This window comes from Achromobacter sp. Bel, from assembly GCF_012928505.1.
Classification (GTDB): Bacteria; Pseudomonadota; Gammaproteobacteria; order Burkholderiales; family Burkholderiaceae_B; genus Achromobacter.
This window is the reverse complement of the sequence record NZ_JABBJN010000035.1, coordinates 1-55,226: the sequence shown is the minus strand read 5'-3', so window position 1 is coordinate 55,226 and position 55,226 is coordinate 1. Positions and strand designations below refer to the sequence as shown.

General features: G+C 64.9%; 54 protein-coding genes (1 of these 54 running past the window's edge). 20 read left to right on the top strand and 34 right to left on the bottom strand.

Features of this window, described 5'->3' with window-relative positions:
• From HG262_RS20760 to HG262_RS20745, 4 genes are all read right to left on the bottom strand, one after another.
• Positions 1-362, bottom strand: partial view of a transporter substrate-binding domain-containing protein gene (locus HG262_RS20760; protein ID WP_006227786.1) — the beginning only. It extends 421 nt beyond the left edge of the window; only the first 362 of its 783 coding nucleotides appear in the window; the start codon lies at positions 360-362; the stop codon falls past the left edge of the window.
• Between the two features lie 210 nt (positions 363-572).
• The gene (locus tag HG262_RS20755) at positions 573-1,481 is read right to left on the bottom strand and encodes a LysR family transcriptional regulator (protein WP_169272810.1); all 909 of its coding nucleotides are present in this window, start codon (positions 1,479-1,481) and stop codon (positions 573-575) included.
• 106 nt (positions 1,482-1,587) lie between these two features.
• On the bottom strand, positions 1,588-2,361 hold the full coding sequence (locus HG262_RS20750) for an SDR family oxidoreductase (protein ID WP_169272809.1): 774 nt from the start codon (positions 2,359-2,361) through the stop codon (positions 1,588-1,590).
• A gap of 196 nt (positions 2,362-2,557) precedes the next feature.
• On the bottom strand, positions 2,558-3,523 hold the full coding sequence (locus tag HG262_RS20745) for a tripartite tricarboxylate transporter substrate binding protein (protein ID WP_169272808.1): 966 nt from the start codon (positions 3,521-3,523) through the stop codon (positions 2,558-2,560).
• Positions 3,524-3,740: 217 nt separating this feature from the next.
• On the opposite strand from HG262_RS20745, the gene HG262_RS20740 reads away from it, so the two are divergent.
• Entirely contained in the window at positions 3,741-4,934 is a 1,194-nt protein-coding gene (locus HG262_RS20740) for an acetylornithine transaminase (protein WP_169272807.1), read from the top strand.
• Positions 4,935-5,006: 72 nt separating this feature from the next.
• Here HG262_RS20740 and HG262_RS20735 read toward each other — a convergent pair whose 3' ends face one another.
• Together HG262_RS20735 and HG262_RS20730 are read right to left on the bottom strand one after the other, a co-directional pair.
• Positions 5,007-5,372, bottom strand: a complete 366-nt coding sequence (locus tag HG262_RS20735) for a hypothetical protein (RefSeq protein ID WP_169272806.1) — start codon at positions 5,370-5,372, stop codon at positions 5,007-5,009.
• 161 nt (positions 5,373-5,533) lie between these two features.
• Positions 5,534-6,904: a Fic family protein gene (locus HG262_RS20730; protein WP_169272805.1), complete on the bottom strand. Its 1,371-nt coding sequence runs from the start codon at positions 6,902-6,904 to the stop codon at positions 5,534-5,536.
• 328 nt (positions 6,905-7,232) lie between these two features.
• On the opposite strand from HG262_RS20730, the gene HG262_RS20725 reads away from it, so the two are divergent.
• Positions 7,233-8,222 carry a tripartite tricarboxylate transporter substrate binding protein gene (locus HG262_RS20725; RefSeq protein WP_248293437.1) on the top strand — a complete coding sequence of 330 codons (990 nt, stop codon included), beginning with the start codon at positions 7,233-7,235 and terminating at the stop codon, positions 8,220-8,222.
• 22 nt (positions 8,223-8,244) lie between these two features.
• Entirely contained in the window at positions 8,245-9,435 is a 1,191-nt protein-coding gene (locus HG262_RS20720; protein WP_169272804.1) for a Xaa-Pro peptidase family protein, read from the top strand.
• On the opposite strand, the gene HG262_RS20715 is transcribed toward HG262_RS20720, so the two are convergent.
• A complete protein-coding gene (locus HG262_RS20715; protein ID WP_169272803.1) occupies positions 9,428-10,393 on the bottom strand; it encodes a LysR substrate-binding domain-containing protein in 966 nt (321 codons plus the stop codon). The genes HG262_RS20720 and HG262_RS20715 overlap by 8 nt on opposite strands.
• Positions 10,394-10,506: 113 nt before the next feature.
• Between HG262_RS20715 and HG262_RS20710 the strand changes: the two genes are divergently transcribed.
• Together HG262_RS20710 and HG262_RS20705 are read left to right on the top strand one after the other, a co-directional pair.
• Complete coding sequence (locus tag HG262_RS20710) at positions 10,507-11,007, top strand: GAF domain-containing protein (RefSeq protein ID WP_169272802.1); 501 nt, start codon at positions 10,507-10,509, stop codon at positions 11,005-11,007.
• A gap of 12 nt (positions 11,008-11,019) precedes the next feature.
• Positions 11,020-11,988, top strand: coding sequence for a tripartite tricarboxylate transporter substrate binding protein (locus HG262_RS20705; protein ID WP_169272801.1), 969 nt, complete (start codon positions 11,020-11,022; stop codon positions 11,986-11,988).
• A gap of 61 nt (positions 11,989-12,049) precedes the next feature.
• On the opposite strand, the gene HG262_RS20700 is transcribed toward HG262_RS20705, so the two are convergent.
• The 3 genes from HG262_RS20700 to HG262_RS20690 form a co-directional block, all read right to left on the bottom strand.
• On the bottom strand, positions 12,050-12,733 hold the full coding sequence (locus tag HG262_RS20700; protein WP_169272800.1) for a hypothetical protein: 684 nt from the start codon (positions 12,731-12,733) through the stop codon (positions 12,050-12,052).
• Between the two features lie 264 nt (positions 12,734-12,997).
• On the bottom strand, positions 12,998-14,443 hold the full coding sequence (locus tag HG262_RS20695; protein ID WP_211187608.1) for a multidrug DMT transporter permease: 1,446 nt from the start codon (positions 14,441-14,443) through the stop codon (positions 12,998-13,000).
• Entirely contained in the window at positions 14,440-18,861 is a 4,422-nt protein-coding gene (locus HG262_RS20690; protein ID WP_169272799.1) for an ATP-binding protein, read from the bottom strand. The genes HG262_RS20695 and HG262_RS20690 overlap by 4 nt, the downstream gene beginning before the upstream one ends.
• A 707-nt stretch (positions 18,862-19,568) precedes the next feature.
• Between HG262_RS20690 and HG262_RS20685 the strand changes: the two genes are divergently transcribed.
• From HG262_RS20685 to HG262_RS20670, 4 genes are all read left to right on the top strand, one after another.
• The gene (locus HG262_RS20685; RefSeq protein ID WP_169272798.1) at positions 19,569-19,871 is read left to right on the top strand and encodes a hypothetical protein; all 303 of its coding nucleotides are present in this window, start codon (positions 19,569-19,571) and stop codon (positions 19,869-19,871) included.
• 128 nt (positions 19,872-19,999) lie between these two features.
• Positions 20,000-20,590 (top strand): class I SAM-dependent methyltransferase, encoded by a 591-nt coding sequence (locus HG262_RS20680; RefSeq protein ID WP_348984407.1) that lies wholly within the window; start codon positions 20,000-20,002, stop codon positions 20,588-20,590.
• A 117-nt stretch (positions 20,591-20,707) separates the two neighbouring features.
• Complete coding sequence (locus HG262_RS20675) at positions 20,708-21,778, top strand: hypothetical protein (RefSeq protein WP_169272796.1); 1,071 nt, start codon at positions 20,708-20,710, stop codon at positions 21,776-21,778.
• Between the two features lie 23 nt (positions 21,779-21,801).
• Entirely contained in the window at positions 21,802-22,122 is a 321-nt protein-coding gene (locus tag HG262_RS20670) for a hypothetical protein (protein WP_169272795.1), read from the top strand.
• 81 nt (positions 22,123-22,203) lie between these two features.
• On the opposite strand, the gene HG262_RS20665 is transcribed toward HG262_RS20670, so the two are convergent.
• From HG262_RS20665 to HG262_RS20650, 4 genes are all read right to left on the bottom strand, one after another.
• Positions 22,204-22,968: a hypothetical protein gene (locus tag HG262_RS20665; RefSeq protein ID WP_348984406.1), complete on the bottom strand. Its 765-nt coding sequence runs from the start codon at positions 22,966-22,968 to the stop codon at positions 22,204-22,206.
• A gap of 105 nt (positions 22,969-23,073) precedes the next feature.
• On the bottom strand, positions 23,074-23,523 hold the full coding sequence (locus HG262_RS20660; protein WP_169272794.1) for a DUF6389 family protein: 450 nt from the start codon (positions 23,521-23,523) through the stop codon (positions 23,074-23,076).
• An 11-nt stretch (positions 23,524-23,534) separates the two neighbouring features.
• Positions 23,535-24,185 carry a hypothetical protein gene (locus HG262_RS20655; protein ID WP_169272793.1) on the bottom strand — a complete coding sequence of 217 codons (651 nt, stop codon included), beginning with the start codon at positions 24,183-24,185 and terminating at the stop codon, positions 23,535-23,537.
• Positions 24,185-24,616, bottom strand: a complete 432-nt coding sequence (locus tag HG262_RS20650) for a hypothetical protein (protein WP_169272792.1) — start codon at positions 24,614-24,616, stop codon at positions 24,185-24,187. The genes HG262_RS20655 and HG262_RS20650 overlap by 1 nt, the downstream gene beginning before the upstream one ends.
• An 87-nt stretch (positions 24,617-24,703) precedes the next feature.
• On the opposite strand from HG262_RS20650, the gene HG262_RS20645 reads away from it, so the two are divergent.
• Complete coding sequence (locus HG262_RS20645) at positions 24,704-25,318, top strand: ATP-binding cassette domain-containing protein (protein ID WP_169272791.1); 615 nt, start codon at positions 24,704-24,706, stop codon at positions 25,316-25,318.
• Between the two features lie 45 nt (positions 25,319-25,363).
• Here HG262_RS20645 and HG262_RS20640 read toward each other — a convergent pair whose 3' ends face one another.
• Both HG262_RS20640 and HG262_RS20635 read right to left on the bottom strand, forming a co-directional pair.
• A complete protein-coding gene (locus HG262_RS20640) occupies positions 25,364-25,786 on the bottom strand; it encodes a hypothetical protein (RefSeq protein ID WP_169272790.1) in 423 nt (140 codons plus the stop codon).
• Positions 25,787-25,801: 15 nt separating this feature from the next.
• Positions 25,802-26,176 carry a glutathione S-transferase N-terminal domain-containing protein gene (locus tag HG262_RS20635; protein ID WP_169272789.1) on the bottom strand — a complete coding sequence of 125 codons (375 nt, stop codon included), beginning with the start codon at positions 26,174-26,176 and terminating at the stop codon, positions 25,802-25,804.
• A 470-nt stretch (positions 26,177-26,646) separates the two neighbouring features.
• Here HG262_RS20635 and HG262_RS20630 point away from each other — a divergent pair, with 470 nt between their 5' ends.
• Together HG262_RS20630 and HG262_RS20625 are read left to right on the top strand one after the other, a co-directional pair.
• Positions 26,647-27,072: an AraC family transcriptional regulator gene (locus HG262_RS20630; protein WP_248293438.1), complete on the top strand. Its 426-nt coding sequence runs from the start codon at positions 26,647-26,649 to the stop codon at positions 27,070-27,072.
• The gene (locus HG262_RS20625; protein ID WP_169272788.1) at positions 27,069-27,485 is read left to right on the top strand and encodes a VOC family protein; all 417 of its coding nucleotides are present in this window, start codon (positions 27,069-27,071) and stop codon (positions 27,483-27,485) included. The genes HG262_RS20630 and HG262_RS20625 overlap by 4 nt, the downstream gene beginning before the upstream one ends.
• 52 nt (positions 27,486-27,537) lie before the next feature.
• On the opposite strand, the gene HG262_RS20620 is transcribed toward HG262_RS20625, so the two are convergent.
• Positions 27,538-28,089, bottom strand: coding sequence for a type 1 glutamine amidotransferase domain-containing protein (locus tag HG262_RS20620; RefSeq protein WP_169272787.1), 552 nt, complete (start codon positions 28,087-28,089; stop codon positions 27,538-27,540).
• Between the two features lie 279 nt (positions 28,090-28,368).
• On the opposite strand from HG262_RS20620, the gene HG262_RS20615 reads away from it, so the two are divergent.
• Positions 28,369-29,031, top strand: coding sequence for a hypothetical protein (locus HG262_RS20615; RefSeq protein ID WP_169272786.1), 663 nt, complete (start codon positions 28,369-28,371; stop codon positions 29,029-29,031).
• Between the two features lie 51 nt (positions 29,032-29,082).
• On the top strand, positions 29,083-29,526 hold the full coding sequence (locus HG262_RS20610) for a hypothetical protein (RefSeq protein ID WP_248293436.1): 444 nt from the start codon (positions 29,083-29,085) through the stop codon (positions 29,524-29,526).
• A 46-nt stretch (positions 29,527-29,572) separates the two neighbouring features.
• Here the strand turns inward: HG262_RS20610 and HG262_RS20605 are convergent, their stop codons facing one another.
• Complete coding sequence (locus HG262_RS20605; RefSeq protein WP_169272785.1) at positions 29,573-30,808, bottom strand: MFS transporter; 1,236 nt, start codon at positions 30,806-30,808, stop codon at positions 29,573-29,575.
• A gap of 198 nt (positions 30,809-31,006) precedes the next feature.
• Here HG262_RS20605 and HG262_RS20600 point away from each other — a divergent pair, with 198 nt between their 5' ends.
• Positions 31,007-31,954: a LysR family transcriptional regulator gene (locus tag HG262_RS20600; RefSeq protein WP_169272784.1), complete on the top strand. Its 948-nt coding sequence runs from the start codon at positions 31,007-31,009 to the stop codon at positions 31,952-31,954.
• Between the two features lie 11 nt (positions 31,955-31,965).
• Here HG262_RS20600 and HG262_RS20595 read toward each other — a convergent pair whose 3' ends face one another.
• The 9 genes from HG262_RS20595 to HG262_RS20555 form a co-directional block, all read right to left on the bottom strand.
• Complete coding sequence (locus tag HG262_RS20595; RefSeq protein WP_248293435.1) at positions 31,966-32,982, bottom strand: tripartite tricarboxylate transporter substrate binding protein; 1,017 nt, start codon at positions 32,980-32,982, stop codon at positions 31,966-31,968.
• 38 nt (positions 32,983-33,020) lie between these two features.
• Positions 33,021-34,253, bottom strand: coding sequence for a CaiB/BaiF CoA-transferase family protein (locus HG262_RS20590; RefSeq protein ID WP_169272783.1), 1,233 nt, complete (start codon positions 34,251-34,253; stop codon positions 33,021-33,023).
• Positions 34,254-34,292: 39 nt separating this feature from the next.
• Positions 34,293-34,871: a UGSC family (seleno)protein gene (locus tag HG262_RS20585; protein ID WP_169272782.1), complete on the bottom strand. Its 579-nt coding sequence runs from the start codon at positions 34,869-34,871 to the stop codon at positions 34,293-34,295.
• A 35-nt stretch (positions 34,872-34,906) separates the two neighbouring features.
• Positions 34,907-36,019 carry a hypothetical protein gene (locus HG262_RS20580; protein WP_169272781.1) on the bottom strand — a complete coding sequence of 371 codons (1,113 nt, stop codon included), beginning with the start codon at positions 36,017-36,019 and terminating at the stop codon, positions 34,907-34,909.
• A 160-nt stretch (positions 36,020-36,179) separates the two neighbouring features.
• On the bottom strand, positions 36,180-38,207 hold the full coding sequence (locus HG262_RS20575; RefSeq protein ID WP_169272780.1) for an acetyl/propionyl/methylcrotonyl-CoA carboxylase subunit alpha: 2,028 nt from the start codon (positions 38,205-38,207) through the stop codon (positions 36,180-36,182).
• A gap of 61 nt (positions 38,208-38,268) precedes the next feature.
• A complete protein-coding gene (locus tag HG262_RS20570) occupies positions 38,269-39,876 on the bottom strand; it encodes a carboxyl transferase domain-containing protein (RefSeq protein WP_006226113.1) in 1,608 nt (535 codons plus the stop codon).
• Positions 39,877-40,093: 217 nt separating this feature from the next.
• Positions 40,094-41,275, bottom strand: coding sequence for an acetyl-CoA C-acetyltransferase (locus HG262_RS20565; RefSeq protein ID WP_169272779.1), 1,182 nt, complete (start codon positions 41,273-41,275; stop codon positions 40,094-40,096).
• Between the two features lie 2 nt (positions 41,276-41,277).
• A complete protein-coding gene (gene aceK, locus HG262_RS20560) occupies positions 41,278-43,191 on the bottom strand; it encodes a bifunctional isocitrate dehydrogenase kinase/phosphatase (protein WP_169272778.1) in 1,914 nt (637 codons plus the stop codon).
• A 19-nt stretch (positions 43,192-43,210) separates the two neighbouring features.
• Positions 43,211-44,389 (bottom strand): isovaleryl-CoA dehydrogenase, encoded by a 1,179-nt coding sequence (locus HG262_RS20555; RefSeq protein WP_169272777.1) that lies wholly within the window; start codon positions 44,387-44,389, stop codon positions 43,211-43,213.
• 248 nt (positions 44,390-44,637) lie between these two features.
• Between HG262_RS20555 and HG262_RS20550 the strand changes: the two genes are divergently transcribed.
• Positions 44,638-45,816, top strand: a complete 1,179-nt coding sequence (locus tag HG262_RS20550; RefSeq protein WP_169272776.1) for a M20 aminoacylase family protein — start codon at positions 44,638-44,640, stop codon at positions 45,814-45,816.
• Positions 45,817-45,891: 75 nt separating this feature from the next.
• Entirely contained in the window at positions 45,892-46,863 is a 972-nt protein-coding gene (locus HG262_RS20545; RefSeq protein WP_169272775.1) for a tripartite tricarboxylate transporter substrate binding protein, read from the top strand.
• A 56-nt stretch (positions 46,864-46,919) separates the two neighbouring features.
• On the opposite strand, the gene HG262_RS20540 is transcribed toward HG262_RS20545, so the two are convergent.
• Both HG262_RS20540 and HG262_RS20535 read right to left on the bottom strand, forming a co-directional pair.
• Positions 46,920-47,252: a YnfA family protein gene (locus HG262_RS20540; RefSeq protein ID WP_211187604.1), complete on the bottom strand. Its 333-nt coding sequence runs from the start codon at positions 47,250-47,252 to the stop codon at positions 46,920-46,922.
• A 9-nt stretch (positions 47,253-47,261) separates the two neighbouring features.
• A complete protein-coding gene (locus tag HG262_RS20535) occupies positions 47,262-47,642 on the bottom strand; it encodes a MerR family DNA-binding transcriptional regulator (RefSeq protein ID WP_169272774.1) in 381 nt (126 codons plus the stop codon).
• Positions 47,643-47,715: 73 nt separating this feature from the next.
• Between HG262_RS20535 and HG262_RS20530 the strand changes: the two genes are divergently transcribed.
• Positions 47,716-48,783 (top strand): MBL fold metallo-hydrolase, encoded by a 1,068-nt coding sequence (locus tag HG262_RS20530; RefSeq protein WP_169272773.1) that lies wholly within the window; start codon positions 47,716-47,718, stop codon positions 48,781-48,783.
• A 114-nt stretch (positions 48,784-48,897) separates the two neighbouring features.
• Here HG262_RS20530 and HG262_RS20525 read toward each other — a convergent pair whose 3' ends face one another.
• Positions 48,898-49,524 (bottom strand): LysE family translocator, encoded by a 627-nt coding sequence (locus HG262_RS20525; protein ID WP_169272772.1) that lies wholly within the window; start codon positions 49,522-49,524, stop codon positions 48,898-48,900.
• 105 nt (positions 49,525-49,629) lie between these two features.
• Between HG262_RS20525 and HG262_RS20520 the strand changes: the two genes are divergently transcribed.
• Both HG262_RS20520 and metC read left to right on the top strand, forming a co-directional pair.
• On the top strand, positions 49,630-50,364 hold the full coding sequence (locus HG262_RS20520) for a nitroreductase (protein ID WP_169272771.1): 735 nt from the start codon (positions 49,630-49,632) through the stop codon (positions 50,362-50,364).
• Positions 50,365-50,477: 113 nt separating this feature from the next.
• On the top strand, positions 50,478-51,671 hold the full coding sequence (gene metC / locus HG262_RS20515) for a cystathionine beta-lyase (RefSeq protein WP_169272770.1): 1,194 nt from the start codon (positions 50,478-50,480) through the stop codon (positions 51,669-51,671).
• 55 nt (positions 51,672-51,726) lie between these two features.
• On the opposite strand, the gene HG262_RS20510 is transcribed toward metC, so the two are convergent.
• The 4 genes from HG262_RS20510 to HG262_RS20495 form a co-directional block, all read right to left on the bottom strand.
• Complete coding sequence (locus HG262_RS20510; protein WP_169272769.1) at positions 51,727-52,716, bottom strand: alpha/beta fold hydrolase; 990 nt, start codon at positions 52,714-52,716, stop codon at positions 51,727-51,729.
• Positions 52,695-53,912, bottom strand: a complete 1,218-nt coding sequence (locus tag HG262_RS20505) for an ABC transporter substrate-binding protein (RefSeq protein WP_169272768.1) — start codon at positions 53,910-53,912, stop codon at positions 52,695-52,697. The genes HG262_RS20510 and HG262_RS20505 overlap by 22 nt, the downstream gene beginning before the upstream one ends.
• Positions 53,913-54,070: 158 nt before the next feature.
• Positions 54,071-54,703: a thiol:disulfide interchange protein DsbA/DsbL gene (locus tag HG262_RS20500; protein ID WP_169272767.1), complete on the bottom strand. Its 633-nt coding sequence runs from the start codon at positions 54,701-54,703 to the stop codon at positions 54,071-54,073.
• A gap of 91 nt (positions 54,704-54,794) precedes the next feature.
• Positions 54,795-55,226: SPOR domain-containing protein (locus tag HG262_RS20495; protein WP_211187602.1), on the bottom strand; the 432-nt coding region annotated here is incomplete at its 5' end.

Genomic DNA, 55,226 nt, shown 5'->3' with positions numbered 1-55,226 from the left:
AAGAACGGCGCATACGCGTCCGAGAAATCGATGGCCTTTTCGCGTTCGGCGTTCTTGCCCAGGCTGGAGATCACCAGGTCCACTTTGCGTGTCTGCAGATACGGCACGCGGTTGGCGCTGGTGACCGGCACCAGTTCCAGCTTCACGCCCAGCTGCTTGGCAATCAGCTGCGCGGTGTCGATGTCATAGCCCAAGGGCTTCATGTCGGCGCCCACCGAACCGAAGGGCGGGAAATCCTGCGGCACGGCGATCTTGATCGTGCCCGCGCGGACGATATCGTCCAGCGTGTCGGCGTGCGTCAGCGGCGCGGCCAGCAGGCTGGCGGCGGTGCAAAGGGACAACAACAGGGTTCTACGGTTCATGAGGGACTCTCCAGGGCGCGCACCGCCCGGAGCGGGTCGGGTGCGTTGCACACCAATTCGGTATACAAACCTGGAAAAGCAAGTTCCGTGCCATTTCGGGCCCGCTACACGGGTGACGACGGGGACGCATGACGCGCCCTGCTTTGGTGCGGCGGATGCGCCGGATGCGGGCATGCCCGGCACCGGTTTGGGTCGCCCCCCGGGGCCGGGTCAGCCCTCCAGATGGGGCTGCATCAGGGCCGCGAACCAGTCATGGAAAACCGCCAGGCGGCGCGAGCGCTGGCGACGGTGCGGATACAACAGCGATACCGGCATGGCGGCCGCGCGCAAGGCCGGCATGACCTCGATCAGCTTGCCGGCGTCCAGCAGATGCTGGACGTCAAAGCGCGGAATCTGGATGAGTCCCAGTCCGGCCAGGCAGCAGGCGATATAGCTTTCGGCATTGTTCACGACCACCCGGGCCGGCACCTGAGCCCACTGCTCGGCCCCGTCTTCCGCAAGGTATTCCCAGGGCAATTCCCGGCCCGTCTTGGGTGACGCATAGCCCACGGTCCAGTGTCCGGACGCCAGGTCGCCGGCCCGGCGCGGCTCGCCTTGTTCGCGCAGGTAATCGGGGCTGGCGCAGTTGATCAGGGCGATACGGCCTAGCGGCCGCACGACCAGGCTGCTGTCGTCCAGCGTGCCGATGCGCACCGCGCAATCCACCCCTTCCTGCACCAGGTCGATCGCGCGGTCGGTGGAACTGAGCATGAGTTCCAGCCGGGGATGGCGGCGCAGCAGGCCGGGCAGCGCCGGCGCGATCAGCCGCCGCGCAATGCGGCTGGGCGCATCGATGCTGAGCCGCCCCGACACCTGGCGCTGGCCGGCGTGGAACAACTGGTCGATATCCTCCACTTCCGCCAGCAGCGGCCGCACGCGCTCCAGCAACTGTTCGCCGTCGGCCGTCAGCCGCACCTGCCGCGTCGTCCGATGCAGCAGGCGCACGCCCAACTGCGTCTCCAATTGCTGGATGGCCGCCGACACCGAGGCGCGCGGCACCTCCAGCGCATTGGCGGCCTTGATGAAGCTGCCCATGTCGGCGACCTGGGCGAACACGCGGTACTGGTCGAATCGGTCCATGCGTCTGGCGTCCCCTGCCGTCCACGGGCGGATCGCCCTGTGGATGACGGCAGGAGAGAGATTAGCCTGTCAGCGCAAAAAGGCACCTGGCGCAGGCCGTGGCCGCTTACTTTGTCGTATAGCCGCCGTTGATCAGAATGGTCTGGCCGGTGATCCACCAGCCGTCGCTGACCAGGTGGCGGATGAAGGGCACCACGTCTTCGATGTCCGTCAGCCCCGTCTTGCTGAAGGGCGACAGCGCGGCGGCGGTCTTGTGATAGGCCACCGCATCGGCGCCTTCGGCCGGATAGAAGAACGGCGTGTCCATCGGGCCGGGGCCGACGGCGGTCACCGAGATGCCGCGGGCGCCGAATTCCTTGGACGCGGCGCGCGTGTAGTGCTCGACCGGCGCCTTGGTGCCGGCGTAGGCGGCGTAGAACGGCGTGAACGCGCCCAGCAGGGACGTCACCAGCGTGCAGACCTTGCCGTTGTCGTTCACGTGGCGGCCCGCTTCGCGCAGGAAGAAGAAGGCGGTCTTGGAGTTCACCGCCGTCATCTCGTCGTACTCGGCCTCGCTGATCTCGGTGAAGGGCTTCTTCAATACTTTGCCGACGGTATTGATGGCGATGTCGGGACGGCCCACGGCGGCGACGGCGTCGGTGAACAGCTTCTCGACGGCGGCGGCGGTGGTCAGGTCGCCTTGCAGCGCAACCGCTTTAGCGCCTGCCGCCTCGATCGCGGCCACGGTCGCATCCGCGTCGGCTTTGGACGCGGCGCTGTTGTAGTGGATTGCCACCGCGCGGGCGCCCTGCTGCGCCAGGTCGCGCGCGATCAGGCCGCCCAGGTTCTTGGCGCCGCCGGCGATCAGCACGACTTTGCCCTTGATGGAATGGTCTGCCATGGAAAAACCCCTTCATGAATCGATGGAGCTTCGAGCTTAGGCAAGCGCGTCCCCGCGATAAACCACCCGGGGCTGGATGGATCATCCAGAAAAAACGCCCAATCGCCATGAAAAAAGCCGTCCCTTTTTACGGGGACGGCCTTTGCAAGAAGCGGCTGCCGGTACGGCGGGCGGCGGGCGTCTTGATCCTGATTCTTTAATCCACCTGCGCGCCGGACTGCTTGACGGCTTTCCCCCACTTGCCGACTTCGCTGGCGATGAACGTGCCCGTTGCCTCGGGCGTCAACGGCATGGGTTCCGCGCCGCGGTCACGCAGGAATTTCTGCATTTCCGGCGTGGTCAGCGCCTGGCCGATCTGCTTGCTGAGGTAATCGGTGACCGCCGGCGGCGTGTCGCGCGGGGCCAGCACGGCGGCCCAGCCGATGGCCTCGAAGCCCGGGTAGCCGGATTCGGCCACGGTCGGCACATCGGGCAACTGCGGCAAGCGCTTGGCGGTCGTCACGGCCAGCGCGACCGCCTTCTTGCTTTGCACGTGCGGCAGGCCGGCGGTGACGGAATCCACCATCAGCGGCACCTGGTGGCCCAGGAAATCGGCCTGGGCCGGGCCGCTGCCCTTGTACGGGATGTGGCGGATGTCGATATCGGCCGCGGCCTTGAACATCTCGGCCGACAGGTGCTGCGTGCCGCCGATTCCGGCGCTGGCATAGGCCAGTTCGCCCGGATTGGCGCGCGCTTGCGTCACCAATTGCTTAAGCGAGGTGATGCCGGACGCCGGCGTGGCCAGGAACATCAGCGGCACCGAGAACACGCCCGACACCGGCGCGAAATCCTTCGTCAGGCTGTAGTTGATGGTCTTGTACAGCGTCTGGTTGACCGCGGCGGCACTGCCCGCGATGACCAGCGTGTAGCCGTCGGGCGCCGCGCGCATGGCTTGCTCCATGCCGATGTTGCTGCCGGCGCCCGCGCGGTTTTCCACCACGATGGGCTGCTTGACGGCGGCGCCCAGCTTTTCAGCCAGGGCCCGGGCAAAGATGTCGGTGGCCTGCCCGGGCGGGAATGGCACGATCAGGCGGATGGGGCGTTCGGGGTATTGGGCATGCGCCGGGGCGCCGGCCGCCGCCAGCGCCAGGCCGGCGGCAAGACTGGAAAGGATACGTTTCATGATTGGTCAGTAAAAAGCGACAACGGGCGGCGCGCGGGGGCGCGCCACTTGCATAAAATAGAGCGCCCGGACGGCTGGCCCTTGTGAGGCGGCCCGGGGCGGATCGGCGGGGGGTGCGTCACGATAGCATCCCGTTGTCGGTGCTACATTTGCGTTTTCGCGCTTCCCCCTTGAAGTTTCCCCTTCATCCCTGTCCTTTCACCCCGCAGGAACCGCCATGGAATTCAGCCAGTTCAACGTCAACACCCTCATGGAGATCACCTCCCGCCCGGACCTCGTGTTCGTGAGCGGCAAGGGATCCTGGCTGGAGGATCACGCGGGCAAGCGATATCTGGACTTCGTGCAGGGCTGGGCGGTGAACACGCTGGGCCACTCCGCGCCGGAAATGCAGCGCGCGCTGGTGGAACAGTCCCAAAAGCTGATGAACCCGTCGCCGGCGTTCTACAACATCCCCTCGATCGAGCTGGCCCAGCGCCTGACCGGCGCATCCTGCTTTGACCGCGTCTTCTTCGCCAACAGCGGCGGCGAAGCCAACGAAGGCGCCATCAAGCTGGCGCGCAAGTGGGGCCAGGTCAAGAAGAACGGCGCCTACAAGATCATCACGATGAACCACGGCTTCCACGGCCGCACGCTGGCAACCATGTCCGCGTCGGGCAAGCCGGGCTGGGACAAGATGTTCGCCCCGCAAGTGGAAGGCTTCCCCAAGGCCGAACTGAACGACCTGGAATCGGTGCGCGCCCTGATCGACGACAAGACCGTCGCCATCATGCTGGAACCGGTGCAAGGCGAAGGCGGCGTGATCCCGGCCACGAAGGAATTCATGCAAGGCCTGCGCAAGTTGGCCGACGAGAACCAGTTGCTCTTGATCGTCGACGAAGTGCAGACCGGCATGGGCCGCACCGGCAAGATGTTCGCCTACCAGCATTCCGACGTCATCCCGGACATCATGACGCTGGCCAAGGGCATCGGCGGCGGCGTGCCGCTGGCCGCCCTGCTGGCGCGCCAGGACGCCTGCGTGTTCTCGCACGGCGACCAGGGCGGCACGTACAACGGCAACCCGCTGACGACCGCCGTCGGCGTTGCTGTGTTCGACGCGCTGGCTGCGCCGGGCTTCATGGACGCCGTCAACGCGCGTTCCAAGCAACTGTCCGACGGCCTCTTGGCGCTGTCGGCCAAGTACGGCATGAAGGGCGAGCGTGGCCTGGGCCTGTTGCGCGCCTTGATCATGGACCGCGACGATGGTCCGGCCATTGTCGAAGCCGCCCGCAAGCTGGAACCGCAAGGCCTGCTGCTGAACGCCCCGCGCCCGAACCTGCTGCGCTTCATGCCGGCGCTGAATGTGACGGCTGAAGAAATCGACCTGATGCTGAGCGAACTGGACAAGCTGATCGCGCAGGTGCGTAAGGCTTGATTGAAGTCTTACGTTCGTGAATGACAAGGGCCGCCTATGCGGCCCTTGTGCTTTGTCGGCGCGTGCTCAGGCTCAGGCCACCAGCCTCAGATGGCGCTTGACCATTGGAACCGTGGGCTGCTGCTTGACCAGGCTGACGGGCACGAACTCCAGCGGCCTGCGGCCGGCCGCCGCGTCACCCAGGCTGGCGGTGAGCAATGCGGTGCGCGACGCGCCAAGTCCGCGTGCGCGCTGAATACCGCGGGCAAGTTCCATCGCCTGCTGTTCGGCCATGTCCCGGGATGGCCAGACGGTGCGGCAGAAATGCGTCTTGATTTGCGGTGTCTGCTGGGTGTGGTCGATCACGTCTACGTAGCCGCGAAATGCGCCGTACTCGACCTCCATGACATTGGGGCGGACCGATTTGAAGACAGGCGGTTTTTGCGAGATAGGAGCCATGATGGGATTCCTTGATAGAACACGAATTCATCCTAGCTCACAATGCGGGCAATCTTCGCATTGCTTTGCAGTTGTTTAGACAGCTGTCGAGATTTGCCGAGGTGCAAGAAAATCTTGCAGCGCGAATGACCGACATAGCAATGGCCGATGGCTTGGCGACGCTACTGCGGCCGTCCCGCCTCGATCCACTCCTGCACCTGCTCCATCGGCAAGCGATATCGCGCGCAGTTGTACAGATCCAAGAAGCGCAGCTCCTCCGCCAACATGGGGTAAAACACGCGGGCATCGTCCTCCGATAGGGCCAGCGCCGCTACCGCCGCATCGGTCGTCTGCCGCCCGCGCACTACCCGGCTGATCGCTTCGTTCAGTTTTTCCCGAAAGCGCAGGCGAAGGGGATCCGGCACACCTGCCGCGTCCAGCTGAATGGCGTACTTTCGGATCGAGCGCCGATAGGACCACGTGAACAGATCCACCGCCAGCGTCACATCGCCGCGTTCGTAGACGCCCATCATGGCGTAGGCATAGTCTTGGGCCTCCACGTCCAGGAATGACAGCGGCGCGCAGTTGTAGAGCATCAACGGAATGTTGGCCGACAGGCGGCTGGTACGCTTGTTGCCGTCCTCGAATGGCTGCAGATAGGCAAGGTTCACCCAAAGAAAGAATGCCGCTTCCACGGCGTTCTTGATCAGCCGCGCTTTCTCCACGATGTGATCGAAAACTTCCTGCAGCAGCGCGGGCGCCTGGATGGGCAGGTAGGTCGTGCCGCTGATGTTGACCACCGTCCGGCGGATATGCCCCAGGCTTTTGGTGTCGGGCAACAGGTGCTGCATCAGGATCGCGTGGAGGTTGCCGATGACGGCGGGCGTCAGACCGTGCATGGGTACCGCATCGATCATGAATTCGATGGCGGCCTTGTGGTTAAGCAGCATGACCGCGTCCAGATCCGTTCCCGCCGCGCCGCGCTTGAAGAGTTCTTGCGTGGCCAGCAGCGAATATCGATTGCCTTCCAACCGCGAAGACGACCAGGACAGATCCAGCAACAGCGGTTCCAGCACGCGGCGCGCGTAAGTGCCGGCAGGCTGCTGGCCCTGCATGCGGCCTTCGTCGGCCAAGGTCTGGGCCAAAGCAGGAGGCAATAGCGAGCTCTGGTTCGGGACGTAGTGGTCTACGAAGCTGCGCTGATAGCCCACCGGTGCGCGCGATGCCAGCGGTTGCCGAAGATGGGCCAGCAATTCCACCCCATGTTCGGACCAGATCATTCCGCCAATGTCAGGCATCGGTTCCGCCAGCCGCGTGGCGGCGTAGGCCGGGGCGGATGTCCAGGCGGGTGCCTCGTCCGCGACCCCGTAGCGCGTTGCCCGGCCTTGCCCTTCGCGCAGCACCAGGCCGGCTTTGCGCAGCGCGTCCAGCTGGCGCTTTACCGTGGACCAGCTAGCGGGGGTTCGGGAAGCCAATTCGCTGGAACTCAGCCAAGGCAGATTGTCCTGACGTTGGGCGCGGAGCAGCTGAAGGATGTGATCGCGGGTGGTCATGGGGCGATGTCGGCAGGTGAATCAGCTCAATTTATCAGGAATCAGCGCAATATTGAGCTGATTTGTGATCCAAATGAGCTGAAACGGTCTGATTCTGAGCTGATCCGGACGTAGCGCGCAGGACGCGTCGCCTGATATCCCATCGGTCCCCTTCAAGCCTGCATCGGTAGCAGACGCGGTGCCGGATACGCGCCCCATCATGCACAAACGCTTATGGAAACCTCAGGTTTATTCATTGGGCGTGCATGTCCGATCTCCCCATAATCCTCCCGCAGGCTTCAAAAGCCGCCGTCCATTCGCGACGTATCTGAAGATTCATGGGGATGACATGTTGAGGACAGTACCGGGACGCAGACGCTCCCTCGCAGCAGGGGTCGCGCTCCTGCTTTTCGCAGGCGGCGGTGCAAGCGCTGCCGCCGACTATCCGGATAAGCCCATCAAGCTTGTCGTGCCGCAGGCCGCCGGCGGCGGCACGGATGTGATCGGCCGCTTGTGGGCGGACTACGTGGCGCGGCAGCTCAAGACGCCGGTGGTGGTCGAGAACCGGCCGGGCGCCAACGGCATCCTGGCATCCAGCTACGTGGCCAAGCAGCCGGCCGACGGGTATACGGTGCTGGTCAGCGGGGTGTCGTACCTGGCCTTCAACCCGCATATGTACAAGAACATGCCGTATCAGCCGGCGCGGGATTTCGACGGCGTCAGCCTGTTGGTAAATACACCCTTCCTGCTCGTCGCCGGTACGCAGACGGGGATCCGTTCGTTGGACGAACTGGTTGCCCGCGCCAAGGCCGAGCCCGAGTCGCTGAATTTCGCGTCGGCGGGCAAGGGCAATTCCACGCATCTGGTCGTGGAGATGCTGGCGCAGAAGACGGGCATGCGGCTCACGCATGTTCCGTACAACGGTGCGGCCGCCGGGCTGACCAGCGTGATGGCCAACCAGACCCAGGTGATGGCCGACGTGCTGAACACGGGCGCCGTGCAGGCCAATGCGGGCAAGGTGGTGCCGTTGGCCGTGGTGGGCAACAAGCGTGCGGCCAGCGTGCCGGACGTGCCCACGCTGGCCGAACTGGGCTTCAAGGATTTTCCAATGCCGGGTTGGTATGCGCTGGTGGCGCCCAAGGGCACGCCGCCGCAGGCCATCGCGCGCCTCAACGCCGAGACCCGGCGCTTCTTCGATGATCCCGCCGTCAAGGCACGTCTGCAGGAGCTTCAGCTAGAGCCCCTGCCCTCGTCGCCCGAGACCGTGGCCGAATGGACGGCACGCGATAGCGCCACCTGGGGCCCGCTGATTCGCCAGCTGGGCTTGAACAACGACTGAACACCACGATAAAGGACACACCATGCCCAAACTTACCCAGGCGGTCTGGCAATACCGATACGACAAGATGACGTCCATGATGGACGAGCTGGCCGTCGATGCCGTCATCTTCACCTCGGCGGATTTCTTCCAGTTCGCCACCAATTTCCACACCGACGTGTTGCCCTGGGAACGGCCGATCTTTGCCGTCGTGCCGCGCAACGGTACGCCCTTCCTGGTGATGAACGAGCTGTCCACGCATCACATGCAGTTTTCGCAGGAACAGGGCAAGGTCTGGATTACCGATATCAGCTACTACGCCGAGCATCCGCGCGTGCAGAACCGGCTGCCTTTGATTACGCAGCTGCCCGAGGTGCTGGCGGCCAGGTTGAAGGCAGCAGGCCTTGCGCGCTCGCGCATCGCGGTCGAGGGGGGCAGCCCGGTGCTGGCGCAGCTCGCGCGCTTCCTGCCCGAGGTCGTCTTGCGCAACGCGACGCCCGAGTGCCGCGCGCTCCGTTGGCAAAAGCACGACGAAGAGCTGGCCGTGATGGCGGCCGCCGCGTCCATTTCCGATTGGATTCAGGACCGCTACCGCGAGAACATCCGGCCCGGCCGGCTCGTGCAGGAACTGGACTTCGCCATGGCGTCGCTGTTCGTGCAAGAGGCCGCCGAGCGCTTCCCCGGCGAGCATTTCGAAGTGATCCGCTGCTGGACCCTGAGCGGCCCCGCGTCGGCCTCGCCGCATGGCGATGGCGCGTCATGCGGCGCGCGGATCCAGGAAGGCGACGTGCTGGTGAACATCGTCATTCCCCGCTTGAATGGCCTGACGATCGAGAACGAGCGCACCTGGTTCTGCGGCACGCCTTCGGCCGAGCAGGTGCGGCTGTGGTCCGCGGCCAAGGCGGCGAACGAGGCGGCCATTGCCGCCGCGCGCACCGGCAATCCCGTCTGCGCGATCGACGCGGCCGCGCAGGCCGAGATCGAGAAGGCCGGGTACGCGGACTTCATCCGCCATCGCACCGGGCATGCCGTGGGCATCATCCACCACGAGTACCCGGAAGACATGGCCTTTAACCAGCGGCCCTTGCTGGACAACGAGGTCTATTCGGCCGAACCGGGCATCTACGCCTATGGCATCGGCGGCTTCCGGTTGGACGATACGGTGGTGGTGGGGAGCACGCCGCGCGTGCTGACCCACACGCCCAAGACGCTGGAGTACGCGACGGTCAAGTAGCGGCACCGTCCGCGGCGCTGCCGGGGGAGGTGCTCTGCGCCTCCTGGCGCAGCGTTTCGCGCAAGGTCGGCAGCACGATGCTGGGCGAGTCGGCCGCCCATAACATGCCGATGGGGCCGAACTCCAGGCGGGACGGCGCGCGCACGATGCTGATGAGCTGAAGCCGTTCGTACATATGCGCAACGGAGCTCGCCAAGGTGGCAATGTAGTCGCGGTCTTGCAGCATCGACAACAGCGCGACCAGCGAACTGGTCTCGACGGACGGCTTCGGGGGCGGCATGCCCGCATCTACCACGGCCTGATCCAGCCGTGCGCGCGACAGCGTGCCCAGCGGCGGCAGAATCCATGGATAACGCTGGGTGTCCTCCCAGCAGGGCGCATCCAGTTCCGCCAGCGGGTGCCCGCGCCGGGCCACCACGCTGAAGGTGTCGGTCATCAGCCATTCGGTGCACAGGCCGGAGCGGCTGGCGCGCACGTCCAACGGCCCGATGATGAGGTCGATCTCGCGCCGTTCCACGCGTTCAATCAAGGGCTCGAGCAAGCCCTCAACCAGTTCGATCTGCACGTTGGGCGAACGCTGGTGCAGCGCGGCGATGGCGCGCGGCAGCAACACCGGCGCGGCGGAAAGAATGGTGCCGATATGCAGATGGCCGGCCACGCCACCCTTGACCGCTTCGATCTCCTCGCCGGTGCGCGCGGTGTCGCCCAGGACGCGGCACGCATAGCGCCAGAGCGCACCCCCCGCCTCCGTCAGTTCAAGCGACCGACCACGCAGGAACAGCGGCGTGCCCACCAGGTCTTCCATGTCGCCGAGCCAGTGCGAGAGCGCTGGCTGCGTCATGTGCATGGCTTTGGCCGCACCCGTGACGCTGCGCGCGCTTTCCAGCGCGGCCAGCACTTGCAGGTGGCGCAGCTTGAGCCGGCGAGTCCAGGGCGGGTCGATCGAGGTGGCATCCATGCGGAAATGGTAATGGATCTCTCAGCTTTATTCATTAGCGCCTTATGGCGGTTGGCCGCCAAAATGCCTTTCCCGATCGACGAGGGCAAGCGGTGAAGCATTCAACAGAAAACATGGTCCAGGCACAGCCTTTAAGCGACATGGCGCAGGCTCTTGCCGCCGCACCCCAACCCGAATGCGGGCTTCAGGGGCTGGCCCGAGCGCTGGGCGCGCGGATCGGTTATCGGCTGTTCACGGTACTGGTGCTGGATCGAGAGGCGGAGCAGAGCCTGCGGTATTTCTCAAGCCAGCCCGAGGCCTACCCACCAGGCGGCGCCAAGCCCATCCGCGAAAACAGCGAGTTCTACGCCAGTGTCGTGCTTGAGGGAAAGGCGCGGATCTGCGTCGACCGCGCGGAGTGCGCGCGCGCGTTTCCAGACCATGAGCTCATCCATTCACTTGGCTGCGAAAGCGCCGTGAACATGCCGGTCCGCTGGGACGGCCAGACCATCGCATCGCTGAACCTGCTGCACGAGGCCGGCTGGTATCGCCAGGACATGCTGCCTGAACTGAGCTGGTACGCCGCGATGGCCGTTCCCGTCATTCAGAAGATCATTCAAACCACCCGCCCGTAGGGAGAGACAACCATGACACGCCTTAGCACCGCTATCACCGCATTGTTGCTGTCGGTGGGATTGACGCCGGCTTACGCGGCGGACGCCTACCCCGCTAAACCGATCACGATCATCTACCCCTACGCGCCGGGATCGGCGTCCGACACGATGACCCGCCTGCTGGCAGAAGCCATGTCCAAGCGCCTGGGGCAGCCGGTGATCGTCGACGGCAAACCCGGCGCCGGCGGCTCGATTGCCACCGAGCACGTCGTGCGCGCGGCCCCCGACGGTTATACGTTGCTGCTCAGCGCAAGCGGCACCATCGCCGTTAATCCGCACATCTACAAGCTGCGCTACAACCCCGTCGAAGACCTGGCGCAGATCTCCATCGCCGTGGAAGTCCCGTTTGTTTTCGTCGTGGGCAAGAGTTTTCCGGCGCAGGATTACGCGGCGTTCAAGGCGTTAAGCAGCACGAAGCCCGGCGGCCTCTCGTCGGCGAACGCCGGGCTTGGCACCCAGGCCCACCTGACGCAGGCGGCCTTCGCCAAGTTGGCGGGGGTGAACCTGAGCATCCTGGGCTACAAGGGGGCCGCGCCCGCCGTCAACGATATTTTGGGCGGGCACGTGGATTCAATGATGGACAACGCCGCCTCGCAAATCCCGTACGTTACGTCGGGCAAGACGACTGCGTTGTTCGTCACCAGCGATTATCGGTTTGACGGGTATCCCCAAGTGCCTACCGCGAAGGAGCTGGGCATCACGGGGTTGGTTCCGACCGGGTGGTTTGGTCTTGCGGCGCCCAAGGACACGCCGCCTGCGGTTGTGGAAAAAATCCAGGGCGCGGTGGTTGCGAGCCTTAAGGATGCCGAGATGCAGCGCAAGCTGAAGGAGTTGGGCTGGGTGATCGTGGGCAATACGTCGCAGCAGGCCACTGAACGGGCTCGCACGGACTATGAACTGCTGGGGAAGGTGGCTCGGGATATTGAGTTGAAGCCGAATTGATGGATTCGTGGGAAGCGCCCGGCCTGTTGCCTGTGCCCGGGTTCGAAGGCGTCAGAGACGACTACTCGCTCCATTTATATACGGGCTTAGGGATTCGTTGCCGCTCTGGCTGCGGGATATCAACCCCTGCAAAAATCTCTTTCAACATGACGGGAGCTTCAGCGCACCCCGCAGCAACGTGGATGAGGTTTGCCTCTTCCTGCGAGTAGCACTTAACCGGGAAGGACGCGACCTCGTTTGCGATGAGCCAAAGGCTTCGCGTTACTCCATTGATAAACGCGACATTGACCCCTGACGCATCGTGGTACCCCGACACCTCTGCTAGGGGGACGGGGTTGTCGATACCGTGAGAAAACCCCAATTCAGCTCGCGAGAACTTGTAATCCCGGGGCATATGGTCTCGCAGGGGACATGGTGCGTTGCGCCCATTGCCGCGCAATGTTGTTTCTAGCCATAGGCGGTAAAACGCGTCAGTGCTCACGTGCACGACGAAATGATCATCTACCGCGCCTCGACTGACACACATGTACCGTCGCGATGCGTTGGCACATTGAAGCTCCCAGATCGCCCAGAATGGATCTACGTAGACCTTCTTGGGTAGGGGCGCTTCACGACCTGGCGGCAGGCTCGCGAGTTCCAGACGCCCATCAATGGGATCGAGCTGCGCGCGTGGTTTGACGGCGAATGTGTGAACCGGCGGAGCAGAGATCCGAGCGCGTAACAGATTCCAGATAGTCTTCTTCATATCGCGGTGTCAGGCGGAGGTTGAATTGTAGTTTGACACCTATTTTTCCAGCGATATTATGGCCGACATTTTTTATTGGTCGAGAGCCTCCATTCGCGAACGTCTGTTTTCGACCCGTTTCGGTCACTCAGAGATCCGACCCAAGCGTCTGCGTTGCAGCGATTGCTGTCGGTCGGTTTGAACGGGTGAACTCACGCTGTCGGCCACTAAGCGGCCACTAGCTCTGGCTGCGCTCCTGTGAAAGTTAGTTGAATGGAGGCTGCGTCACACGAACGTGGCACCAAAAGACAGCTTTTCTTCAAAGCCGTTGAATCCGCCCTTCCTATGGAGCGTTCTCACACGCCAGAAGTAGAACGATCGCACCTCCTGAACTGCATCATCCGGTGATATGCGATACGCCGTACCTCTGGAGACAAGGGCCATGCCGCAGTTTCCGTCGAACTGCATGGGGCGAACCGGCCCCCAGCCTGCATTCCAATAGCTGAGATCGGCGAAGACGTCGCTACCCGACTTAACCTCCAGCCCCCCATCACGAGGCGTGACCTCCAACTGGCCGCGCCCTGGAATTGCAGGCAAGTAGAGGCGGCCAGGATAAAGATCGTGCTGCAGGTAACCGAGACGCTCAAAGTCGAGCAGCTTTGCCAGCGGCCAAGCTCTGCTCTCCCGATCGGCTATCGCTTGATGTGCCGGTGACTCCAGGACCGTCGTCGTTCCTAGGGGCTCGTGGAAGTCGCTAGCGAGTGGCTCTCCGGTTCTCCACAGATCCTTCAAGTGTTCAGCCAAGCCTTCATCAGCGACGCTGCTACCTGCCGCCTGCGCCCACCGGACGACCGAGACCTCCACACAGCGGTCCATTGACATCACAACGGGAGACACGAAGGCCATCAGTTCGTCGCCGGGACGCTCTAGCTGAACCCGTTCAACGAGACTGCGGACAGCCCCACCAATAGCCTCGTCATCGCCGTCGAACTCCGTTCGCCCTGGAAACCAAGCTGGCCGCCTAGGCCTAAGCAGTGCAAGTGTCGGGTGAACAGGCAAAGCCAATAGAGCCCGGTCTTCCGCTGTATCGGGAGGCATGCTCCAGAACTCCTCAGCAACCGCCAACGTGCGGTGGTAGGCGGAGATCATCCGCAAGGCAGTCCGAGATGAGATTTGACAGCTGAACCCGTCACCCAAGAGGCGCGAGAAATGCCAAGGGTCACCCTGAAAAGGAGCATCCGGATAGGCCTCCTTGTTCATCGACCACTCGAAAGCCATCTGGCGGACGAACGGCAGCCGCGTAGCGGCTTCAAGTTCCGTCATGGAGGTACGGAACATCCGCGGAAGGTCCGCACCTTGCACTCCGTTGAAATCCTGTGGAATCTCGAAGTCCTCAGGCACTTCTTCTAGGCCTTCGTCCGGGATGTCCGCCCACAGACCGAGGCTCTCTAGCAATAGCTCCGAGAGGACGGACGTCTTAGGAATGCTCTCGGCCAGTTTCTGGCTGGCCTCGTACCCGTGCGCCTGCGCGGCCATCCAAAAGACGAAGAGCGCCTCCACCACCTCGGCCTCGAGCTTCCTTGTGCCGAGGAATTCAAGAAGTGCGGCCTCCGTCGCCGCTTTGGACGCCGGCGCGCCCAGCCGAGCGGCGAGCTCCTGCATGGTCCACCACCGTGCAGCCGTCGACGGCCAGCCCAGCCTAGCGACGAGGATGCGAAGGTCATCCATCATGTGCCCTTCGCCCTCGCCGCGTCGAGCTCTTCCGCCCAGCGTGGCCGTTCCAGCGGAAGGGTTCGGGTGTCTTCAAGAACGCAATTCACCATCATCTCGGCGAACTTCACGGCGTCGGCAACGCGCTTCTGCCGTGCATAGAAATAGACCATCAGATTCGTCGGCGCTACACGCGGCGGCTCGGGCTCTCCGAACATGCCATACGTCGTATCAGCGACGAACTCGTCGCAACGACTCGGGTAGTGCTGAAGGACCATATCCAGCCTCTCACGCGTCTTTTTTTCGCTCTCCGCGAAGCCCAGCCATGCACCCTTCCGGACCTGTGCCTGAACGAGGTAATTCCACGCAGCCTTCGAGCCGCTCAGCCTGCGCCTCGTCTCAAAGGCGAGGTCAGACAGTTCGAGGATGCCATTCATGCGCCCCTCGTCTGACCGAAGAAAGCCGTCCAACGCCGCGAGAAGGCGCTTGCCATGTCCGGCCTTATCCCAGTGCTCGTACCATGTCCGAAAGAGCCTCTTCTTCTCGTTGTAGCTGGTCGACAGGCTTGCCAGCATCTCGTCGACCTGCTCCGGTGCAAACGTGGTGACATCGCCCGTATACGGCTTGCTGTCAATGTCGCCGTTAGACGAGTCTGCACGCTGAAGCACGCCGACGTCCCAGCCGGCATGCTCCCTGAGCACACGCAGCCGCTCGGCAGCGCCATCCTGACCATTGCGTTCAAGCTGCATCAACGCGTCTCGGACCTCTGGGTGAACACCCGTGCGCATAAGCGCATCCAGGGGCCAACCGTCCCGCACGCCCTGCTCTACGTACGCCCGCAGGCTGTCCTCCGCATGCGACCAATCGCCGGCGTCCGTGTGCTCCTCATACTTCACCACCAGAGCTGGTGGGCAGAGCTTCGCCAACAGGCGGTCAGCGGCTGAGAGCACGTGCCTCGTGCCCTTTCCGTCCGTGAAGTCCAGCACGCGGTGGATCTGGGGCGAAATCAAGCTGAGCAGCCGTCGAGCATCGTCTGGCACGACCTCCACCAGGTAGTCAATGGCGTCGACGGTGTTGTTCAACGTGGGGTCCTTGCGATGCCCGTAGCCGGTCACCAGCTCCCAAGTCTGCGCGCAGAGTTCCCGGGCGCTGGCGTTTAAGCCGTGGCTAAGGGTGATGCCGCAGAGTTGCAGAGGCGTCTGAAGATGAACGCTGGTCTCCTGGCGGATCTCACCATTGAGCAGGACGCGTTGGGATTGGATGAAGGCCGCTGCAGCTTCATCGCTCATCCTAGTCAGCAATCCTGCCGCGTACTGGGTGCGGAAGGACGCAGGGTCGAACCACTCGCCAGTAGCTGAGGCGACCATGGTGGCCTCAGTGAGGTCAACATCGTCGCGACCGGCAAGTAGGCAGCTCCCCAGCCGGATGTCGCAGGCAATGCGATGCAGTCCAGCCCGGAAATCCTCCGCTGCTGAGCTGGCATCGTGACCCTGCCTGAAGCGCCTGAACTGGATAGGCTTGAGCAGTTCGAACAGCTCATGAAAGTCCACGAACTCCCCGCGCCACCAGCGCTCAGCAACCTGAGCTGCAATCGCTGAGAGGGAATTCAAGAAGTAGCTGATGTTCCTCCTGTCCTCGTAGGTGGGCGCCCGCACGAACTCGAAGCCGGTTTGTCCTTCTGCCTTCATGCAAAGGCTCAAGTGAACGCCGCTGAAGAACCAATGATGAACGAGCGCACTCAGGTCGTCCTTGCGCTCGTAGTAGTCACCCTTGAGCCACTCAATGGGGATGGGCTCGTTCAGCGGTTTGGAGTTCCGTGTGTGGGCGGCCTCCAATGCGGCAACGAATGGGGTTCGCGCCAGTTTGTTGAAGTCGTCGCGGTCAAAGATGCTCACCCCGGCCGTTGCAGCCGCCCGGACGCATACGTCGCTGAGAATACTCTTATCCGGATCGTCGGGCGGCAGCGGGGTGGCCGCGTCCATCAGGTCGTCCAGCACGCCCTCATCAACCAGCATCCGGGCTCTCGGCATCCACACGACAGGGGCGTTCTCGCGAACCAGCTCGGCAAACGCCTCAGACGTCGCACCGATGACACCCAAGCGCGCGAACGCCTCGACCAAGAACTTGAAATCAGCAGTTCCTTCGTTTGACGAGTACCGCGTAGAGAAGCGGCTGAGACCTCTGAAACGCCGCAGTGCCTCAGAACCACAGGTTTTGGCCAGTACCGCATGTCCTCGCGCCTGCAAGGCCAATCCAAGGGCTGCCACACGCAGAATGTCCGTCTCGTGCCGCGACGCCACAGCCTCTCGGACAACGCCGTCGTCGGCTGTCAGCCTCAGCGTAAACGACACAAGCCGAGCCATGTCGTCGTCCTGCATCTGAAACTCGCTGCCACGGACCATCCGCGCCCTGAGATGGTCAAGGCGGTAGGCGTCGGCAAACGCATTGGTATCCAGCGCCGCGACCATGGCCTCCGACAACAAGGTGTCGAACAGCGACTCTGGATAGCCTTCTTCCAGGCGGAGCATGATCCAGTCGCGGGTCAACCCGGCAATGAGGTTCTTGGGGTCACCGAGCCTGGCCTGAACCGACCAGAGCCAGTTGACGCGCAAAGAAGGCGGTGCCGATGTTTCAAGCCATCCCGCCACCGCCGGCAACAGTTCCTTGATGCGCTCGTCGTAGTCCGGTGTTGAGCGCACAAAGACGGCCAGGCTCTCGTGGAAGACCTTCAGGCCAGCCGCCGAAGAATGCAGCAGGTGCTCCACCTTCGCGACATCGGGCTGAGCAGTGCCAAGCTTCGCCGCAATCTCCAAGAACCCAGCCTTCGGCCAGAAGAAGGGGAATGCGCACACCAAGCGCAGCGTGTCCTTCAGACTGGGTGGCAGTTCTTCCCACAGGGACGCGTAGTAGAACTTAACCTCCTTGGTCATGTCTCCTTGCAGCCGCTCAATATCCCAGCTGTCCAGGTCGCCCCCGGCATGCTCAACCTCCGCGGTGGCGTAGATGACGTGCAGTGGGTGACCGTTGGTCTTCTTGCGAAGCGCGGTCGCCGCCTCCTGCAGTTGGCGCTCCGACTGCCCCTCATCGTCGAATCGGGTTGACAGTCTGCCCTCGTCAACAGCCTTACGCAGGTACGACAACACTGCGTTCTCGGACATCGCTGGCAACTCACGCCAACTGGCCTTCGGGGCTACCGCCAAGAGGTCCCTAGGAAGCTGGGCGTCGTCAACCGGCTGCGTGCCCACCAACAGAACCATGTTGTCCGGACACGGCAAGACCTGCGAGAACAAGTCGTCCAGCGGACGCTTGTCGGCAGCATTGATGCGCCAGACATGGTCCAAGCCGTCCAGAACCAGCACGAACGGCTTGCCCTTACCCTCGTAGTAGGCCGCGCAAGCTTCGAGGAGCCCTCGCAAGTCACCGAGTTCCTGAACCCCTGGATGAAACTGCTTGACCTGAGCCGTGATGGACTGCTCAACCACATAGCTGTGCACGCGGTCTCGCCCCCGCTCGGTCGTCGACAGGAAGTAGTGGTGACGGACCGCGGGAATGTCCAAGCTAGCAAGCTTGTCGCAGAGCGCGCTCAAGTACGTGCTCTTCCCGCGGCCAGGCGGCCCCGTGAGCACGAATGCCTGTCCAGCACCCGCGGCGGTATCGCGCACGAAGTCCCGGTGGAACGTTTCGTCTGGCACTTCATATCCGAGCGGCACGAAAAAGTCTTCAGGCAAGGGTGCTGCCGGCGTAGCTCGCAGGATTGTGTGCACCTGGTTCAAGGAGATCCACCCGTCAGGCGGCGGGGAATTCTTCCGAATCGCCCAGTTCAAAGCGACATTCTTGAGGTTCGCAATGCCCTCAGGCGTGCCGTGCCGGTGCAGTCGAGCATCGACCTCGTGCTCGAGCGATTCGAACCCCTTGTCGCTGTGAAGAACCTGCAGCTGACTGAAGAAGGCTTCGCACTTCTCCTGGTCGCCCAGCTCGGCGATTAACGCTGAGCGCCGCGGCTCAGGAACTTTGGCGAGGTCGATCTTCCCCCCGGACAAGCATGCCTCAACTTCTGCATCTGGCCGGCGATTCGTCCTCAGCGATAAGACGCCAACCCGAGCGGGGTCCAAAGCGGCGAACGCGTCAAACCACTTCCGAAGCATGGACCTCGACCGCGCAGTCGTGCCTGCCTTCTCAAGCATCCACTCCCAGCTCAGCGCGTGCGCACCCGGGTTCGGTGTGTACTTGACCTGCTCCAGATCGATGAGGTCATCTGCGCGCTCAGCAACGATGTCGTCCAGTCCCTTCGGCGCAACGGCCTCGTCGTCACACTCAAACTTCACACGGGTGAGGCGTGCCGGCGCATCTAGCCAATCGCAAAGAAGCCTCAGTCCCTGCCGATTCTGATAGATGTAGCCGGCGGCGGTTATCGCAGTGTTCTTAATCTCTTCAGACATGGAATGGGATGGCCGGCAAAGGTATTGACCGAGCAAACGGCCTTGTGACGCCGCTTGCGGAACACTAGTTCCTGCACACGCACCTATCAGCTCACATTGCCGCGCCGGAGCCTCGCAGTAGTGGCAGAAACTGCTCAAGGAACAGGGCACGTCAAAAGATCATAGCAACTCCCCTGCAAGGAGGCTTGTTTCTGCGCTCCAGGATGTGCTTGGAATTCGGAGTTCCTAAGGCGGCTCGACGACAGCCCGCAGTAAAGCAGGGAGTCGCGTCAGCTGTGGTCGGAGGTCGGGTATTAATGTGAGCCGTCGCTCGGTTCGATCACGGAGATTGGCTGGAATCAGCCTGAAGCCGTCACCCGGAAGTCTGCCATGGCTGACCGTTTCTGGCCGGAAGCCGACATCTAGTCAGGGTATGAGTAGCATTACCCGATGGCAAACTTGTCATTCATCCCACGGATAGCCCCAGACCTCCTCCCGTATACTCGCCCCACTACCGCCACAACGGTAGCTCGGTTTGGAAGCCGGTAAATTCGTCGGTGCGGACCTCGTGTCCGCATGCCTTCGCACGCCCAATGGGCGGGCCTTGGCAGGGGTGCGCTAGTCGCACGCCGGTTTCCGACGATTCCGGTCTTCCAACCTTGTCCTGCGCCCGCCCACCCCATTTGGAAGTGGGGTAGCGGGATTTCCCACATCGTCGGAGGAAGTCCATGCAATCCCACCCCCTTACCCAAAGCCCCTGGTCCGTCGACGCCGACGCCGAGCACGGCCTGGTTCCCATTTCCCCTCTCCACCAAATCGACCGAGCCCGCTACGCCATCGCGGTCATGACCCGCATGGTGGGCAATAGCGCGTCCGAGCCGGACGCGACCGGCGGGCAGCCGCTAGACGCGTGGACAGTGGCGGCGTTGATGGGCGGCGTGGAAGGCTTGTGCGATCACTTGGGGACCTTGGTGGACGCCATGCTGGAGCAGGCGCGGGCTTGGAATAAAAGGTGTCAGACTACGAATTAGCAGATGACTTGTTAGTCAGGCACCTATTTTTCTAACGTTGCCCAGAGGACGGGTGTAATGCGCATCTTTTAAGATGCCTCCATCCACATTGCCAAAGTCCTGACATGCCCTCCTCTCCCGCTGACGACGTGATCGCCCTGTACCAAACACACGCCGCGGCGTTTGCGGCGCAGCGGAGTACTGAATTGATTGAGCGCGCCTGGCTGACCGCCTTCCTGGAACGCCTTGCCGTCCCGCATCCGCAGGTGCTGGATATCGGCTGCGGCACCGGCGTTCCCATCGCCCGCCATCTGATCGAAAACGGCTGCCGCGTCACCGGCATCGATACCTCGTTGCCGCTGCTGTCCCGGGCCAAGGCGTCGTTTCCTGACCATCATTGGATCGCCGCCGACATGCGGCAGTTGACCGGCATCGGACCGTTTCATGGATTGATTGCCTGGCACAGCTTTTTCCACCTTCGGCCCGACGATCAGCGGCTGATGTTTCCCCTCTTTCGGCGCCTGGCCGCGCCGGGCGCGGTGTTGATGTTCACCAGCGGCACGGCGTTGGGCGAAGCCATTGGGACGTTTGAAGGCAAGCCGCTTTATCACGGCAGTCTGGATGCCAGCGAATATCGTCAACTGCTGGCGGAAAACGGATTCTCAGTAGTTCGGCATCAGCAGGAGGACCCGGCGTGTGGCGGCGCGACGGTGTGGCTGGCCACACAGACTGGCTGTTAGGCAGGGCGCCGCGCCAACGCGATATCATGACCCCGCCTTTCCCCGCCGGGGTATTGCCTCACCCTACCGTTCGCAATGCCCCGTTCCTTCCCGCTTCGGAAACAGGACCCCAGAACGATGCCGTTTTCCCTCACGCGTGCCCGCGTTTGCCTGATCGCCCTTTTCGCCCCGGTGCTGGCGTTTGCCCAGCCCGCCGAGCCGGATTTCGCTGCGCGCACGGCCGCGCTGGTGGAGCGCCATCGTGCGAATGTGGACGCATTGTTGGGCAACGCGCGGCAGGACGGCATGGCGTTGCTGGTGATTCCGACCCTGAACCTGGACGCGGAGCCCCCGCGCGATTTCAATGACGACGCGACGCGCGACCGTTTCGTGCGCCAGCGCAGCACGTTCATGCGTTGGAACCACAAGTCGAAAGAGGGTTACGTAATCAGCGCCGGCGCGGGGGACCACAAGCTGGCCCCCACGGACCCCGGGCCGCAGTTCCAGACGGTGCGCGGCAAGCTGCTGTATCAGGTGATTCCCGTGTGGCCGGGTGAATACCGGCTCAACCGCATTACGTATCATCAGCCTCGTACCGAATTGCCCGAAACCGTGCCGCCGCAAAGCGCCATGGAGCGGCTGAAGAAGATCGGCATCGCGACGCTGGATTACGCCGTGGACCGCGAGTTCAAGATGAGCACGCCCGGAACGAAAACCGGGCTGGAGGATGACGACGGCTTGGGCAAGGGCTGCGAGGTGATGTTGCGGGCGGGCGGCGGCTGCGACGAGGCAGCGCGCGAGGTGCGCTGGCGGATCAACGGCGAAATCGCGTTCAATGCGGGACAGGCCGATGCCGTGCCGGCGCCTGGCATCGAAGCCGAACTGACGTTCTCGCCGATCGCGGCGATCAAGCTTGAAGCGGGCGAGGTGGTGCTGACGGACGGCTTTGTGTTGCCCGTCGACCAGCCGGTCATGACGCCTGATTCGTGCGAAGACACTTCCCTTGGCCCCACCTGCACGATGGACTCGCTGACCCTGACGCGCCTGCCCGCCAGCCTGGATGATTTCCGGCAGGCGCCGAGCGCGGCCAGTTTCAATTTGCCCACGCTGGATGCCGCGCTGCGCGATCTCACGTATCGGGCGCCCACCCTGTACTACAAGCCGGTGTCGGCGGCCGAGCCGAACCAGATCCGGGCGGTGGGGGACTGACTAGGATTCGAATAGGAAGCGAAATGGACGCCAAGGAATTTGTCGCCAACTGGGATGCGCTAAGGGCCGAATTGCTGGCCGCCTTCATGGCGCCGGACGCGGCCAGTGAGGTCGCCGCCAAGGTCCGGGCAATGGGGTTGTCAGCCGAGCAATCCGTTCAGATGCAGGGCGTGCTCGACACGGTGGTCAAAGACACGATGGTTGCGCTGCTGCTGGGTCTGGACGGGGAGGCCAGCATCGGGGACAGCCAGCAGGCGTTCACGATCACGGATGAAGACGGCACCGTGATTCAGGGCATCGAGGAGGCTGCGTGGGAGCGCTTTCATGGCGCTGCCGGGCAATGATGCAAGGCGCCTGTTGCGGACCTTGCACACTGCGTAGCAGAACTCAGGAAGCCTGATCGGGCCGCAGCGGGCTCGAAGCCGTCACGCGTTTTCGTCTGCCCCGCCCGTCGCGTCGCGATACGCGACCGCATACATCGCCGTCACGACGAACGTAGCCAGGACACTAAGTACGACGCCTAACGCGGCATAGGCCACATCAGCACCCGTCACGAACGTGTACGTCAGTGGAGACAGCACACTTGCGGTGAAGCCGGCCACGACGACCAGCGCCAGCAGCACGAGCATCAGCGGCCAACGCGGGTAGGGCATTGCCGCGCGGATGTTGCCAAAGCCGTATTCACCGGTCGCCGCGACGCGCGGCAGGCTCAGCCCATACGTCGCAAGCGCGTACAGGACAGGCAGCCAGATGACCGTCGCCGACGCGATCAACGCGCCCCAGAACCGGAAGTCTTCCGCGCCGTTCAGCAGCACATAGACCACAAACGGCAAATTGCCGGTCGCACGACCCAAGGCAGCGACGGCGATGGCGATCGCGCCTAGCAGGACGAGGTGCTTGGCCTCGGCCGTGCCGCCGCGCGCGGTGGTGTCGCGCGGGGCGGTCCCCAGGACGACGACCCGATGCCAGGCGAACGTCATGCGCGCGAACGCGATCAGGTTGATCAGCGTCAGCGCGACAAACACCAGATCCGTCAGCCGGTACAGCGGGGTGTCCGCCAAGGCGAACGGCAGTGACAGCGTGAACACCGCAAGCGACCACGGCGCGGCGGCCAGCATGGCGCGGCCCTGCTGCCGGATGACCCCTGTTGTCGCGGCAAAAAAACGACCTGCCCCGAGTTTGTTCGACACGAGATTCCTTTGCTCTGAACGATGGGTTTCGTTTATACCCCAGCCGCCGCATCACGCTTGCTTGGCGTTCCGGCGTTCCGGCGTTCCGGCGTGCTGGAGGTTGAGTCAAACAGGCAGTTCGCGCGGCATCGACGTGCCGGCGTCCTCGTCGCCATAGATCAGCCCGGGCAACGGCGACTTGCCCCGCCCGACGTTTGCCCACAGCGCTTCGATCCAGTCCGCAGTCGTATCGACGATGGCGTCCTGCACGACAAAGGCGGGCTCGTCCAAGCCGAACATCGGCACGGCCGGGGTTACCCCGCTGGCAGTATGGCGGACGTCGAACAAGGTGCGATGCGCATCCACTGCCTTGTTCAGCACATACAGGTCGGGGCCTTCGAGGCTGACGACGACGGAGAACGTGCCCTCGCCGTCCTGGTCCGGGAAAATGCCGACGTGGATTTCGCGGGCTTTTTCAGGCAGAGCTGCGATCAGCGCGGTCAAGCGCGCTTGTGCCTTGTCGGAGTGCTGGTCCAGCACGCGCCGCAGCGCGGCTTGATAGTCTTGCCGATTCATCTGCATGTTCCTTATTGCCCCGCCGCGTCATCGCTCACCACAGGCTGGCGACGCGGGTCCTGACGGAAAAACACGATGTTCTCGAACGGGATCGGATCGGCATCCCAGCGCCAATACGGCTTGGTGCCGCCGGAGAAGCCGCTGTAGCGATGCTCGTATTGGTTGTAGCAACCGACATGCACGGGGTCGCGGCCCGCGCCATGCGTCCGCAGTGCAATGACCAGATCGCCCCATTTCGGATCCTGTCCGGACTCCACCACCGACACGGGGGCAAACCGGTCGTCTTCAAAGCGGCTCCGGGCCGATTGTGAAAAATGGGCCCGCAGGGCCTGCTGGATTTTCTCGCGCAGCGGTTCGTCCTCGGGCGAGGCGTTGCCGCCCATGTCCGCGATCAGTTGTTCGGCTTGCCGGCAAACGCCTCCCAACTCCGGGCCGACGCGTTGTTCCAGTCCAGCCGCCAAGCCGTCGCGCTGCATGTTGCCGAAGGACAGGCCGGCGACGGCCACTGCCAGCATCGCGGCGCCCGCGCCAAACGGCCAGCCGGGCATGCGTCGGCCGGCAAAGCGCAACGCCGCCAAGACCAGCAGCCAATGCACCGCGGCGAACAGCAGCGCGTAACCGGCCACCATCCCGTAGTGATAGAACGTGAATCCCGTCAGCATCACGGCGTCCCCCGGCTTGCCCGGTAGGACAGCTTTACGCTGCCGATGCTGGCTGCGATCAGCATCAGGCTCGTCAGCGTCGCGATGCAGAAAAGCGGGAAGAGGTCGCCGGTGATGATCCCGTTCAGTTGCTCGCCCAGGCCATACGGCCCGAACGCCCGCGCTCGTTCGCGATCTGCGCCGGCGAAGAGGCGGGTCCAGAAGCACGCGGCCAGTGCGCCGTGCAGCCACAAGGCCAGCGCGTAGCGCTTGATGTAGACCAGGCAAAGTATGGCGAGCGCGCCCGTCCAGACGCTGATCACCGATAGCCGGCTGGCGTCGAAGAGTGGCATGCCAGGCTTGGAAAGCAGCCAGATCAGGGCGAATATCGCTATCGCACTGGCCGCGCCGACGGGCCAGGGAATCGGAGTCAGATTGATTTTTCGGGTCATGGGTGCGACGAATATACCTGATCGGACACGGCCAAAATCCGGATGCAGGATCTGGCCGCAGACCGCGTTCGTGCGTACACTTCCGGCATGCTACGCATCGACAATCTCACCAAGCGCTACGGCGACTATCTTGTATTCCAAGGGCTGACTCACACGTTCGGCCCGGGATGCGTGGCGCTATGCGAAGAAGACAGCACCGGCAAGTCCAGCTTGCTGGGCATCATCGCGGGCGCGGTTGCGCCGGATGCCGGAGACGTCTGGATCAACGGGCATTCGCTGACCCTTGCGCCGCAAGAGGCTCGTGCCCGACTGGCTTATGTGCCGGACAACTGCATGGCCTTTCCGACAATGACGGGGCGTGCGTTGCTGGAACAAGTCGCCGCGGACAAGCAGGTTGCCGTGGATGACGCGGTGATTGATCTGGCTTACCGGCTGGGGTTGGAGCCGCATCTGGACAAGCGCTTTGAACAGATGTCGACGGGTACGCGCCGCAAGGTCTTCGTGACGGCGGCCGCCTTGGGGGATCCGGCGGTGGTGATCGCGGACGGGCCCAGCAACGGGTTCGATGCACAGGGCCGCGCCGTGCTGGCCGAGGTGTTCAAGGCCTGGGCGAAAGATCGCGTCGTACTGTTCGCCAGCCATGATCCCGAGCTGGTGCAGGCGTGTGAGGCGAGGACGGTCAATGTGGCCGATCTGCGCTGACTGAGCGCTGCCCCAGCCCACCGCTGGCGGCAGGCCTGACGCCCGTCAATGCGGCTTCCAGGTCAGCCCGTCTTTTGAACGGTACTCGGGAGTCCCCGTGCAACACCCGCCCGCGCCGAACGCCTGCCGCCCGATGAAGGCCGTGATAAAGCCCTTGCCTTCGGTGAGCGATTGGCGGATGCATGTCGTGGGTAGCGGATAGAACTCACCTTCCAGCACCAGGGTCCAGCTCACGTTCTCGCCTTCAGCCGGGTCCACTTTGTAGACCTTGCAGTTGTTGACGATCAGGTGAATGGGCTTGCCGGCCAGCACGCCTTTGAACTGGTGTTGCGGCGGCGTTTCACGCGTGGCGATGGTTTCGGCGGTAAGCGCCGACCCTGGCGGTGGCGGCGGAAGCGAAGGTTCGCAACCCGCCAGCGCGCTTGCCGCGCACAGCGTCAGGGCCGATCGGCGGACAAGGCGCGTCATCTTGGAAAACTCCGCTCAGGCGACGTTGGCGAAGCGTTGTTCAAGGTAGGCGATGATGTCGCTGGACTCGTACATCCAGCGCGTGTCGCCCGCTTCTTCGATACGCAGGCAGGGCACCTTGACCTTGCCGCCGCCGGCCAGCAATTGTTCGCGCGCCTGCGGATCGCGCTTGGCGTCGTGCAGGGCCACCGGCACGTTCAGGCGATGCATGGCGCGTCGCGTCTTCACGCAAAACGGGCAGGCGTGGAATTGGTACAGCGCAAGCGCGGCCGCTTCCTGGTTCACGGCGGCCTGGCCTTGCGGCGAACGCTTCTGCGGGCGCGGCCGCGTCAGGGCGTCGCCCGCGACGATCAATTGACCCAGGCCGACACGCAAGGCTTTCACAATCATGGATATGGACTCGAAAAGGCAAAGGAAGGCGGTCAGTCTACTCCCTGCCGGACGTGGGCGCTGCCCGCATTCTTGAACCCGTTGCAGGGCGCGAGACATTACGTTCTCTGTCTTTCTCTTCGTCGGATTTCAACTTCCGTGCGAGTTATGGTGACGGAGGCCTCGCTATGGATGGTGAAAGTTCTGATTCGATGACCTCCCTGCCTCATTTTTCGCCAAACTCAAGGAGACGCTTGATGTCTGAAAAAGCCGATGCCGAGGGCCAATATGCCCGTGTGCATACTCCGGATGAGATTGTGCGCGGGCCCGTCCTCTACACTCGAACACTCCGCCCTTCTCCAGCACCGGACATCATGAGATCCCGCGCCGTCCCTCATGCCCCGCCACCTGATTCCCCTTCGGATCCGGCCGCGACGGAACCATTGCAGGATGCCGCCCTGCTGCGTCGTTTGCTGCGGGCCAAAGACCGCATGGATGCTGCCTCGCACGAGGCCTGGCCGGTCAGCCGGCTGGCCGAGGTCAGCGGGGTATCCGAGGCCTATTTCGCGCGTTCCTTCAAGCGGGCTTTTGGCCTTCCGCCGCACCGCTATCTGCTGACGCGCCGGATCGAGCAGGCGGTCTCGTTGTTGCGCGACACCGAGCTCAGCATCACGGACATCGCCTTTTCGACCGGCTGGCAAAGCCTGGGCACGTTCGGCCGAATTTTCCATGACGTCACGGGCTTGTCGCCCAGCGCCATGCGCAGCCAGGCTCGGGCGACGATGCCTGACATCGGCCGGGTTCCGGCATGTGTCGTGAAAGCGTCGCAGCGTCCTGATCTGGACACCGCAGTTTTGGAGAAGCGCCGCCGCTTGGCCGGCAATACAGTGGGGTCCTCAACGAAGGAGAAGCCATGAACGAAGGTATCAATGTGGTGGGCGTCTACGTCGACGACCAGGATGAGGCGCTGGCGTTCTACGTAGACAAACTGGGATTCCGCGTCCATACGGATGTGCGCAATGGCCCGTACCGCTGGCTGACGGTCCAGCATCCGGAGCAGCCTGCATTCCAGCTTGGCTTATTCACGCCGGGCCCACCCGTCCATGACGAAGCCACCGCGAAAACCCTGCGTGCCATGGTCGCCAAAGGGGCCATGCCGCCGCTGGTGTTGGCGGTGGCGGATTGCCGGGCCAGCTACGCAAGACTGAAGGCGCTGGGCGTGGAGTTCACCCAGGAACCGACCGAACGCTACGGCAGCGTCGATGCGGGGTTCCGAGATCCGGCCGGCAATGGCTGGAAGATGATCCAGCCGCCCCGTAGCTCGGCGTAAGCGGCAGACACCAACAGGGCGGCGCAGAGCCGCCGCATGACGAGCGCTATGCTTAGCGCGTCGTAGTTTGCAGCAGTTCAATGAATGCGCGGCTGAAGGCGGGGATGTCGTCAGGCTTGCGGCTGGATACCAGCGATCCGTCGATCACGACTTCCTCGTCGACCCATTGCGCGCCAGCGTTTACCAGGTCGTCGCGTAGCGACGGCCAACTGGTCATCTTGCGGTTTTGCACGACGCCTGAAGATATCAGCAGCCAGGCGCCATGGCAGATGACGGCCACGGGCTTGCCCGCCTTGAAGATCGCCCGCACGAATTCCTGCGCCTTGGGTTGCATGCGAATTTCGTCGGCATTCACCACCCCGCCCGGCAGCAATAGCGCGTCGAACACCTCCGGTTCCGACGCGGCTTGTAAAAAAGTCATATCCACGGGAAAGCGGTCTCCGGGCTTGTCGTGGTGCATGCCCAGGATCGGATCGGTCTTGGCGGAAATCAGCACCGTGCGCGCGCCTTCTGCCTGAAGGCTGTCGCGCGGGCCGGTCATCTCTACCTGCTCGAAGCCGTCGACGGCCAGAATCGCCACATTTCGTTCCTTGCGTGTTGCCATGGTTGCTCCTCTTGATCATCGGCTCCGGCGGATGCGTGCGCGGCGCGCCGGAACCCCTTGCGCCGCTGCTGTCGTGCAGCAAGCGCCATGCCGTCGCAAGGCAAGGCGCTCCAGGGCGGCGCTGTCCCTGTGCGTGGGGACGGATGGGCGACGTGGATACCATCCCGGATGATGTGGCGCCTTTTACGGATTAATCCCGCCTTGGGCCACGTGATCTCGATATCAAATGTGGCGGCGGACGCCCGTTCGCACCCATTGCTGGAAAGACGAGGTACACGCATGCTGAACCGTCGATTTCCGTTGAAAATCCTGGCAGCCATGGGCGCCGTGGTGGCGATGGCAAACGGCGTCGCTCACGCCCAGGCCATTGGTCAGACTGGCATCGCCGCGCCGGAGCCGGCACCTCTGAGACGCTGCGAATGCCCATTCGCATCCAAGCAATACCTCGCGTACAGCATTGATGGTATGTGCACCGTCCAAAGACACAGCAGCGGGCGCGAATGCGAATTCGGGTTCTCGGGTGTCGGAGCGAATCGTGCGGTCGTCAATGCGCTGCTCGGCCAGGAGGCGTTCGATGCGCAATTGCGAATTGCGCCCGAGATTTTTGCGCGCTACCTGGCGTTTGCGAAATCCGGCGATCCGGCTTCTTTGAGCGATAGCAAATTCATTGAAGCCGCCCTGCCCGTTCTGAGTCGCGCCAGCCTGTTCCGCGAGGCCGTTGTGCGCGCCGATCTGCCGGTCAAGCAGATGGACGCGGAAATTGGGGATTTCTCAAGAAAGTACAGCCAGGTTATTTCCGAGGTTTTTCGTGGCAAGCAGGCGCCGCAGACCGTCAAGTGGAGCGCCAACAGCCAGTTCGAGATCGGACAGGGCTTCGTGCTGATGGATTTTCGTCAGCAGTCGCAATTGCTGGTGTTGTTCTTCACTCCCGAGAAACGGTGATCAGCCATGGATATGAGCTGCGTGCGAGAATTGCCCGGGTTGGATTTGACCATGTTGATCCTGCTTGTCGTGCTGGGGGCGGGTTTCCTGGCGCTAGGGGTGTACTTGTTGGTCCGTCGACGAGCCGGGCCGGGCGATCCGCCGACCATTCTGTGGATTGATAAATATCGGTTGAGGGCGCCCGTCGGCTTTTTCCTCATATTGATGTCGCTTGTGCTGTGGTGGCTGGCGTATACGCAGCTTAATCAGCGATTCCCTGCCGGAGGCGAAGCCTTCTCCGGGGCGCCGCGAACACTAGGCTCCATCGCGGAAGGCCTGCGCAGCAACTCAAACGCCGATATTCAATTGAAAGGCGACGTCGGCACGGTCGTCATTGCACAACCGGTCAGCGGCGCGTGTGTGACGGCGTTGCTGGATGACCTGTGCGACAAGTATCGCGGCACGTTGACATGCAGCCAGCAGGGAAATCGACGCGTGATCGAGCGCGGCCGCTGAGGCGTGCGATGCAGAGCTGTGCGTACGGGTGGAAGCGCGATGGCCCTTAGGGAGAGGCCGTTTCGCTCCCCTGCAACGTTCTGAGCTTCCTCAATTCCGGGAACCACCGCATCCACAACCCGGCCACGGCGATCGTGCCCATGCCGCCGATCACCACCGCCGGCACGGCTCCGAACAGCGCCGCCGTCACCCCGGACTCGAACTCGCCCAACTGGTTGGATGCGCCGATGAACAAGGTGTTCACGGCGCTGACCCGGCCCAGCATGTGGTCGGGCGTATTCAACTGCACCAGCGATGAACGCACCACAACGCTGATCGAATCCGCCGCGCCCAGCACGACCAGCGCGGCGACCGACAGCGGGATCGAGGTCGACAGCCCGAACACGGTGGTCGCCAGCCCGAAGAGGATCAGCGAACCGAACAGCAACCGCCCCACGTTTTCGCCCAGGCTCAATCGTGCCAGCGTCAGCGACATCAACGCCGCGCCGCAGGCAGGCGCTGCACGCAAGGCGCCCAGCGCCCACGGACCCGCATTCAAGATGTCTTTGGCGAAGATGGGCAGCAAGGCGGTGGCCCCGCCCAGCAGCACGGCAAACAGGTCCAGGGACAGGGTGCCCAGCAATAGCCGGCGCTGGAAGATGAAGGTGATGCCGGCGAAGAGCGTGCGCCAGGTGGTCGGCTCTTTGCGTGGCAGGGCGCGGTCGATGACGAGCGTGGCGATGGACGCGAAGGCCGTCAGGTACAGCGCCGCCGCCACGCAATAGATCCACCCTGCGCCAAGGCTGTAGCCGACGCCGCCCAGCGCGGGGCCGGCGATCTGCGCGATCTGGCCGCCGGAAGACGCCAGGGCAGTGGCGCGCGGCAGCCACTCACGGGGCACGACGGCCGGAATCAGCGTGGATAACGTCGGCGCTTCAAAGGCGCGCGCCGAACTCATGATGATGATGGTGGCGTAGATCAGCGTCTTGCCGCCCACGCCGTGCAGCGCGGCAATCGCCAGCACCAACGTGGCCAGGGTTTCCATTGCCATGCATAGGGCGACGATCTTGCGGCGGTCGTAGCGGTCGGCCACATGCCCCACCACCAGCGTCAGGGCTGCCATGGGCAGGAACTGCGCCAGGCCGATCAGCCCCAGGTCGATTGCGCTGCCCGACAGCGCATAGATCTGCCAGCCGACCGCCACCGAGACAATCTGGAAGGCCAGCGACGCACTGATGCGCGCGAAGAGGAAATGCAGGAATGGGGGGCGGGAAAGCGGACTGGGAGAGTCGGGGGCGGGCATGGGGGCGTGCGGGGATGCGGGGCTGGCGCGGGTCGCACCGGAAGTTGCATTCTAGGGACTATTGGCTGACGGGAAGCTAAGAATCTTTCCGTCTGCCAGTTGCCCCTTCGTTCGCTTATCAACGTACGCCTGATGCAGCACCGCGCTACTTATAATTCCGGTTGACGCATCAGTCACCCACGACAAAGGCATCCATCGATGGTCACGCTTCCCGACTTGAGCTCGCGCGAACTTCAGGCGATCTGCATGGTGGCCGAGTGCGGCAGCTTCGTCGCGGCGGCGCTGACGCTGAACGTCTCCCAGCCTGCGCTGACCCGCACGGTACAGCGAGTGGAAAAGGCGCTGGGGGTGGAACTGTTTCACCGGTCCACCCGCCGGGTCGAAACGACGGCGGCGGGCCAGGAGTTCGTGTCGCTGGCCAACCGCGTGCTGGCGGACTTGCGGATTTCGTTCGAGAACATGCGCGAGATCTCCGACGAGCAGCGCGGCCGGAGCATCGTGTCGGCCGTGATGTCGGTGGCTTATACGCAGTTGCCCGGCATCGTTGCGCGCTACCGGGAATCGCGGCCCCGCATCGAACTGCAGATCCGCGAGGGCGTGCACGGCACGGTGCTGGACGACGTGCGCAGCGGCGTGGCCGACATGGGCATTACGTACATCGATGAAGTGCCCGACGAGTTTTCCGTCGTGTCGTTGGGCCGCGAAGCGTTCCACGTGGTCATGCCGCGCCATCATCCGCTGTCGGTGGAAAGCGGCGTCACGCTTGAGCAACTGGCGCCTTATGCGCTGGTGTCATTGCCCCGCGAGGCGCAGACGCGCCGCCTGATCGACAGCTACGCGTCAATTGCAGCGGTGCCGCTGCGCCACGCCGTGACCGTGAGCCAATTCGCCACGGTGATGCAGTGCGTGTGGGCCGGCGTGGGCATTGCGATCGTGCCGGGCGGCGCCGTGCCCGCAGCGTTGAGCGCCGACCTGGTGGCGAGGCCGCTGGTCAAGCCGGCGCTCAGCCAGGCCATCGGCGTGGTGTTCCTGAAAGAGCGGGGCCTGACGCCCAGCGCCAGCGGCTTCCTGGCGCAATTGCAGAGCGACTGGGTGCAAGCCGTGCCGCCCGCGCGGGCCCGCCGCACGACGCGCGGCAAGGCCTAGGCGGGTCGCGCTTACTGCAACCGAATGCCGGCCAGCCGCACGATGTCGGCATAGCGCGTCGCTTCCGTGCGGCAATAGGCATCGAAGTGGTCCGGCGTGTCGCCCACGGGCAGGGCCTGCACGTCGGTCAGGCGCGTACGCACGTCCGGCTGCTGCAGGACCTCGTTGACGGCCTGGTACAGCCTTGCGACCAGGGCCGGCGGCGTCTGCGCCGGCGCCCACATTCCGTACCAGGTGGTGAGATTGACGGTGGGATAGTTCAGTTCCGCAAAGGTGGGCACGTCCGGCAGCGCGGCCACGCGCGTGTCCGAGGTGACTGCCAGCGCGCGGAGCTTGCCGCCCTTGACCAGGCTGATCGAGGACGGCATCGAATCCAGCATGTAGGTGACCTGGCCGCCGATCACATCGGTCAGCGCCGGCGCGCTGCCCTTGTACGGGATATGCGTGACGTCCAGCTTCGCGGCCGCCTTGAACACTTCACCCGCCAGGTGGCCGGGCGTGCCGTTGCTGGACGATGCGAAGTTGTGCCGACCCGGCTGGGACCGCACCAGCGCCACCAGATCGGCGACTGAACGCACGGGAGAATTGGCGCTGACCACCAGTTGGATCGGCGTGGAGGCCAGGTTGGTGATGCCCCGGAAATCCTTGAGCGGGTCATGCGACATGTTGGCGTACAACGCGGGGTTCACCAGTTGGCCCGACACGTTGACCAGTAGCACATAGCCGTCCGGCGCCGCCTTGGCCACCATGTCTGCGCCGATCATGCCGCTGGCGCCGGGCCGGTTGTCGATGACCACCGATTGCCCCAGCTTGTCGGCCAACGCCGCTGCGACGATCCGACCGACGATATCGGTCGGGCCGCCCGGCGGGTAAGGGATGACGACGCGCAACGGTTTGGTCGGGTAGCCGGACGTCGCCAGCGCCCGTGCGCCGTGACTCAGCGACCCCAGGGCGGCGCCGGCTGCGCCGATCAACAAGCGCCTTCTTACGACGCTGCGTGGCGCACCGGCTCGGGTGGATGGTTCCATGGTTTGTCTCCCTTGTGTCTTTCTTGTGTTGGCACATCTCAGGATCCGGCCGCGATCGCACCCTTGCGCCGCAGTTCGGCAAGCGTCTGCGGTTGCAGTCCCAACATGTCCCGCAAGACGGTTTCGGTATGGGCGCCCAGGACCGGGGGCGCGGTGCGATACGCCACGGGCGTCGCGGAAAGATGCAGCGGGTTGCCGACCAGGTCGGCGCAGCCCGCCTGCGCATCGGGCATCGGCACGCGCATGCCGCGCTGCAGGACCTGCGGGTCGGCGAACACGTCGGCCATTCCGTTGATTGGTCCGCAAGGCACGGCCAACGCTTCCAGCGTGCGCAGCCAGTGTTCGCTGGAATGCTGCGCCATCTGCGCCTGGATTTGCGGGATCAGGGTGTCACGCGAGGCCAGGCGCGCGGTGTTGGTGGCATAGCGGGCGTCGTCCGCCAGTTCGGGGCGGCCGATGGCGCCGCAGAATCGGCGGAATTGCCCGTCGTTGCCCACGGTGACGATGACGTGGCCGTCGAGGGTGGCGAAGTCCTGGTACGGCACGATGTTGGGATGCGCGTTGCCAAGACGATCGGGCGGGTTGCCGCTGGCCAGGAAGTTCATGGCCTGATTGGCCAGCGCGGCCACTTGCACGTCCAGCAACGCCACGTCGATGTGCTGGCCTACTCCGGTGCGGTCGCGATGCGCCAGCGCCGCCTGGATGCCGGCGGTGGCGTACAGGCCTGTCAGGATGTCCGTCAGCGCCACGCCGACTTTCAACGGGCCGGCCCCGGGCTCGCCGTCGCCGCGGCCCGTGATGCTCATCAGGCCGCCCATGCCCTGGATCAGGAAGTCGTAGCCGGGCCGCGCGGCGTAGGGGCCGGTCTGGCCGAAGCCGGTGATCGAGCAATACACCAGGCCCGGATGGCGGTCTTTGAGCGTGGCGTAGTCCAGGCCGTAGGCTTGCAGCCCGCCGACCTTGAAGTTCTCGATCAGCACATCGCACTGCGCCGCCAACGCCGCCACGAGCCGCTGGCCGTCGTCGGTGGCGATATCGACGGCGACCGACTTCTTGTTGCGGTTGGCGCCGGCGAAGTAGGCCGATTGCGCCACGTCGCCCCACTGCGGGTCGCGGATCCAGGGCGGCCCCCAGCCACGCGTGTCGTCGCCCAGGCCGGGCCGTTCGATCTTGATGACCTCCGCACCCAGATCCGCCAACAGCTGGCTGGCCCAGGGGCCGGCCAGCACGCGTGAAAGGTCCAGCACTCGCAAGTGCGACAGTGCGCCCATCTTCCCCTCCCCCGTTGTCGCCGCGGTGCGGCGCCGCCGTTACTGCAGTTCCACGCGCACTTGTAGCGGCGCCTTGGTGCCCAGCCACACCTGCTGCGCCTGCTCCTTGATCTGGGCGACGCGCTGCGCCACCTCTTCGGCCGTGATGGAGCTGACCGGATGGGCGATCACGACGGGTTCCAACGCCTTCATGCCGATGGCCTGGCGGGTCAATTCCGTTTCGCGCGCGAACTCGGTGGTGATGATCACCGCGCTGGGCACGCCCAGCCGCTCCAGCGCAATGGCGTCGCGCACGCAGGCCGAGCAACACGAGCCGCAATCGCCGATGGCCGTCAGCACCAGGTCGTTCTCGGCGGCGATGCGCTCGATCAGCTCGGGCGCGGCATCCTTGGAGAAGCTGTGTTTGACGTAGTAGTTCACCTGGGCGAACGCGATGTCCTCGCCCAAGGCCGCGGCGGCGCCGCGCAACAGCTTGTTGGCGTTCCACTTCGAGTTGTCGAGGATGCCCAGCCGCAGTCCGGCCAGGGCATTCTTGCGCGCCGAAACCGGCGCATCGGTAAAGCGCAGCGCGCCGCGCGGGTCGAACACCGCGACTTTTTCCCCATCGTTCATCAGCATGTCCTGGCTCCTGGTTGTGGTGTGGGCGCGCCGCGTCAAATGGCGCACGCGCCGCTTGTGCAGTCGCCGCTGTCCGCGCTGGCGCCGTCGATCGCGCGCAGCACCGGCGTGCTCATGTGCCCCCAGCCGGGGATCAGCACGGAAAAGCGTCCGGCCTCGCCGCCCATCACAAAAAGATGGATGTGGTCGGGGCTGTGCACGATGGGAATGCGCGTGTCGTCTTCGCGCTTGTAGTACTTGGGCAGGTTGCGGTTGTAGACCTTGCCGTAGCGGTGGCCGTAGGCCAGGTCGATGAAGCGGTTGCCGTGGTTGACGTACAGGTAGTTGCGCACATCCGCGCGCGACCAGCCGTGCTTGCTGATGGTCTGCGCGTGCTCAAGGCCCAGCACCACGGCGATGTGGCCGCCCAGCACGGCGCTGTTGGACGCAATGGTGCTCATGGCCGAACACATCGTGTCGAGGATGCCCTCGGGGTCGTTCGAAATATGATTGGTCACGCTGTGGGGCGCTTCGGCCGCCATCGCGAAGACGGTCGAGTCCTCAGGCTTGTAGCCATGCTCCACGTGATACGGCGCCAGGGGGCTTTGCAGTTCGTTTTCGCACACGCAGTAGGTGTATTTGCCGGGATGGCCCAGGGTGCTTTTGTCCAGGTCGCCCGGCCAGCCTCCGCCCACGTTGAGCATGATGAGCCGCAGCGCGCGGCCGATGGTGGCGTTGGCGCGGTTGCCGGAGCCGAAGGCGTTGACGCCGCCGTTCATGCCGATCTCGCGGGCGATCGGTCCGTTGACGATGAGCAAGGGCGCGGCGACGTGCGTGGTGGCCTGCACGCCGTTCAAATTGAACGCCTGGTCGGTCACCGCCTTGACGGCGGCCAGCACCACCGGCGCGTATTCGGGCTTGCAGCCGGCCATCACCATGTTGATGGCAAGGACCTCGCGCGTCAGCTCGCCCCAACGCGGCGCCACGCGGGCTTCAACAACGTCGCCGTCGCCGCCCAGCCGCGCGATGACTTCGTCTATCTTTTCCCGGGTCGGCGGCACGACCGGCAACCCGTCGGTGAACCCGCGCTCGTAGTAGTACTCGACCAGGTCTACCCCCGCCGGCACCGTGGCGGCAGGCGACGCCGTCGTTTGCAGAACCGCGCTCATCAGAATCTCCTCGTGGCTGTCGGATGACGTTGCAACGAGGATAGAAGTCCACTGTCATTGATAACAAGAACAATCTATTTCAGTGTTTGATTGCGTAGAACGCATAAATGGAAAGCGCCCGCATGGGCGGGCGCTTGTCGGGCGGTTGCGACGAAGCGGGTTATGCGCCGATCGACACCAGTTCGGCCCCTTCCGTTACCTGGTCGCCCACGCCGTAGAACACTTCCTCGACGCGGCCGTCCGCCGGTGCCGAAATCGTGTGCTCCATCTTCATGGCTTCCATGACCAGCAGGGGTTGGCCCTTTTCGACCGTGTCGCCCGCCTTGACCGAGATCGAGATGATCTTGCCGGGCATCGGCGCCGTCAGGCCGCCGCCGTGTTCGCCCTGCGTGTCCTGGGCGTGCGCCAAGGGGTCGTAGAGCTCCAGCACGTGCACGCCGCCTTCGCCGAATACGTGGGCGCGGTCGGCATGCAGAACGACCGTACCGGCGCTCTCATGGCCTGCCAGGGTGATGCGCAGGCCATAGGCCAGGTTGGGATTGGCGCTGGCGTGCGAACGCCACAGGAACGGTTGCGCACCCGAGCCGGCATCCAGCGTCCATGCGCCGCCTTGGCGGGCGACGGTCACGCGGCGCGTTTCGCCGTTGTCCACCCATTGCAGATGACGCTGGTACTGGTTGCCCAGGCGCCAGCCGTCGCGCGCGTCCCAGGGGTCGGACGGCCCCTTGCCGGCGGTTTGCGGGCCGGGCTGGGCCAGGCCCTGGCGCACCAGCACGGCGGCCGAGGCCAGCGCCAGCACGGCGGCGCTGGCTGCCTGCGGTTCCGGCAGCAGCGTGGCGCGCTGGCGCTCGATCAGGCCGGTGTCCAGGTCCGCGGCGGCAAAGGCGCTGTCCTGCATCAGGCGCGACAGGAATGCCACGTTGGTCTGCACGCCCACCGCCTGCGTCTGGGCCAGCGCCTGCAACATGCGGGCGCGCGCCTGGTCGCGGTCGGCGCCATGCACGATCAGCTTGGCGATCATGGGGTCGTAGAACGGGGTGATCGTGTCGCCCGTGCGCACCCCGCCGTCCACGCGGACGTCGGCGTTGGCAAAGGCGGTATGCGGCGGCAGGCCCAGGTAGGCCAGCGTGCCGATCGACGGCAGGAAGCCCTTTTCGGGGTTCTCGGCGTAGATGCGGGCCTCGATGGCGTGGCCGTTGATGCGCAGGTCTTCCTGGCGCGCCGGCAGGGGCTGGCCGGCGGCCACGCGCAACTGCCATTCCACCAGGTCGTGGCCCGTGATCATTTCGGTGACGGGGTGCTCCACCTGCAGTCGCGTGTTCATTTCCATGAAGTAGAAGCGGCCGTCCGGTTCGGAGATGAACTCGACTGTGCCAGCACCCACGTAGCCCACGGCGCGCGCGGCGGCGACGGCCGCTTCGCCCATGGCGCGACGGCGTTCTTCCGTCATGCCGGGCGCCGGCGCTTCTTCAATCACCTTCTGGTGGCGGCGCTGCACCGAGCAGTCGCGCTCGAACAGGTAGACGCAGTTGCCGTGCGTGTCCGCGAACACCTGGATTTCAATGTGGCGCGGCTTTTGCAGATAGCGTTCGATCAGCACGCGGTCGTCGCCGAAGCTGGAGGCGGCTTCGCGTTGGCAGGACGCCAGCGCGTCCAGGAACGCGCCCGACGATTCCACCACGCGCATGCCCTTGCCGCCGCCGCCGGCGCTGGCCTTGATCAGCACGGGGTAGCCGATGCCGTCGGCCTGGGTCTTCAGGAACTGCGGGTCCTGGTTGTCGCCGTGATAGCCCGGCACCAGCGGCACGCCGGCCTTTTCCATCAGGGATTTGGCGGCCGACTTGCTGCCCATGGCCGCGATGGCGGATGCGGGCGGGCCAACGAACGCGATGCCGGCTTTTTCAGCGGCTTCGGCGAACGCTTCGTTTTCCGACAGGAAGCCGTAGCCGGGGTGGATCGCGCCCGCGCCGGTGTCGATCGCGGCCTGCAGGATGGCGTCGGCGCGCAGGTAGCTGGCGCGCGGTTCCGATCCGCCGATGTACACGGCCTGATCGCAGGCGGCCACATGGCGCGCGTTGGCGTCCGCGTCCGAATACACGGCGACGGTGCGCAGCCCCATACGGCGGGCGGTGGCGGCGACGCGGCAGGCGATCTCTCCGCGGTTGGCAATCAGCAAAGTGTCGAACATGGATGTCATCCTGGCTGTAATTCTTCTTGAACTGCGGTGCTGCGGGGCAAGGGCGAACGCCCTACATCCGGAACACGCCGAACTTCGTGTCTTCGATCGGCGCGTTCAGCGCGGCCGACAAGGCCAGGCCCAGCACGCGGCGGGTATCCGCCGGCGCGATGATGCCGTCGTCCCACAGACGGGCCGTGGCGTAGTACGGATGGCCCTCGTGCTCGTACTGTTCGCGGATGGGCGCCTTGAAGGCGGCTTCTTCATCGGCCGACCACTTGCCGCCGCGCGCTTCGATGCCGTCGCGCTTGACGGTGGCCAGCACGCTTGCGGCCTGTTCGCCGCCCATCACCGAGATGCGGGCGTTGGGCCACATGAACAGCATGCGGGGCGAATAGGCGCGGCCGCACATGCCGTAGTTGCCGGCGCCGAACGAGCCGCCGATCAGCACGGTGAACTTCGGCACGGCGGCGGTCGCCACCGCCGTCACCATCTTTGCGCCGTGGCGCGCGATGCCTTCGTTCTCGTATTTGCGGCCCACCATGAAGCCGGTAATGTTCTGCAGGAACACCAGCGGGATCTTGCGCTGCGCGCACAGTTCGATGAAGTGCGCGCCCTTTTGGGCGGACTCGGAAAACAGGATGCCGTTGTTGGCGACGATGCCGACAGGCATGCCCTGGATGTGGGCAAAGCCGGTGACCAGCGTGGGGCCGAAACGCGCCTTGAATTCGTCGAATTCGGACCCGTCCACGATGCGCGCGATGACTTCGCGCACGTCATAGGGCTTGCGCGTATCGGCGGGGATGATGCCGTTCAACTCGCTGGGATCGAAGCGCGGTTCGCGCACCGGGATCGTGGCCAGCGGCGCGGGCTTCTTGCGGTTCAGGCGGGCTACGGCGTTGCGCGCCAGTTGCAGCGCATGCATGTCGTTGGCGGCCAGGTGGTCCACCACGCCCGACAGGCGCGTGTGCACGTCGCCGCCGCCCAGGTCTTCGGCGCTGACTTCTTCGCCGGTGGCGGCCTTCACCAGCGGCGGGCCGCCCAGGAAGATGGTGCCCTGGTTCTTCACGATGATGGATTCGTCGCTCATGGCGGGCACGTAGGCGCCGCCGGCGGTGCACGAGCCCATCACCACGGCGATCTGCGAAATGCCCTGCGCGGACATCTGCGCCTGGTTGTAGAAGATGCGGCCGAAGTGTTCGCGGTCGGGGAACACTTCGTCTTGCTGCGGCAGGTTGGCGCCGCCCGAGTCCACCAGGTACACGCAAGGCAGATGGTTCTGTGCGGCGATCTCTTGCGCGCGCAGGTGCTTCTTGACCGTCATCGGGTAGTACGTGCCGCCCTTGACCGTGGCGTCGTTGCAGACGATGACGCATTCGGTGCCCGACACGCGGCCGATGCCGGTGATGACGCCCGCGCCCGGCGCGTCGCCGTCGTACATATCGTGGGCCGCCATCGGCGACAGTTCCAGGAACGGGGTGCCCGGATCGATCAGGTTTTCGACGCGGTCGCGCGGCAGCAGTTTGCCGCGCGCCACGTGCTTGGCGCGCGCGGCTTCGCTGCCGCCCAGCGCCGTCTGCGCCAGCTTCTGATTCAGATCATCCAACTGCGCCTGCATGGCACGCGCGTTGTCGGTGAAGTCCTGCGACCGCGGATTGATGCGGGATTCGATGATGGGCATGGGGTTCCACCCGTCCTGCTTGATTGGAATTTGAAGGCGCTCGTAGAGCGGGTTGTCTCGCTGCCTGGTTGGTCCGGGCATTCTTGTCGATGTGGGTTTTCGTTGCGCCTTTTCCGATCTGGCCCGCGACCGACCCGTCGCGTCCGGTGGCCATGAGAGAAAAGGCGCAGCGAAAAACCACGGGAAGGCGGACGCCTGTCCGCCTTCCCGCGTGTCGTCAGACCATTTCGATTGCCATCGCGACGGCTTCGCCGCCGCCGATGCACAGCGTGGCCACGCCGCGCTTGCCGCCGGTCTTGCGCAGCGCGCCGACCAGCGTGGCCATCAGGCGGGCGCCCGATGCGCCGATCGGGTGGCCGAGCGCGGTGGCGCCGCCGTTGACGTTGACCTTGTCGTGCGGCAGCTTGAAGTCGGTCATGGCGGCCATGGTGACCACCGCGAAGGCTTCATTGATCTCGTACAGGTCCACGTCTTCGGCCTTCCAGCCGGTCTTGGCGAACAGGTTCTTCAGCGCGCCCACGGGGGCGGTCGTGAACCAGCCCGGCTCTTGCGAGTGCTGGCTGTGGGCCACGATTCGGGCCAGCGGCTTGACGCCGAGCTTCTCGGCGGTGGAAGCGCGCATCAGCACCATGGCGGCGGCGCCGTCGGAGATCGACGACGAGTTCGCGGCGGTGATGGTGCCGTCTTTCTTGAACGCGGGCTTGAGCGTGGGGATCTTTTCCGGCATGGCCTTGGTGGGGGCTTCGTCGGTGTCGATCACGGTGTCGCCCTTGCGGCCGGCGACCGTCACGGGGGCGATTTCCCACTTGAAGCTGCCGTCTTCCGAAGCGGCGCGCGCGCGGCGCAGCGATTCCAGCGAGAACGCATCCTGCTGTTCGCGTGTGAATTCGTACTTGGCGGCGCAGTCTTCGGCGAACACGCCCATGGCCTTGCCCTTGTCGTAGGCGTCTTCCAGGCCGTCCAGCGCCATGTGGTCATACACGGTGTTGTGGCCGAAGCGGTAGCCCTGGCGGGCCTTCAGCAGCAGGTAGGGCGCGTTGCTCATGCTTTCCTGGCCGCCTGCGACGACGACTTCGGCGCTGCCGGCCGCCAGCAGGTCATGGCCGAACATGGCGGCCTTCAGGCCCGAACCGCACACCTTGTGGATCGTGGTGCATGCCACGCCCAGCGGCAGGCCGGCGCCCAGCGCCGCTTGGCGCGCCGGCGCCTGGCCTTGGCCGGCTTGCAGCACGTTGCCCATGATGACTTCATCGACTTGCTCGGGCTTGATGCCGGCGCGTTCGATGGCCGCCTTGATGGCGACCGCGCCCAGCTCGTGCGCGGCCAGGCCGGACAGGCTGCCCAGCATGCCGCCCATGGGCGTGCGGGCGATGGAAACGATAACAATGGGATCTGACATGACTAGCTCCTGTGAGGGTCGGGACAGCGTCTGGGTATCGGCACTGCGCGGTTGCCCGAAGGATGTTCCGGTCGCAGGCGTCTGTCCGTATCGTAAGGGAAAAATTCTTCAATCCGGCCCTGCGCCACCTGGGCGCGGCAGGCCTGCCACCAATCCGGTTCCAGCAGGTCGGCGTGGTAGCGCATGAAGGCGCCGCGCACGCGCGCGTCGCCGAGCAGGAAGCGGCCGAATTCTTCGGGGAATACGTCGTTCGGTCCAATGGCGTACCAGGGTTCGGACGCCATTTCCGCTTCTTCGTTGGGGGCCGGCGGAATGCGCCGGAAGTTCATTTCGGTCATGCGCTGGATTTCGTCGTAGTCATAAAAGACGACCCGGCCCAGCCGCGTGACGCCGAAGTTCTTGTAAAGCATGTCGCCGGGGAAGATATTGGCGGCCGCCAACTGCCGGATCGCGTCGCCGTACTCGCGCACGGCGGGGTCCAGCAGCGCGTCGGATGCCTGGCGCAGATAGATGTTCAACGGCGTCATCCGCCGTTCGATGTAGACATGGCGGATGACGACCGTGTCCCCGGTTTCTTCGATCAGGCTGGGCACCAGACGGCGTAGTTCGTCCAGCAGCGCGGGCGCAAAACGGCTGCGCGGCAGCGCCACCTGCGAATACTCCCAGGTGTCGGCCATGCGGCCCACGCGGTCGTGCAGCTTCACCATCTGGTATTTGCGGCGCACGGTGGCGTGGTCCATGCCGTCTTTGTCGATGCGGTCCTTGATCAGCTTGAACACGTAGGGGTAGGACGGCAGCGTAAACACGCACATCACCATGCCCTTGATGCCGGGCGCGATGTCGAAGGCGTCGCGCGAGTGCGCCAGGTGATGCAGGAAATCTCGGTAGAACAGCGTCTTGCCCTGCTTTTGCAGGCCGATCATGGTGTAGAGCTCGGCCTTGGGCTTGCGCGGCAGCAGCGTCGCCAGGAAGTTGACCACGGCGGCCGGCGTTTCCATGTCCACCAGGAAATAGGCGCGTGTGAAGCTGAACAGCGTGCTCAGGTCGTCCGCGCCCAGCAGCAGCGCGTCCAGCGTCACCTGCCCCGCCGGGTTGCGCGTCAGCGCCACGGCGAAGGGGTAGACGGTGGTCTGGTTGATCAGGCGGCCGACGATGTAGGCGCCCTTGTTGCGAAAGAACAGTGAACCCAGCGCATGGATCTGGCAGTCGCTGGCGATGCGCCGTCCCACGTGGCGCGGCAACAGCGTGCGCAACTGCGCGACCGCGGCGCGCGCCAGCATGCGGGTGTCGCGCGGCAGGTCTTCGAACGGCAGCGCCAGGCCAAAGTCGGCCACCATGCGGATCAGGCTTTTTTCCAGCCCGTCGGTGGCCGGGTAGTACACCCGGTACGACGGCGTGCTGCTGTCCAGATAGTCGGTCGCAACCGCCGGACGCACGAAGAGGAAATCGTTGTGGAAATAGTCGCGGTGCAGCAGCCGGCACGACACCGAATTGAAGAAGGTCTCGGCGCATTCCGGCTGGCGGTGGTCGCCCAGCAGGCCGACGAACTCCTGCTTGATCTGCTGCCAGTAAGCCGTCTGGGCGTCGGTCAGGGCCGGCGCCGCGGCGCCGTTCGCCCCGTCGCCGTTCTTGGCCGACGCGCCCAGCGCGCCCTCCGGGCGGCCGCGCAGCACGCTTTCCAGCTGGGTGGCGCATTCGCGCACCCGCATGTCGTAGTACTCGATGCGTTCGCGGGACAAATGCTGGATGCCGTGCCAGTCGCCGGATTCGAACAGCGCCTTGGCGCGCTGCGCGCTGTAGCGGAACAGCGCGTAGTGCCGGTCGAACCCGGCCAGGATCAGCCGTGCGACGTCCAGCGGCGAGGGCCCCGGGGCGGGGGCCTGCTCGATATGCTGGACATCGGACATGCGGATCATGGCGGAGGCGTCCGGGGGATCAGGCGGTTTCGTTGAACAATTCGCGGCCGATCAGCATGCGGCGGATTTCGCTGGTGCCGGCGCCGATCTCGTACAGCTTGGCGTCGCGCCACAGGCGGCCCACCGGGTATTCGTTGATGTAGCCGTTGCCGCCCAGGATCTGCACGCCTTCGCCGGCCATCCACGTGGCTTTTTCGGCCGTGTACAGGATCAGCGCGGCGCAGTCCTTGCGGACCTGGCGCACGTGCTCGGTGCCCAATTTATCCAGGTTCTTGCCCACCTGGTAGCAGAACGCGCGGCTGGCCTGCAGCGTGGTGTACAGGTCGGCGACCTTGCCCTGGATCAGCTGGAATTCGCCGATGGCCTGGCCGAACTGCTTGCGGTCGTGAATATAGGGGACGACGACGTCCATCACCGCCTGCATGATGCCCAGCGGGCCGCCGGACAGCACGGCGCGTTCGTAGTCCAGGCCGCTCATCAGGACGCGAACGCCGCCGTTGACCTGGCCCAGCACGTTTTCTTCGGGGATTTCGCAGTCCTGGAACACGAGTTCGCCCGTGTGGCTGCCGCGCATGCCCAGCTTGTCCAGTTTCTGGGCCACCGAAAAGCCTTTGAAGCCCTTTTCCACCAGGAAAGCGGTGATGCCGCGCTGGTGCGCTTCGGGGTCGGTCTTGGCGTAGACGACCAGCGTGTCGGCGTCCGGGCCGTTGGTGATCCACATTTTGGTGCCGTTCAGCACGTAGCGGTCGCCCTTCTTTTCGGCGCGCAGCTTCATGCTGACCACGTCGGAACCGGCGCCCGGCTCGCTCATGGCCAGGGCGCCCACGTGTTCGCCGGAAATCAGCTTGGGCAGGTACTTGGCCTTCTGGGCCGCCGTGCCGTTGCGGTTGATCTGGTTCACGCACAGGTTGGAGTGGGCGCCGTACGACAAACCCACCGACGCGCTGGCGCGCGAGATCTCCTCCATCACCACCATATGGGCCAGATAGCCCATGTTGGCGCCGCCGTATTCCTCGTCGGCCGTCATGCCCAGCACGCCGAGTTCGCCGAATTTGCGCCAGAGGTCCATGGGGAACTGGTCGCTGCGATCGACTTCCGCCGCGCGGGGCGCGATCTCGGCCTGCGCGAAATTGCGCACGGCGTCGCGCAGCATGTCCAGGTCTTCGCCCAGGTCGAAGTTCAGGCCGGGAAGGTTCATCGATGTCTCCGTGATAGTGGGTACTTACATTCTTGTGGGCGCCTACCATCGGCGCAATGCCGTCATCGGAGGCTCATCATGCGCCGATCGCGTATCGCAGCGCAATGATGCACCGCAAATATTACGTTTACGTAAACGTAAATTGGAGTCGGGTTATCCCTAGGGAATTGGGTCTTTCCCAGGGAGCGGCCATGAGTACTATTCCAGCCGTCCCCTGAATCCCCCGCTTTGGCGCTATGGAGTTTGCCGTGCTCGAACTATCGAATCTGGACGAAATTGTGGCGCTGCGGCGCGATATCCACATGCACCCCGAGCTCTGTTACGAAGAGCACAGGACGGCCAAGGTGGTGGCGGACACGCTGCGCGCCTGGGGCATCGAAACGCATACCGGCATCGCCAAGACCGGCGTGGTCGGGGTGATCAAGCACGGCACGTCGGACCGGGCCATCATGTTGCGCGCCGACATGGACGCCCTGCCCATGCAAGAGGAAAACCAGTTCGAGCACCGCTCGCGGCACGACGGCAAGATGCACGGCTGCGGCCACGACGGCCATACCGCCATGCTGCTGGCCGCCGCACGGCATCTGCAAAGCGCGGGCGGCTTCGACGGCACGGTCTACCTGTGCTTCCAACCCGCCGAGGAAGGCGGCGCGGGCGGGCGCGCCATGATCCAGGATGGGCTGTTCACGCGCTTCCCGTGCGAAGCCGTGTTCGGCATGCACAACTGGCCGGGCCTGCCGGCGGGTTCGTTTGGCGTGTGCGCCGGCCCGATGATGGCGGCGGCCAACGGCTTCAAGATCACCGTCAAGGGCAAGGGCGGCCACGCCGCCGCGCCCCAGGATTGCGCCGACCCGGTGCCGGCGCTGTTCGCCATCGGCCAATCGCTGCAGACCATCCTGACGCGCAGCAAGCGGCCGCTGGATGCCGCCGTGCTGTCCATCACGCAGGTCCAGGCCGGCGGCAGCGTCATCAACGTGATCCCGAATACCGCCTGGCTGGGCGGCTCGGTGCGTGCCTACAGCACGGACGTGGTCGACCTGATCGAACGCCGCATGAAAGAGATTGCCGGCAACATCGCCGCCGCGCACGGCTGCGAGGCCGACGTGTTCTTCGAGCGCCGCTACCCGGCGCTGGTCAACACCGTGGCCGAGACCGAGTTCTGCATGGGCGTCATGCGCGACGTGGTCGGCGAAGACCGCGCGCTGACCATCGAACCCGCGATGGCCTCGGAAGATTTCGCATTCCTGCTGCAGGAAAAGCCGGGCTGCTATGTGTTCCTGGGCAACGGCGATGGCGAGCACCGCATGGCCGGCCACGGCCTGGGCCCCTGCATGCTGCACAACGCCAGCTATGACTTCAATGATGCTTTGATTCCGGCGGGCGCGTCGTACTGGGTTCGCCTGGCGCAGCGCTATCTGACGGCCTGACCGCCGCGCCTGCTTGATGTGTTTCCCGTTTCACGCTTTACCCAACGCAGTGCTACGCAACATCACTAGGACGATATGAAAAAGAAGACATTGCTGCTCAAGGCCGCGGGGGCGGCCCTGGCAATCGTGGCAAGCGGCGCCATGGCCCAAAGCTGGCCCGCCAAGCCCGTCACGCTGGTCGTGCCCTACACCGCCGGCGGCAGCGCCGACGCGATCGGGCGCCGCCTGGGCGACGTGCTGCGCAAGGAAGCCAACATCACCGTCATCGTTGAAAACAAGCCGGGCGCCGGCGCGTCGGTGGGCACGGACTTCGTCGCCCGCGCACAGCCCGACGGCACCACCTTGCTGCTGGCGTCCACCAGTCCGCTGACGATTTTCCCGCATCTGGCCAAGACCAACTACGACCCGATGAAGGACCTGACGCCGGTGGCCAGCGTGGCCGTGGCGCCGGTCGCCATCGTGGCGACCAAGGCGCTGCCGGTGAAAGACTTCGCCGGTCTGGTGGAATACGCCCGCGCGCACCCCGAAGGCGTGCGCTACGGCACCCCGGGCCAGGGCACTGTCGCCCACATCGGCATGGCCGCCGTCACCGCGCAGACCGGCACCAAGATGCTGCACGTGCCCTACCGCGGCAACAGTCAGGCGCTGACCGACGGCCTGGGCGGCGTGGTCGAGCTGCTGGTCGTCAACAGCGACGTCGTGCTGCCGCACGTGGCCAACGGCGCGCTCCGGCCGCTGGCGGTGATGGCGCCGCAACGCCTGGCCGCCTGGCCGGATGTGCCCACGATGGCCGAGCTGAAGCTGCCGCAGGCGCAGTACTACTCCAACTTCGGTGTGTTCGCGCCTGCCAACCTGCCGCCGGCGGTGTCGCAGCCGCTGTTGGCCGCGTTGACGAAGGCGATCGCCAGCGCCGACTTCCAGGACCTGCTGGCCAAGTCCTATCTGCAGCCCGGCACGGCATCGGGCGAGGCCTTTGCCAAGCAGGTGCAGGCCGAGTTCACGAACAACGCCCGCCTCATCAAGGAAGGCAACATCAAGGCGGAGTGATCGGGATGTCGGTCCCGAACTGACGGTCGCCAGGAGGGGGCGCGCGCTCCCTCCTCCTACGTGCTCCGGGGTCCGAACATGATCACCAGCATGCCGGCCAGGCACAGGCCCACGCCGAGCCAGTCGCTTGCGCTGGGGCGCACGCCGTCCACGGCCCACAGCCACAGCAGCGCCATGCCGACGTACACGCCGCCATACGCGGCGTAGACCCGGCCGGACGCGGTCGGATGCAAGGTGAGCAGCCACGCGAACAACGCCAGGCTCGCCGCGGCGGGCGCCAGCAGCCAGATGGAATGGCCCTTGCGCAGCCACAGATACGGGAGATAGCAGCCGACGATTTCGGCCAGCGCGGTCAGGATGAACAGCGCGACGGTCTGCAGGGCGCCCATGTGGCGCCCTCAGGGCTTCTGCGCCAGCAGGGCGCGGCATTCGCGCTCCTGTTGCGCGATTTCTTGCAGCGTGTCTTCGATGTCGCGGCGCTGCTGCTCCAGCGTGGCGCGATGTTGTTCCAATACGGTCAGGTACTGGCGCAACTGCACCACGGTGTCGCCCGGGCCGTCGTACATGTCGATCAGGGTCAGGATTTCGGACAACTGCAGCCCCAGGCGCTTGCCGCGCAACGCCAGTTTCAGGCGCGTGCGGTCGCGCGGGCCGAAGATGCGGTTGCGCCCCTCGCGCGCCGGGCTGACGATCCCCTGGTCTTCATAGAAGCGGATCGTGCGGGGCGTGACGTCGAACTCGCGGGAGAGTTCAGAGATGGTCCAGGTTGACGAGGGCATGCGACGTGTGGCAGTTTACGTAAACGTAAATTATGATGACTTGACGTGAACGTCAAGCGTGGAGCGAGAGGCAATGAACCCCAACGAACAGAAACTGAACTATCCCTGGGCGGACTTCCAGCCCGAAGCCGGCCGGGCGCACATCGTGGCGGAGGGGGTCAAATGGATTCGGATGCCGCTGCCGTTCGCGCTGGATCATATCAACCTCTGGCTGCTGCGCGACAACATCGAGGGCCGCGACGGCTGGACCATCGTCGACTGCGGGATCTCGCGCGACGAGGTCAAGTCGCTGTGGGAAGAGGTTTTCAAGAACGAACTGGAAGGCCTGCCCGTCCTGCGCGTGCTGGTCACCCACATGCACCCGGACCATATCGGCCTGGCCCACTGGCTCTGTGAACGCTGGGACGCGCGCCTGTGGATGACGATGACGGACTTCATGGTGGCGTCCTTGTGGTCGTCGCGCCGCAACGACGCCGGGGCCGGCCCCGGCGGCCAATCGGCCGTCGAGCACTTCGCCCGCCACGGGCTGACCGACCCTGACGCGCAAGAACAGATCCGCCAGCGCGCCAACTACTTCCCGAATCTGGTGCCCGCCGTGCCCGCGCGCTACACGCGCATCATGCACGGAGACCAGGTCCGCATCGGTGGCCGCGACTGGCGCGTGATCGTGGGTTATGGCCATGCGCCGGAGCACGCGTCGCTGCATTCGCCCGGCCTGAACGTGCTGATCTCGGGTGACATGGTGCTGCCGCGCATTTCCACCAACGTGAGCGTGTTCGATTACGAACCCGACGCCAACCCCCTGCCCCTGTACCTGCGGTCGCTGGACGGCTACGACGGCCTGCCGGACGACACCCTGGTGCTGCCCTCGCATGGTCGCCCCTTCACGGGCCTGCATGAGCGCATTGCGCAGCAGCACGAGCATCACCGCGATCGTCTGGCCGAAGTGCTGGAGGCGTGCGCCGCGCAGCCACAGTCGACGTCCGACATCGTGCCCGTGCTGTTCAAGCGCAAGCTGGACCTGCACCAGCTGACCTTCGCCATGGGCGAGGCGCTGGCGCACCTGCACGCGCTGTATTTCGAAGGCAAGCTCAAGCGCGCCACCGGCGTCGACGGTATCGTGCGCTTTACTGCGGTCTGATCACTGCGGTCTGATCACGGCGGTCCGATCCCGGCCACTTGATCACGGCCGCCTGATCGGCTGGCCAAGCGGGGGGCGCGCGACGGGCGTACAAGCCGCGGGCGCGCAATCCGCTTATCGCGTCGCGGTCGCCAACCGCACGGCCAGGCCCACGAACACCAGGGCGGCGATGCGGTTCAACCAGCGCTTGGCCGTCACCGAGCGCTGCAGCAGTTCGCCAAACGCGCCCGAGAAGAACGCGATGGCGCCGAACACCAGCAAGGTCGACACCATGAACACGGCGCCCAGCTGCAAGGTCTGAATGCCGACCGGGCCCATCGCCGGCGACGTGAACTGCGGCAGGAAGGCGAAGAAAAACAGCAGCACCTTCGGATTGGTCAGGTTCATCACGATGCCGCGGCGATACAGCGCGCCGGGCTTGAGCGGTTCAGGCGCCCTGCCGGTTTCCGATTCCACCGGCGCCCGCAGGATCTGCCACGCCAGATACGCCAGGTAGGCGGCGCCCGCCAGCTTCAGCACCGTGAACGCCACGGGCGACGCGGCGAACACGGCCGCCAGCCCGAACGCCACGGCGGCCGTGTGGCCGAGCAGCCCCGTGCACAGCCCCAACACCACCAGCATGCCCGCCTTGCGTCCCCAAATGGCCGATTGCATCAGCACGAACAGGTTGTCCGGCCCCGGCGTCAGGGCCAGCAGGACGGCAATGCCGAAAAACGCGATCAGGGTATCGATGGGCAGCATGGGTCTCGCCTGGAACGTGAAGGGCTCCGGTCAGCCGGAGAATGGCATCATAAGGGCAAAATCCACCCGGCCATTTGTGCCGACAACCGGAGAGAGAGACACATCATGGCCGCGCACCCCACGCAGGATCCGCAAGCCCGCGACGACAACGACACCCGCCCCGACGCCGCGCTGGAAAGCTGGCTGCGGACCCGCCACAGTTGCCGCGCGTTCCTGCCCGCGCCGGTTCCCCGCCCCACGATCGAACGCATCCTGACTCTGGCGCAGCGCACGGCGTCCTGGTGCAACTGCCAGCCCTGGCAAGTGGCCATCACGGAAGGCGCGGGCACCGAACGCCTGCGCGCGGCGCTGCAAGCCCGGGCGGAGCAGGCGGCCGTCACGCCTGGCTTCACGCCGGATTTTCCCTTCCCCCGCGAATACCGCGACGAGTATCTGGCGCGTCGCCGCGAGTCGGGCTTCCAGCTGTATGGCGCCGTGGGCGTGGCACGCGGCGACCGCGAGGCCTACCGCCGCCAGGAGATGCGCAACTTCCAGCTGTTCGACGCGCCGCACGTGGCCATCATCACCACCGACGAGGCGCTGGGCGAATACGGCGCGATGGACTGCGGCGGCTATGTGGCGAACTTCCTGCTGGCCGCTCAGGCCAACGGGGTGGCGACCGTCGCGCAGGCTTCGCTGGCAATGTATCCCGAGGTGCTGCGCGACGTGCTGGGCATCGGCGCGGGCCGCCGCGTCGTCTGCGGCATTTCCTTCGGCTACGCCGATGCCGCGCACCCCGCCAATAGCTACCGCACAAACCGCGCCGACCTGCCCGAAAGCGTCGCCTGGGTCACGGCCTAGGGACAGGCGGCCGCGCGCCTGATATGGTTCACTTTATCCGCCTTTGTTCCGGCCCTTTTGGTTTCGGCCCTGTTCATTCCGGCCCTGTTCATTCTTAAGCACTTCCCCTGAAGATGACCACCAAACACATCGATACGGTTTTGCAGCACGCGGGCACCGCCCCGTTCCATCCTGAAACCGGTACGGCGCCGGTACCGCTGCCGCCCATGCGCGCCAGCACGGTCCGCTTCGAGAACCTGGCCGCGCTGGAGCAGGCGCAGCGCACCAAGGCGGCCGGCGGTCGCGCCAACACCTATGGCCGCATGGGCATGGACACGCATGCCGCGCTGGAAGAGGTGTTCACGCAACTGGAAGGCGGCACGCATTGCTATCTGGCCTCGTCGGGCCTGTCGGCGATGACGATGGTCATGATGGCGCTCTGCTCGGCGGGCGACCACGCGCTGATCTCCGACTGCGTGTACGGCCCGATGCGTGAACTGGACGATGCCGTGCTCAAGCGCATGAACATCGACATCACGTATTTCTCGGCCGGCGAAGACCTGGAAGCGCTGGTGCAGCCGAACACGAAGCTGCTGTATGTGGAATCGCCCGGTTCGCTGCTGTTCGAAATGCTGGACATGGGCGCGATGGCCGCGTTCGCCCAGGATCACGGCCTGGTGCTGGCCACCGACAACACCTGGGGGTCGGGCTACATCTACCGCCCGCTGACACTGGGCGCACAGGTCTCGGTCATCGCCGGCACCAAGTACGTGGGCGGCCACTCCGACCTGATGCTGGGGGCGGTGGTCACCAACGACGAAGCGATCGCCAAGAAGCTGAACCGCACGCAGTACGCGATGGGCTATTCCATCAGTGCCGATGACGCCTGGCTGGCGCTGCGCGGCGTGCGCACCATGCCCATCCGCATGGCCCAGCACGCGCGCCATGCGCTGCAGGTGTGCGAATTCTTCAAGGGCCGGCCCGAAACCGTGCGCCTGTTCCACCCGGCCTGGCCGGCGGATCCGGGCCATGCGCTGTGGCAGCGCGATTGCACGGGTTCCAACGGCATGCTGTCGGTGGAACTGGGTCTGTCGCCGGCGGCCGCGCGGGCTTTCGTGGATGCGCTGACCTTATTCGGCATCGGCTTTTCCTGGGGCGGCTACGAAAGCCTGGTGCAGCTCGTGTCGCCCAAGGACTTGTCCAAGCACCGCTATTGGGGCGAAGGCGACAACGCCTTGGTCCGCCTGCACATCGGCCTGGAATCGCCGGAAGACATCATCGCCGACCTGACCCAGGCACTGGAAAAGGCCGCGGCGGTACGCGAGTAACGCCGCAGCTTGCGTTGCTCGCAAGGCGGCGCGCCATGCGCGCGACGCCTTGCCTTCACACCGCCGAGCCGCGGATCCAGGCGCCGATGCGCCCGGCGATGTCGTCGCTGTTGTCGTCCATCATCGGCATGTGGGAATTGCCCGCCACGCCCTGGTCCGCCAGCCGCCACACGTCCACCCGCGCGCCATGCCGCGCCAGCGTCTCGGCATAGTCCTGGCCGGCGGCGCACAGGCGCTGCCACAGCGGCGTGGCGTCCAGATAGTCGCCATAGACGAACAGGAACGGTTTGTCCGCCACCGCTGCGGCCGTGACGTCGCTGGAGAAACCCGACGGTTCGATGCCGATCACGCCGCGCACCAGGTCCGGCCGCGCATGCAGCGCCCGGTAGGCCACTTCGCCGCCATGGCTGTGCGCCAGCACCAGGCAGGGGCCGACACGGTCCAGCACGGCGCAGAAGCCGCGCAAAGCCGCGTCGTTGTTGCCCAGCCAGCGCGGCACCGCGTGCCGGATGAAGTCGTCGAAGGCGCCGATGGGAAAGCGTTGTCCGGCGAACGCGCGCCGCGCCTGGAAATCCTCGGTGCGCCCGAAGCGGAACAGCGACCAGCTTTCTTCCGCGTTGCGGATGATGGGCGGCTCGGGCCAGACCTGCTGGAACGGCGCCCAGCCGGCGCGGCCGCGCTCGACGTTGTCCACCACATACACCGCATGGCCCTGGCGCAGGAAATGCTGCATCCACCCCGGCCGGCCGTCCGGCGTCTGTTCCCACATGGCGCCCGTCATGCCGCCGCCGTGCAGCAGCACGATGGGCAGCGGATGGGACAGCCGGGCCGGGATGAAATACTGCACGTAGGCCTGCTCGAAGTGGTACAGGCCATTGGGGTCGTACGCCAGCGACGCGCTTTGCGTGAAAGCGATGTCGCGCTGCGGCAGGCCGGCCACGCGCACGGGCCTGCCGCCCGCATAGAAGCTGCCGAAGTCCGCCAGCGCGACGGGTTCCGAGGCGGACGTCGGTCTGGCCGGCTTCATTTCTTGACCAGCGGGCATTGGCTTTCCGACAGCGGCCAGGCCAGCGTATCGCCGGGGATGGTGCGCACGATGTTGTAGTAGTCCCAGGGCGCCTTGGACTGCGTGGGCGTCTTCACCTGCGCCAGCATCATGTCGCGCACCACCAGGCCATCTTCGCGGATACGCGCATTCAGGCTGAACGGATCGTCGATGGGCAGCGCCTTCATTTTCGCCATCACGGCGTCCGAATCCGCCGTGCCCGCGGCCTTCACCGCTTGCAGGTAGTGGCGCACCGAACTGTAGACGCCTGCTTGCAGGAAGGTGGGCGGACGGCCGACGCGCGCTTCGAATTTCTTGGTGAAGGCGCGCGTGCCGTCGTTCATGTCCCAATACGCAGGCACGGTCAGATAGGTCTTCTGCGCCGCTTGCAGGCCCAGACTGTGAACGTCCGTGATCAGCAGCAGCATGGCGGCCAGCTGCTGCGTGCCGCCGATGCCGAATTCCGCCGCCTGCTTAATGGCCGAAATGGTGTCGCCGCCCGCGTTCGCGATGGCGATGATCTGCGCCTTGGAGCCCTGGGCCTGGAGCAGGAAGGATGCGAAATCGGAGGCGTTGAGCGGGTGGAACACCGTGCCCACCACTTCGCCGCCATTGGCTTTGACGACGGTTTCGGTGTCGGCGGCCAACTGCTTGCCGAACGCGTAATCGGACGCCAGGATGAACCAGCGCTTGTTGCCCTCGTTGACGACGGCAGTCGCCGTCCCGCGCGACAGCGCATAGGTGGTGTAGGTCCACTGCACGCCATACGGCGAGCATTGCGCTTGCGACAGCGCGGTGGTGCCGGGGCTGGAGAACAGCACCAGCTTCTTCTTTTCGCGCGCAATTCCTTGCACCGCCAGCGCGACGGACGAATTGGGCACGTCCACCACGACGTCCACGCCGTCGGTGTCGTACCACTTGCGGACCATGCTGCTGCCGATGTCGGGGCGATGCTGGTGGTCGCCCGACACCAGTGAAATCGGTTTACCCAGCACCGAGCCCCCCATTTCCTCGATGGCCAGGCGGGCGGCTTCCACCGACCCCTTGCCCGTGGCGTCGGCGGTGACGCCCGCCATGTCCGTCAGGACGCCGATCTTCACGCCGTCGGCCGTGCTGGCGTGCGCGGCAAACGCGCCAAGCGCCAGGCACAGGCCCACGGCCAATGCCGCGCGGTTGCGCAGGAATTGCTGTTTCATTTGTCTTCCACCCGTTTGATGCCGTCGTTGCGGCGAATTTTTGTGGCGAAAGTGTAGCGCCGGCGTTCAGGGGCCGGGCGCTCGTGAAACATCTTCTCCAAAAAGAAAGCGCCCCGGCCTGATGGCCGGGGCGCTTTGCCGTGAATCGTGGGCGCGGATTACTTGTTGCGCGCCATCGGGATCAACTGGTTGACTTCCTTCAGGGCGCCTTCGTAGCTGTTGCCCGCCATGACCGGCGAGGTCATGAACTTGCCGCCCACGGCAAACGAGGGCGTGCCGTCGATGCGATAGGCCTCGGCCAGCTGGGTGGCGCGTTGCACCTGGGTCTGCACGCTGAACGAGTCGAACACCGAATCGAACTTGGCGCGGTCCACGCCTTGGGACGCGGCCCACTCGCCCATGGCCTTCTTGTCGAACAGGCGCTTGTGCTCGCCGTGGATGGCGGTGAAGAACTTGGCGTGCAGGTCCTGGCGGTCCAGGGCCAGGAACGTGTAGTACACCTGCTGCAGCGGCTTCATGCCGGCGTTGAAGGCGATCGGCACTTGCTTGAGCACGACGTCCGACGGGGCGGTCTTGACCCAGTCTTCAACCATGGGTTCCATGGCGGCGCAATGCGGGCAGGTGTAGGCGAAGAACTCCAGCACTTCCACTTTGCCCGGGGTGTCCGACGGCAGCGGCGGGTTGATCGACACATAGGCCGGCGTGCCTTGAGCGTGGCTTGCCTGGCTGAAGAACGCCGTGGCGGTCAGCGCGGCCGCGGCCATGATGCGGATAATCTTGGTGGACAACATGGGTGAGAGGTTCCTGGGTAAAAAGTGACAGACAGGCCCGGGGCCGGATAAGTTCAATACCACGCGTGCAATACCTGGCCGCCGGCGCGCCTTACTGGCGCACCACGGCGGTTTCAATCTTGTTCTCGCCCAGCCTGCCGCGGGCCCGGTTCATGTCGTCCAGGCGTGCGAACGGGCCGACGCGCACCCGGTTGATCGCCTTGCCGTTCACTTCGGCCTTCTGCACCGCCACCGGCAAACCCAGCAGGATGATGCGGGCCTTCAGCGATTCCGCGTCGTTTTCGCCGCGGAAGGCACCGGCCTGCAGATAGTACGTGCCGGTTGCCGCCGACGCCGTGGCGGTCGCGGCTTTGGGGGACGGGGCAGGGGCAGTTTTCGAAATCGGCGTGGGCGCCTGGGTGGGTGCCACGGCGACCCGCTCGGGGGCGGAAGACGAGGCCTGCGGTTTGGCCGTTGACGGCAACGTGGCGATCAGCGCGCCCAGATCGTCCAGCTTGGACGGCGTTTCGTCGGGCTTGGACGT

Excerpts from the sequence above, each read along its gene's own strand:
- HG262_RS20750 (WP_169272809.1), bottom strand. The coding sequence starts at position 2,361 with ATGGCAGACCATTCCATCAAGGGCAAAGTCGTGCTGATCGCCGGCGGC.
- HG262_RS20670 (WP_169272795.1), top strand. The coding sequence starts at position 21,802 with ATGGACGCCAAGGAATTTGTCGCCAACTGGGATGCGCTAAGGGCCGAA.
- HG262_RS20555 (WP_169272777.1), bottom strand. The coding sequence starts at position 44,389 with ATGAACCTTCCCGGCCTGAACTTCGACCTGGGCGAAGACCTGGACATG.
- HG262_RS20565 (WP_169272779.1), bottom strand. The coding sequence starts at position 41,275 with ATGTCAGATCCCATTGTTATCGTTTCCATCGCCCGCACGCCCATGGGC.
- HG262_RS20625 (WP_169272788.1), top strand. The coding sequence starts at position 27,069 with ATGAACGAAGGTATCAATGTGGTGGGCGTCTACGTCGACGACCAGGAT.
- metC (WP_169272770.1), top strand. The coding sequence starts at position 50,478 with ATGACCACCAAACACATCGATACGGTTTTGCAGCACGCGGGCACCGCC.
- HG262_RS20600 (WP_169272784.1), top strand. The coding sequence starts at position 31,007 with ATGGTCACGCTTCCCGACTTGAGCTCGCGCGAACTTCAGGCGATCTGC.
- HG262_RS20580 (WP_169272781.1), bottom strand. The coding sequence starts at position 36,019 with ATGAGCGCGGTTCTGCAAACGACGGCGTCGCCTGCCGCCACGGTGCCG.
- HG262_RS20755 (WP_169272810.1), bottom strand. The coding sequence starts at position 1,481 with ATGGACCGATTCGACCAGTACCGCGTGTTCGCCCAGGTCGCCGACATG.
- HG262_RS20660 (WP_169272794.1), bottom strand. The coding sequence starts at position 23,523 with ATGAATCGGCAAGACTATCAAGCCGCGCTGCGGCGCGTGCTGGACCAG.
- HG262_RS20700 (WP_169272800.1), bottom strand. The coding sequence starts at position 12,733 with ATGAAGAAGACTATCTGGAATCTGTTACGCGCTCGGATCTCTGCTCCG.
- HG262_RS20650 (WP_169272792.1), bottom strand. The coding sequence starts at position 24,616 with ATGACCCGAAAAATCAATCTGACTCCGATTCCCTGGCCCGTCGGCGCG.
- HG262_RS20705 (WP_169272801.1), top strand. The coding sequence starts at position 11,020 with ATGACACGCCTTAGCACCGCTATCACCGCATTGTTGCTGTCGGTGGGA.
- HG262_RS20655 (WP_169272793.1), bottom strand. The coding sequence starts at position 24,185 with ATGCTGACGGGATTCACGTTCTATCACTACGGGATGGTGGCCGGTTAC.
- HG262_RS20585 (WP_169272782.1), bottom strand. The coding sequence starts at position 34,871 with ATGCTGATGAACGATGGGGAAAAAGTCGCGGTGTTCGACCCGCGCGGC.
- HG262_RS20615 (WP_169272786.1), top strand. The coding sequence starts at position 28,369 with ATGCTGAACCGTCGATTTCCGTTGAAAATCCTGGCAGCCATGGGCGCC.
- HG262_RS20710 (WP_169272802.1), top strand. The coding sequence starts at position 10,507 with ATGGTCCAGGCACAGCCTTTAAGCGACATGGCGCAGGCTCTTGCCGCC.
- HG262_RS20645 (WP_169272791.1), top strand. The coding sequence starts at position 24,704 with ATGCTACGCATCGACAATCTCACCAAGCGCTACGGCGACTATCTTGTA.
- HG262_RS20575 (WP_169272780.1), bottom strand. The coding sequence starts at position 38,207 with ATGTTCGACACTTTGCTGATTGCCAACCGCGGAGAGATCGCCTGCCGC.
- HG262_RS20570 (WP_006226113.1), bottom strand. The coding sequence starts at position 39,876 with ATGCCCATCATCGAATCCCGCATCAATCCGCGGTCGCAGGACTTCACC.
- HG262_RS20725 (WP_248293437.1), top strand. The coding sequence starts at position 7,233 with ATGTTGAGGACAGTACCGGGACGCAGACGCTCCCTCGCAGCAGGGGTC.
- HG262_RS20685 (WP_169272798.1), top strand. The coding sequence starts at position 19,569 with ATGCAATCCCACCCCCTTACCCAAAGCCCCTGGTCCGTCGACGCCGAC.
- HG262_RS20595 (WP_248293435.1), bottom strand. The coding sequence starts at position 32,982 with ATGGAACCATCCACCCGAGCCGGTGCGCCACGCAGCGTCGTAAGAAGG.
- HG262_RS20635 (WP_169272789.1), bottom strand. The coding sequence starts at position 26,176 with ATGATTGTGAAAGCCTTGCGTGTCGGCCTGGGTCAATTGATCGTCGCG.
- HG262_RS20675 (WP_169272796.1), top strand. The coding sequence starts at position 20,708 with ATGCCGTTTTCCCTCACGCGTGCCCGCGTTTGCCTGATCGCCCTTTTC.
- HG262_RS20720 (WP_169272804.1), top strand. The coding sequence starts at position 8,245 with ATGCCCAAACTTACCCAGGCGGTCTGGCAATACCGATACGACAAGATG.
- HG262_RS20745 (WP_169272808.1), bottom strand. The coding sequence starts at position 3,523 with ATGAAACGTATCCTTTCCAGTCTTGCCGCCGGCCTGGCGCTGGCGGCG.
- HG262_RS20605 (WP_169272785.1), bottom strand. The coding sequence starts at position 30,808 with ATGCCCGCCCCCGACTCTCCCAGTCCGCTTTCCCGCCCCCCATTCCTG.
- HG262_RS20690 (WP_169272799.1), bottom strand. The coding sequence starts at position 18,861 with ATGTCTGAAGAGATTAAGAACACTGCGATAACCGCCGCCGGCTACATC.
- HG262_RS20545 (WP_169272775.1), top strand. The coding sequence starts at position 45,892 with ATGAAAAAGAAGACATTGCTGCTCAAGGCCGCGGGGGCGGCCCTGGCA.
- HG262_RS20540 (WP_211187604.1), bottom strand. The coding sequence starts at position 47,252 with ATGGGCGCCCTGCAGACCGTCGCGCTGTTCATCCTGACCGCGCTGGCC.
- HG262_RS20535 (WP_169272774.1), bottom strand. The coding sequence starts at position 47,642 with ATGCCCTCGTCAACCTGGACCATCTCTGAACTCTCCCGCGAGTTCGAC.
- HG262_RS20735 (WP_169272806.1), bottom strand. The coding sequence starts at position 5,372 with ATGGCTCCTATCTCGCAAAAACCGCCTGTCTTCAAATCGGTCCGCCCC.
- HG262_RS20525 (WP_169272772.1), bottom strand. The coding sequence starts at position 49,524 with ATGCTGCCCATCGATACCCTGATCGCGTTTTTCGGCATTGCCGTCCTG.
- HG262_RS20740 (WP_169272807.1), top strand. The coding sequence starts at position 3,741 with ATGGAATTCAGCCAGTTCAACGTCAACACCCTCATGGAGATCACCTCC.
- aceK (WP_169272778.1), bottom strand. The coding sequence starts at position 43,191 with ATGATCCGCATGTCCGATGTCCAGCATATCGAGCAGGCCCCCGCCCCG.
- HG262_RS20715 (WP_169272803.1), bottom strand. The coding sequence starts at position 10,393 with ATGGATGCCACCTCGATCGACCCGCCCTGGACTCGCCGGCTCAAGCTG.
- HG262_RS20620 (WP_169272787.1), bottom strand. The coding sequence starts at position 28,089 with ATGGCAACACGCAAGGAACGAAATGTGGCGATTCTGGCCGTCGACGGC.
- HG262_RS20610 (WP_248293436.1), top strand. The coding sequence starts at position 29,083 with ATGTTGATCCTGCTTGTCGTGCTGGGGGCGGGTTTCCTGGCGCTAGGG.
- HG262_RS20520 (WP_169272771.1), top strand. The coding sequence starts at position 49,630 with ATGGCCGCGCACCCCACGCAGGATCCGCAAGCCCGCGACGACAACGAC.
- HG262_RS20640 (WP_169272790.1), bottom strand. The coding sequence starts at position 25,786 with ATGACGCGCCTTGTCCGCCGATCGGCCCTGACGCTGTGCGCGGCAAGC.
- HG262_RS20695 (WP_211187608.1), bottom strand. The coding sequence starts at position 14,443 with ATGATGGATGACCTTCGCATCCTCGTCGCTAGGCTGGGCTGGCCGTCG.
- HG262_RS20730 (WP_169272805.1), bottom strand. The coding sequence starts at position 6,904 with ATGACCACCCGCGATCACATCCTTCAGCTGCTCCGCGCCCAACGTCAG.
- HG262_RS20590 (WP_169272783.1), bottom strand. The coding sequence starts at position 34,253 with ATGGGCGCACTGTCGCACTTGCGAGTGCTGGACCTTTCACGCGTGCTG.
- HG262_RS20500 (WP_169272767.1), bottom strand. The coding sequence starts at position 54,703 with ATGTTGTCCACCAAGATTATCCGCATCATGGCCGCGGCCGCGCTGACC.
- HG262_RS20530 (WP_169272773.1), top strand. The coding sequence starts at position 47,716 with ATGAACCCCAACGAACAGAAACTGAACTATCCCTGGGCGGACTTCCAG.
- HG262_RS20630 (WP_248293438.1), top strand. The coding sequence starts at position 26,647 with ATGGATGCTGCCTCGCACGAGGCCTGGCCGGTCAGCCGGCTGGCCGAG.
- HG262_RS20510 (WP_169272769.1), bottom strand. The coding sequence starts at position 52,716 with ATGCCCGCTGGTCAAGAAATGAAGCCGGCCAGACCGACGTCCGCCTCG.
- HG262_RS20505 (WP_169272768.1), bottom strand. The coding sequence starts at position 53,912 with ATGAAACAGCAATTCCTGCGCAACCGCGCGGCATTGGCCGTGGGCCTG.